47 protein-coding genes (2 of these 47 only partly in view) are annotated in these 57,671 nt (G+C 65.6%); 18 read left to right on the forward strand and 29 right to left on the reverse strand.

What is annotated here, in order from left to right; translation table 11 throughout:
• Window positions 1-215 carry the 3' portion of a dethiobiotin synthase gene (gene bioD / locus EGM71_RS02470; protein ID WP_188487595.1) on the forward strand. Its footprint begins 475 nt before the window's first position, so 215 of the gene's 690 nt are visible here — the last part of the coding sequence; its start codon lies off the left edge, out of view; the stop codon is at window positions 213-215.
• A gap of 66 nt (window positions 216-281) precedes the next feature.
• Here bioD and EGM71_RS02475 read toward each other — a convergent pair whose 3' ends face one another.
• The 4 genes from EGM71_RS02475 to msrB all read right to left on the reverse strand — a co-directional run bounded on the left by EGM71_RS02475 (window position 282) and on the right by msrB (window position 5,031).
• The gene (locus tag EGM71_RS02475) at window positions 282-1,730 is read right to left on the reverse strand and encodes a PLP-dependent aminotransferase family protein (protein WP_188487597.1); all 1,449 of its coding nucleotides are present in this window, start codon (window positions 1,728-1,730) and stop codon (window positions 282-284) included.
• A 201-nt stretch (window positions 1,731-1,931) separates the two neighbouring features.
• Complete coding sequence (gene msrA, locus EGM71_RS02480) at window positions 1,932-2,669, reverse strand: peptide-methionine (S)-S-oxide reductase MsrA (protein ID WP_188487599.1); 738 nt, start codon at window positions 2,667-2,669, stop codon at window positions 1,932-1,934.
• Window positions 2,670-2,683: 14 nt separating this feature from the next.
• Window positions 2,684-4,453: a cytochrome c biogenesis protein DipZ gene (locus EGM71_RS02485; protein ID WP_188487601.1), complete on the reverse strand. Its 1,770-nt coding sequence runs from the start codon at window positions 4,451-4,453 to the stop codon at window positions 2,684-2,686.
• Window positions 4,454-4,455: 2 nt separating this feature from the next.
• Window positions 4,456-5,031 (reverse strand): peptide-methionine (R)-S-oxide reductase MsrB, encoded by a 576-nt coding sequence (msrB, locus tag EGM71_RS02490; protein WP_188487602.1) that lies wholly within the window; start codon window positions 5,029-5,031, stop codon window positions 4,456-4,458.
• 144 nt (window positions 5,032-5,175) lie between these two features.
• Here msrB and EGM71_RS02495 point away from each other — a divergent pair, with 144 nt between their 5' ends.
• Together EGM71_RS02495 and EGM71_RS02500 are read left to right on the forward strand one after the other, a co-directional pair.
• On the forward strand, window positions 5,176-5,895 hold the full coding sequence (locus EGM71_RS02495; RefSeq protein ID WP_188487605.1) for a response regulator transcription factor: 720 nt from the start codon (window positions 5,176-5,178) through the stop codon (window positions 5,893-5,895).
• The gene (locus tag EGM71_RS02500) at window positions 5,892-7,361 is read left to right on the forward strand and encodes a sensor histidine kinase (protein ID WP_188487607.1); all 1,470 of its coding nucleotides are present in this window, start codon (window positions 5,892-5,894) and stop codon (window positions 7,359-7,361) included. Before EGM71_RS02495 ends, EGM71_RS02500 begins: the two co-directional genes overlap by 4 nt.
• Here EGM71_RS02500 and EGM71_RS02505 read toward each other — a convergent pair.
• Window positions 7,358-8,704 (reverse strand): ATP-binding protein, encoded by a 1,347-nt coding sequence (locus tag EGM71_RS02505; RefSeq protein WP_188487609.1) that lies wholly within the window; start codon window positions 8,702-8,704, stop codon window positions 7,358-7,360. The genes EGM71_RS02500 and EGM71_RS02505 overlap by 4 nt on opposite strands.
• A complete protein-coding gene (locus EGM71_RS02510; RefSeq protein ID WP_010484092.1) occupies window positions 8,701-9,390 on the reverse strand; it encodes a winged helix-turn-helix domain-containing protein in 690 nt (229 codons plus the stop codon). The genes EGM71_RS02505 and EGM71_RS02510 overlap by 4 nt, the downstream gene beginning before the upstream one ends.
• 346 nt (window positions 9,391-9,736) lie before the next feature.
• On the opposite strand from EGM71_RS02510, the gene asnB reads away from it, so the two are divergent.
• A complete protein-coding gene (gene asnB / locus EGM71_RS02515) occupies window positions 9,737-11,638 on the forward strand; it encodes an asparagine synthase (glutamine-hydrolyzing) (protein WP_188487611.1) in 1,902 nt (633 codons plus the stop codon).
• A 772-nt stretch (window positions 11,639-12,410) separates the two neighbouring features.
• Here the strand turns inward: asnB and EGM71_RS02520 are convergent.
• A complete protein-coding gene (locus tag EGM71_RS02520; protein WP_188487613.1) occupies window positions 12,411-12,758 on the reverse strand; it encodes a phasin family protein in 348 nt (115 codons plus the stop codon).
• 116 nt (window positions 12,759-12,874) lie between these two features.
• On the reverse strand, window positions 12,875-13,237 hold the full coding sequence (gene queD / locus EGM71_RS02525) for a 6-carboxytetrahydropterin synthase QueD (RefSeq protein ID WP_049444904.1): 363 nt from the start codon (window positions 13,235-13,237) through the stop codon (window positions 12,875-12,877).
• Between the two features lie 192 nt (window positions 13,238-13,429).
• Here queD and EGM71_RS02530 point away from each other — a divergent pair, with 192 nt between their 5' ends.
• Both EGM71_RS02530 and EGM71_RS02535 read left to right on the forward strand, forming a co-directional pair.
• On the forward strand, window positions 13,430-16,069 hold the full coding sequence (locus EGM71_RS02530) for a TonB-dependent receptor plug domain-containing protein (RefSeq protein ID WP_188487615.1): 2,640 nt from the start codon (window positions 13,430-13,432) through the stop codon (window positions 16,067-16,069).
• A gap of 74 nt (window positions 16,070-16,143) precedes the next feature.
• Window positions 16,144-18,738, forward strand: coding sequence for a M14 family zinc carboxypeptidase (locus EGM71_RS02535; RefSeq protein WP_188487617.1), 2,595 nt, complete (start codon window positions 16,144-16,146; stop codon window positions 18,736-18,738).
• A 137-nt stretch (window positions 18,739-18,875) separates the two neighbouring features.
• Here the strand turns inward: EGM71_RS02535 and EGM71_RS02540 are convergent, their stop codons facing one another.
• The 3 genes from EGM71_RS02540 to EGM71_RS02550 all read right to left on the reverse strand — a co-directional run bounded on the left by EGM71_RS02540 (window position 18,876) and on the right by EGM71_RS02550 (window position 21,869).
• Window positions 18,876-19,499: an outer membrane beta-barrel protein gene (locus tag EGM71_RS02540; protein ID WP_188487619.1), complete on the reverse strand. Its 624-nt coding sequence runs from the start codon at window positions 19,497-19,499 to the stop codon at window positions 18,876-18,878.
• A gap of 94 nt (window positions 19,500-19,593) precedes the next feature.
• Window positions 19,594-20,217 carry a hypothetical protein gene (locus EGM71_RS02545; protein WP_188487621.1) on the reverse strand — a complete coding sequence of 208 codons (624 nt, stop codon included), beginning with the start codon at window positions 20,215-20,217 and terminating at the stop codon, window positions 19,594-19,596.
• A gap of 230 nt (window positions 20,218-20,447) precedes the next feature.
• On the reverse strand, window positions 20,448-21,869 hold the full coding sequence (locus EGM71_RS02550) for a DEAD/DEAH box helicase (protein WP_094000509.1): 1,422 nt from the start codon (window positions 21,867-21,869) through the stop codon (window positions 20,448-20,450).
• A 658-nt stretch (window positions 21,870-22,527) separates the two neighbouring features.
• Between EGM71_RS02550 and EGM71_RS02555 the strand changes: the two genes are divergently transcribed.
• Together EGM71_RS02555 and maiA are read left to right on the forward strand one after the other, a co-directional pair.
• Window positions 22,528-23,517: a fumarylacetoacetate hydrolase family protein gene (locus EGM71_RS02555; RefSeq protein ID WP_065179110.1), complete on the forward strand. Its 990-nt coding sequence runs from the start codon at window positions 22,528-22,530 to the stop codon at window positions 23,515-23,517.
• A 14-nt stretch (window positions 23,518-23,531) separates the two neighbouring features.
• Window positions 23,532-24,200, forward strand: a complete 669-nt coding sequence (maiA, locus tag EGM71_RS02560) for a maleylacetoacetate isomerase (protein WP_188487623.1) — start codon at window positions 23,532-23,534, stop codon at window positions 24,198-24,200.
• A 46-nt stretch (window positions 24,201-24,246) separates the two neighbouring features.
• On the opposite strand, the gene EGM71_RS02565 is transcribed toward maiA, so the two are convergent.
• The 3 genes from EGM71_RS02565 to EGM71_RS02575 form a co-directional block, all read right to left on the reverse strand.
• Window positions 24,247-25,707, reverse strand: coding sequence for a UdgX family uracil-DNA binding protein (locus EGM71_RS02565; protein ID WP_188487624.1), 1,461 nt, complete (start codon window positions 25,705-25,707; stop codon window positions 24,247-24,249).
• Window positions 25,688-26,971: a putative DNA modification/repair radical SAM protein gene (locus EGM71_RS02570; protein WP_188487626.1), complete on the reverse strand. Its 1,284-nt coding sequence runs from the start codon at window positions 26,969-26,971 to the stop codon at window positions 25,688-25,690. Before EGM71_RS02570 ends, EGM71_RS02565 begins: the two co-directional genes overlap by 20 nt.
• Before the next feature lie 129 nt (window positions 26,972-27,100).
• Window positions 27,101-28,228, reverse strand: coding sequence for a PilT/PilU family type 4a pilus ATPase (locus tag EGM71_RS02575; RefSeq protein ID WP_014645840.1), 1,128 nt, complete (start codon window positions 28,226-28,228; stop codon window positions 27,101-27,103).
• Between the two features lie 121 nt (window positions 28,229-28,349).
• On the opposite strand from EGM71_RS02575, the gene EGM71_RS02580 reads away from it, so the two are divergent.
• The 10 genes from EGM71_RS02580 (at window position 28,350) to EGM71_RS02625 (ending at window position 38,536) form a co-directional block, all read left to right on the forward strand.
• On the forward strand, window positions 28,350-28,715 hold the full coding sequence (locus EGM71_RS02580) for a DUF4398 domain-containing protein (protein ID WP_005415160.1): 366 nt from the start codon (window positions 28,350-28,352) through the stop codon (window positions 28,713-28,715).
• Window positions 28,712-29,596: a hypothetical protein gene (locus tag EGM71_RS02585; RefSeq protein ID WP_188487628.1), complete on the forward strand. Its 885-nt coding sequence runs from the start codon at window positions 28,712-28,714 to the stop codon at window positions 29,594-29,596. The genes EGM71_RS02580 and EGM71_RS02585 overlap by 4 nt, the downstream gene beginning before the upstream one ends.
• Window positions 29,597-29,920: 324 nt before the next feature.
• Complete coding sequence (locus tag EGM71_RS02590; RefSeq protein ID WP_005407964.1) at window positions 29,921-30,157, forward strand: YdcH family protein; 237 nt, start codon at window positions 29,921-29,923, stop codon at window positions 30,155-30,157.
• A gap of 301 nt (window positions 30,158-30,458) precedes the next feature.
• On the forward strand, window positions 30,459-31,829 hold the full coding sequence (locus tag EGM71_RS02595; RefSeq protein ID WP_075675449.1) for a pyridoxal-phosphate dependent enzyme: 1,371 nt from the start codon (window positions 30,459-30,461) through the stop codon (window positions 31,827-31,829).
• A gap of 123 nt (window positions 31,830-31,952) precedes the next feature.
• The gene (locus tag EGM71_RS02600) at window positions 31,953-33,128 is read left to right on the forward strand and encodes a cystathionine gamma-synthase (RefSeq protein WP_188487630.1); all 1,176 of its coding nucleotides are present in this window, start codon (window positions 31,953-31,955) and stop codon (window positions 33,126-33,128) included.
• A 93-nt stretch (window positions 33,129-33,221) separates the two neighbouring features.
• Window positions 33,222-33,986 (forward strand): FkbM family methyltransferase, encoded by a 765-nt coding sequence (locus tag EGM71_RS02605; protein ID WP_223224525.1) that lies wholly within the window; start codon window positions 33,222-33,224, stop codon window positions 33,984-33,986.
• 43 nt (window positions 33,987-34,029) lie between these two features.
• Complete coding sequence (locus EGM71_RS02610) at window positions 34,030-35,112, forward strand: SDR family oxidoreductase (RefSeq protein ID WP_223224526.1); 1,083 nt, start codon at window positions 34,030-34,032, stop codon at window positions 35,110-35,112.
• Complete coding sequence (locus EGM71_RS02615) at window positions 35,109-37,064, forward strand: glycosyltransferase (RefSeq protein WP_223224527.1); 1,956 nt, start codon at window positions 35,109-35,111, stop codon at window positions 37,062-37,064. Before EGM71_RS02610 ends, EGM71_RS02615 begins: the two co-directional genes overlap by 4 nt.
• 15 nt (window positions 37,065-37,079) lie before the next feature.
• Window positions 37,080-37,382 (forward strand): hypothetical protein, encoded by a 303-nt coding sequence (locus EGM71_RS02620; RefSeq protein WP_101764904.1) that lies wholly within the window; start codon window positions 37,080-37,082, stop codon window positions 37,380-37,382.
• Window positions 37,382-38,536, forward strand: a complete 1,155-nt coding sequence (locus EGM71_RS02625; protein WP_135966947.1) for a glycosyltransferase family 2 protein — start codon at window positions 37,382-37,384, stop codon at window positions 38,534-38,536. The genes EGM71_RS02620 and EGM71_RS02625 overlap by 1 nt, the downstream gene beginning before the upstream one ends.
• Window positions 38,537-38,562: 26 nt before the next feature.
• Here EGM71_RS02625 and EGM71_RS02630 read toward each other — a convergent pair whose 3' ends face one another.
• From EGM71_RS02630 to EGM71_RS02700, 15 genes are all read right to left on the reverse strand, one after another.
• The gene (locus EGM71_RS02630; RefSeq protein ID WP_101764906.1) at window positions 38,563-39,855 is read right to left on the reverse strand and encodes an acyltransferase family protein; all 1,293 of its coding nucleotides are present in this window, start codon (window positions 39,853-39,855) and stop codon (window positions 38,563-38,565) included.
• 142 nt (window positions 39,856-39,997) lie between these two features.
• On the reverse strand, window positions 39,998-42,943 hold the full coding sequence (locus EGM71_RS02635; protein WP_188487634.1) for an FkbM family methyltransferase: 2,946 nt from the start codon (window positions 42,941-42,943) through the stop codon (window positions 39,998-40,000).
• Window positions 42,940-44,256, reverse strand: coding sequence for an ABC transporter ATP-binding protein (locus EGM71_RS02640; protein WP_101764908.1), 1,317 nt, complete (start codon window positions 44,254-44,256; stop codon window positions 42,940-42,942). The genes EGM71_RS02635 and EGM71_RS02640 overlap by 4 nt, the downstream gene beginning before the upstream one ends.
• Window positions 44,246-45,064: an ABC transporter permease gene (locus EGM71_RS02645; RefSeq protein WP_101764909.1), complete on the reverse strand. Its 819-nt coding sequence runs from the start codon at window positions 45,062-45,064 to the stop codon at window positions 44,246-44,248. Before EGM71_RS02645 ends, EGM71_RS02640 begins: the two co-directional genes overlap by 11 nt.
• Before the next feature lie 72 nt (window positions 45,065-45,136).
• Window positions 45,137-45,538 (reverse strand): GtrA family protein, encoded by a 402-nt coding sequence (locus EGM71_RS02650; RefSeq protein WP_101764910.1) that lies wholly within the window; start codon window positions 45,536-45,538, stop codon window positions 45,137-45,139.
• Window positions 45,535-47,400, reverse strand: coding sequence for a hypothetical protein (locus EGM71_RS02655; RefSeq protein WP_188487636.1), 1,866 nt, complete (start codon window positions 47,398-47,400; stop codon window positions 45,535-45,537). The genes EGM71_RS02650 and EGM71_RS02655 overlap by 4 nt, the downstream gene beginning before the upstream one ends.
• Window positions 47,401-47,417: 17 nt before the next feature.
• Window positions 47,418-48,719 (reverse strand): NAD(P)/FAD-dependent oxidoreductase, encoded by a 1,302-nt coding sequence (locus tag EGM71_RS02660; protein WP_188487638.1) that lies wholly within the window; start codon window positions 48,717-48,719, stop codon window positions 47,418-47,420.
• Between the two features lie 10 nt (window positions 48,720-48,729).
• A complete protein-coding gene (locus tag EGM71_RS02665; RefSeq protein ID WP_188487640.1) occupies window positions 48,730-50,886 on the reverse strand; it encodes a hypothetical protein in 2,157 nt (718 codons plus the stop codon).
• A 3-nt stretch (window positions 50,887-50,889) separates the two neighbouring features.
• Window positions 50,890-51,834 (reverse strand): NAD-dependent epimerase/dehydratase family protein, encoded by a 945-nt coding sequence (locus tag EGM71_RS02670; RefSeq protein ID WP_188487642.1) that lies wholly within the window; start codon window positions 51,832-51,834, stop codon window positions 50,890-50,892.
• Between the two features lies 1 nt (window position 51,835).
• Window positions 51,836-52,567 carry an SDR family oxidoreductase gene (locus EGM71_RS02675; RefSeq protein WP_188487644.1) on the reverse strand — a complete coding sequence of 244 codons (732 nt, stop codon included), beginning with the start codon at window positions 52,565-52,567 and terminating at the stop codon, window positions 51,836-51,838.
• A 2-nt stretch (window positions 52,568-52,569) separates the two neighbouring features.
• Entirely contained in the window at window positions 52,570-53,883 is a 1,314-nt protein-coding gene (locus EGM71_RS02680) for an FAD-binding oxidoreductase (protein WP_188487646.1), read from the reverse strand.
• A complete protein-coding gene (locus EGM71_RS02685) occupies window positions 53,880-55,295 on the reverse strand; it encodes a UbiA family prenyltransferase (RefSeq protein WP_188487648.1) in 1,416 nt (471 codons plus the stop codon). The genes EGM71_RS02680 and EGM71_RS02685 overlap by 4 nt, the downstream gene beginning before the upstream one ends.
• A gap of 112 nt (window positions 55,296-55,407) precedes the next feature.
• Window positions 55,408-56,388: a lysylphosphatidylglycerol synthase transmembrane domain-containing protein gene (locus EGM71_RS02690; RefSeq protein ID WP_188487650.1), complete on the reverse strand. Its 981-nt coding sequence runs from the start codon at window positions 56,386-56,388 to the stop codon at window positions 55,408-55,410.
• On the reverse strand, window positions 56,388-57,326 hold the full coding sequence (locus EGM71_RS02695; protein WP_188487652.1) for an electron transfer flavoprotein subunit alpha/FixB family protein: 939 nt from the start codon (window positions 57,324-57,326) through the stop codon (window positions 56,388-56,390). Before EGM71_RS02695 ends, EGM71_RS02690 begins: the two co-directional genes overlap by 1 nt.
• On the reverse strand, window positions 57,326-57,671 hold the final stretch of the coding sequence (locus EGM71_RS02700; RefSeq protein ID WP_188487654.1) for an electron transfer flavoprotein subunit beta/FixA family protein. The gene runs 401 nt beyond the window's last position; 346 of the gene's 747 nt are visible here — the last part of the coding sequence; its start codon lies off the right edge, out of view; it ends in the stop codon at window positions 57,326-57,328. Before EGM71_RS02700 ends, EGM71_RS02695 begins: the two co-directional genes overlap by 1 nt.

Here is a 57,671-nt window from a genome sequence, read left to right on the forward strand (position 1 = left end):
TCAACCATGCGCGGCTGACCGCGCAGTCGCTGCAGGCCAGTGGCGTGGAGTGCCTGGGCTGGATCGGCAACCACATCGACCCGGCGATGCAGCGCCAGGACGAGAACATCGCGACGTTGCAGCAGCGCCTGCCGATGCCGTGCTGGGGGCGGCTGCCACATCTGCCGGGTGCGGACGGTGCACAACTCGCAGTGCACCTTGGCGATGGCTGGTAGTGCCGGCCGCTGGCCGGCAACTGCTTCGATCCGGTGAATCCCGATGTTGCCGGCCAGCGGCAGGCACTACCGTGCTGCAGCCGCCAGCTCCCGCGCGATCGCACCCAGCCGCTCCACCGCGCCGATGAAGCGCGCATCCAGCGTCTGGCAGCACGACAGCCGCAGGCAGTGGCGGTAGCGCGCGCCACGCGAATACACCTGGCCGGGCATGAACACGATGTCCTCCTGCAATGCACGCTCGAACAGCTCGCGTGTATCCACGCCGGGCAGTTCCAGCCACAGCAGGAAGCCGCCCTGCGGTTCGGTGGCGCGGGTGCCTATCGGGAAGTGTTCGGCCACCAGCTGGCGCAGCCGTCCCACCTGTTCGCGGTACAGGCGGCGCATGCGATGCAGATGGTGCTCGTAGCTGCCCGCTTCCAGATACGCGGCCACCGCATCGCCGAGCAGCTGCGGCTCGCCGCCGGTGGACTGGAATTTCAGCAGCGCGATGCGTTCGGCGAAGCGGCCGCCATCCAGCCAGCCGATGCGGTAATCCGGCGCCAGCGTCTTGGAGAAACCGCCGACCACCATCACCCAGCCGTCGCGATCGAAGGCTTTCAGCAAGGGTGCCGGCGGTTCGCAGAACTGCAGTTCGGCGTACACCGCATCTTCGATCAGCGGCAGTTGCCGTGCGTTGACCAGCTCGGCCAGGCGCTGTTTGGCGGCAGTCGGCATGGTACAGCCGAGCGGGTTGTGCACGGTCGGCATCACCACCAGTGCGGCCAGCGGCGTGTGCTCCAGCAGCGCATCCAGCGCATCCACATCCAGTCCGAGCTGCGGATGGGTGGGCAGCTCGATGGCCTGCAGGCCGAGGTTGGCCAGCAACGGATACAGGTTGAAGTAGGACGGTGCCTCGATGCCCACCGCATCACCGGGCTGGGTGACCGCGCGCAGCGCCAGCTGCAGGGCCTCCATCGCGCCATGGGTCAGCAGCAGGCGTTCGCTGTGGGTGTGCAGCCCCATGCGCGGGCCACGCCGCACGATCTGCGCCAGCAGCCTTGGCGAGCCATTGGGGCGCGCGTAGGTCTCCACCGTCTGTTGGCCGTGGCGCAGTACCTGCGCGGTGTGACGGGCCAGCTGCGCGCCCGGATAGAACTGGCGCCCGCGCGGGCCGGCGAAGGCCAGGTCGATCACGCCCGGGCGGCGCTGTGCCTCCAGTACCCGGGCCATCAGCACCTGCTGCAGCGGTGCGGTCGGGGCTGAGGGCACATCGCGCAGCGAGCGTTCTGGTACCGACAACCGCGGCGCCACCTCGAAGCCGGCCTTGGGCCGCGGAATGACCAGGCCGGCATCTTCCAGCTGGCGGTAGGCAGCGATCACTGTGTTCAGGCTGAGCCTGCGCTGTGAGGCCATCTGCCGCAGCGAGGGCAGGCGGCTGCCGACCGGAAGGCGTCCGCCGTGGATGGCCTCGGCCAGTTCGTCGGACAGCCGTTGGTAGCGGGGTGGGATCATCGCGCTCTGGTCATCTGTATCCATCGAATTTCCCGCCATCTGGTGCTGTACCCATGATGATGGCGAGCCTAGCATGTCGTTGTCGGCCGGGCCTGATCGGGGCACGGCCGATACTTCCCAAGCGCACGGCTGGATGGCCGTGCGTCTTTTTTAGGTAGTGCCGGCCGCTGGCCGGCAACCCCTGGATCCGCAGCTGCTGGCCAACGGCCGGCACCACCCGGGGCGTCAGCGCATCGGCACCAGCGCCGCGTCGCGCCGGTACAGCGCCGGGAACTGCTTGCCCAGTGCGGCCAGCTTCGGTGCGTCGTAGTAGCGGATGTAGGCCGCCTGCGGGTAGTTCGTCATGTAGTTCTGGTGGTAGCTCTCGGCCGGGTAGAAGCGCTGGCCGCTGACCAGCTGGGTGACGATCGGCGCGCGGTAGCTGCCGGCCTGGCCGAGCTGGGTGATGTAGGCGCGGCTGGCAGCCTGCTGGCGTGCGTCGTCACTGAAGATCGCCGAGCGGTACTGGCTGCCGTGGTCCGGTCCCTGTCGATCGAGCTGGGTCGGGTCGTGCACCACCGAGAAGAACACCTGCATCAGCTGGCCATAGCTGACCTGGCGCGGGTCGTAGTCGATCTTCACGGCTTCGGCATGACCGGTCTGACCACCGCTGACGCGCTCATAGCGCGCGTTGGCCGCGCTGCCACCGATGTAGCCGGACACCGCATTGCTCACGCCTTTCACGTGCTGGAACACGCCCTGCACGCCCCAGAAGCAACCACCGGCGAACACCACGCTGGCATGGGTGGCGTCATCGCGGAACGCGGCGTCGCCGCTGGGCGCAGGTAGCGCCTTGACCTGCGCGCTGGCCTCGACCGGTGCCGCGACCGCGCTGTGGTCGACCAGCAGCACGCCGGTGATCAATGCGGCAGCCACCAATCCGGCGACACCGGCGGCGATGCCCTGTTCAAAGGAGAGTTTCATGGTGTCCTCCCGGTTCAACCGAAGGTGAAGGCGTAGGCCTGCACGCCGGCATCGAGGAATTCGATCTCGAAGCGATGCGGGCCGACCGCGCCGCGCTGGCGGACCAGCTGGTACAGGCGGTGCTCGTCGACCACGCCACTGCCATCGGTGCCGACATCACTGCCGGCATCGGCGGCGGGCAGCGGCTTGCCGTCCAGCCAGACGCGGAAGCGCACTGGCTTGCCGTCCTCGCTCGGTGCCAGCACCAGGTGCAGGTCGCGCGCATGGAACTGGAAGGCAATGCGGCCACCGGCCTGTTGCAGCTGTGCGTCTTCATCGGTGACGGTCCAGCGCCCGGACAGCCCCCACTGGTTCAACGCGAGGGTGGCTGGCAACGTGTAGTCGAACGCAGCGTCGCTGCGCTGCCCGCCGGGCGAGGCGAACTGCTCGGCACGGGCGTGGCCCAGGTAGGTTTCCGGCGAACGCAGGTTGCCCATGTCGGCCTGCGCGGCCACGCCCTTCAGGTCGGCGGCAGCGGGATCGGCCGGTGGCGGCAGATTGGTCTGGCCAGCTTCGGTCAGCAGGCGACGGATCATCTGTTCCGAGCGCGCGTAGTTGCCTTCGCCGAACTGGTGGCCGCGGATGTTGCCCTGCGCGTCGACGAAGTACTGCGCCGGCCAGTAGCGGTTGTTGAACGCGCGCCAGATCGTGTACTGGTTGTCGAGCGCCACCGGGTACTCGACCTTCAGCTGCTGCACCGCCTTCATCACATTGCGTGGGTCACGTTCGAAGGCGAACTCCGGCGTGTGCACGCCGACCACCACCAGGCCGTGGTCGCGGTAGCGGCGTTCCCATTCGTGCACGAACGGCATCGCGCGCAGGCAGTTGATGCAGGAGTACGTCCAGAAATCGACCAGTACCACCTTGCCGCGCAGCTGCTGTGCACTCAGCGGCGGGCTGTTGAGCCAGCCGGTGGCACCGTCCAGCGCGGGCAGGGTGCCTTCCACCGGCAGCGGTGCATCGGCCGCGGCGTTGGCATCGGCCATCATCATCATCGGCGGTGCCGCCGGCTGCGCGCCGGGTACCGCATCCAGCAGGCCTTGCTCGATGCGCGCGGTGCTGACCGTTGAAAGGCGGGTGAGCAGGCCGGTATCCCAGCCCATGCCGATCGCTACCACCGCCAGCAGGGCAGCCACACCCAACACCTTGCGCAGTGCATCGCCGAGGCCAAGCCGCGCCTGCAGTGCACGGAACACACGACCGCCCACCCACACCGCCAGTGCCAGCGCGGTGATCGCGCCCAGCGCATACGCCAGCAGCAGGGTACTGGTACCCACGCTGGCGCCATGCAGGGCGGCGCCGGTCAACACCAGGCCGAGGATCGGCCCGGCGCACGGTGCCCACAGCAGGCCGGTGGCGATGCCGATCAGCAGCGAGGTCCACGCGCCACCGTGCCCCGCGGCATCCGCTGCATCGGCACGCGCGCTCAGGCGGGCACCCACGCGCTGGAATGGCGCCAGCAGATGATCGGCAAGTCGAGGCCACAGCAGGGCGACCGCGAACAGCGCCATCAGCAGCAGGGCGATCCAGCGTCCAACCTGATTGGCCTGTGCCACCCATTGGCTGCCCACCGCGGCCAGGCTGGCGACCACGGTGAAGGTCAGTGCCATGCCCAGCAGCAGCGGTAGCGTGCTGCGCAGGAACGGACGGTCGGCACGCGCGAACACGAACGGCAGCACCGGCAGGATGCAGGGGCTGAGCAGGGTCAGCGCGCCCCCCAGGTAGGCAAGCAGCAACAGCAGCATCGTCAGGCTCCGGAAACAGGGGAAGAACCGACCGGCACCCGCCAGCCGTCGGCAGTGCCGCCATCCGTGGCACCGGGAACGAACACCATCGCCGCACCGTTCATGCAGTAGCGGAGCCCGGTTGGGCGTGGGCCATCGTTGAACACATGGCCAAGGTGGCCGCCGCAGCGACGGCAGTGCACCTCCACCCGCAGCATCCCGAAGGTGACGTCGCGGTCTTCGCCGATGGCGTTGTGCAGCGGCGCCCAGAAGCTGGGCCAGCCGGTGCCGCTTTCGAACTTGGTGGAGGAGGAGAACAGCGGCAGTGCGCAGCCGGCGCAGGCGAAGGTGCCCTGCCGGTGTTCCTTGTTGAGCGGGCTGCTGTAGGGGCGTTCGGTGGCCTGCTGGCGCAGCACCGCGTACTGCGCCGGGGTCAGCTGCTGGCGCCACTGCGCATCGCTGTGCATGACCTCGAACTGTCGCGACGGACGCGCTTCGGCGGCGGCCGGGGCGGCGCGGCTGCAGGCCCCCAGGCCAAGCAGGCCGGCGGCGGTGGCAACACCGCCCAGGCCCAGCAGGTGGCGACGGGACAGGGACATGGCGGACTCCGGGAAGGGGCGACGGGGCCATGCTGCGCCCGCCCGGGTCAACGAATCCTCACGCAGGATTCAATTTTTCGTGAGGTATCGACGGCCGTCCCGCGCCACAATGCGGGCAGCCTCCCCACTGGCCCCGAGCTGCCGATGTCCGCCAAACGTGTCCTGATCGTCGAAGACGATGCCCACATCGCCGACCTGCTGCGCATGCATCTGGGCGATGAGGGCTACGACGTTGCCCACGCTGCCAGTGGCGATGCCGGCCTGCGCCTGCTCGAGCAGGACGGCCCGTGGGATGCGCTGGTGCTGGACGTGATGCTGCCCGGCGTGGATGGCCTGCAGGTGTGCCAGCGTGCACGCGCGATGGCGCGCTATGTGCCGATCATCATCATCAGCGCGCGTGGCAGCGAAACCCAGCGCATCGTCGGCCTGGAACTCGGCGCGGATGATTACCTGGCCAAGCCCTTCTCGATGCCGGAACTGGTGGCACGGGTGCGCGCACTGCTGCGCCGCGCCGAGGCGATGGCGCAGAGCGCGCGCATCGATGCCGGCGCGATCGAACTGGGTGGGCTGCAGCTGGACCCGGTTGCACGCACGGCCTCGGTGGACGGCAGCGCGCTGGAGCTGACCCCGCGCGAGTTCGACCTGCTGCTGTTCTTCGCCCGCCATCCAGACCAGGTGTTCGCACGCATGGAGCTGCTCAACCAGGTCTGGGGCTACCAGCACGATGGCTACGAACACACGGTCAACACCCATATCAACCGCCTGCGCAGCAAGATCGAGCCTGATCCGGCCAATCCGCGGCGGCTGCTGACGGTGTGGGGCCGCGGCTACAAGCTGGTCGACCCGGCCGGGGCGGCGGCATGATCAGGCCGAACCTGTGGCAGAAGCTGGCAGCAGTGATCGCCGCGCTGATGCTGACGTGCTGCATGGCGCTGCTGGCGCTGCAGATGCGTGCCAACACCCGCCACGAGCAGGAGGTGGTGCAGCGGCTGTCGCTGGGCCTGGCCGAGCACATCGCCCAGCGCAGCGAACTGATGGATACCAGCGGCATGCGCGATGCCGCGGTGCGCGCACTGTTCGGCCAGTTGATGGCGGTCAATCCCAGTGTCGAGGTCTACCTGCTGGACGACCAGGGCCGCATCCTCGGCCACGATGCGCCCAGTGGGCACCTGGTGCGCAACCAGGTGGACGTGGCGCCGCTGCGTCGCCTGCTGGCCGGTGCACCGTTGCCGATCCTGGGCGACGACCCGCGCAGCGCCGATGGCCGCAAGGTGTTCAGTGCCGCGCCGTTGATCGTGCAGGGCCGGCCGGCGGGTTACGTGTACGTGGTGCTGGTGGGCGAGCACCGGCAGATGCTGGCCGATGACCTTGCCGCTGGCAGCCAGTGGAACACCACGCTGTGGTCGGTGGTGCTGGTCGGCGGCCTCGGCCTGCTGGCCGGGCTGGTGGCGTTCTACTGGGTGACCCGTCCGCTGCGGCGGCTGACCCGGCGCATCCAGGCCTTCGACATCGACGCACCCACGCCGTTGCCGCCGCCGGAGCCGCTGCGCCCCGGTGAGCGCGACGAGCTGGTGATCCTCGAACACGCGCACGCGCAGATGGCACAACGGCTGGGTGAGCAGTGGCAGCAGCTGCGCCAGCAGGACCTGCAGCGCCGCGAGCTGGTCGCCAACATCTCGCACGACCTGCGCACGCCGTTGTCGTCGCTGCATGGCTACCTGGAAACGCTGGCGTTGAAAGACGCCACGCTGTCACCGGACGAGCGCCGCCGCTATCTCGGCATCGCGCTGGCACAGAGCGCCAAGGTCGGCCGGCTGGCGCGCGCGCTGTTCGAGCTGGCCCGGCTGGAACATGGCGAAGTGCGGTTGGAGTGGGAGGTGTTCGCACTGCCGGAACTGCTGCAGGACGTGCTGCAGAAGTTCGAACTGGCGGCGCAGGCGCGCGGCCAGCAGCTGCACGCGGCATTTCCACCCGGCCTGCCGCTGGTGCGCGCCGACCTCGGCCTGGTCGAGCGCGTGCTGACCAACCTGCTCGACAACGCGCTGCGGCATGCGCCCGACGGCGGCCAGATCGAGGTGCGCCTGCGTGCGACCCCGGACAGCGTGGAGGTCAGCGTGGCCGATGACGGCCCCGGGGTGGCGCCAGCGCTGCGTACCCAGCTGTTCCAGGCACCGGCCGCGCTGGGGGCTCGGCGCGGGGAGAACGGTGGCTTGGGCCTGTTGATCGTGCAGCGCATCGTGCAGCTGCACGGCCGCCACATCGAACTGCGCGACAGCGAGCGTGGCGCGCTGTTCGTGTTTGCCTTGCCGCGTGCGGAACCGGCGGCCTAGCAGGCCGCTTCGCACTCGACGATGCCGCCGGATTCCAGCGGCAGGTGCAGGCGGATACAGGCACCGCCCAACTCCGAATCGGTCACCTCGACGTGGCCACCATGCTTGTCGGCGACCACCTGCACCAGCGCCAGGCCAAGGCCGAAACCGGGGCTGCCCGGGTCCAGCCGGACATAGGGCTGCAGTACCTGGCCGCGCAGTTCGGGCGCGATGCCGGGGCCGTCGTCCTCCACCTGCACGCACAGCCAGCCGTCATTGACCGTGCTGGCAATACGGATCTGCCGGCGTGCGTAACGCAGTGCATTGCCGAGCAGGTTGCGCAGCGCCAGCTCCAGCATGTGCCGGTTGACGTTGACCAGGCCCACCGGCGACAGCGCCTGTTGCACCGGCATTGGCAACGGTGCGAACTGGGCCACCACGCCGCGCACCAGCGCCGCCAGCTGCAGGCGCTGGCGCGTCAGTTGATGGCAGCGACCCAGCGCGGCGTACTCGACGCCGGCATCGGTCAGGTGCTGCAGCCGATCCACATCGGTGCGCAGCCCGCCCAGTGCATCGCGCTGCACATCATCAAGCGCGGTGTCCTCCAGGTCGGCCAGGCCGAAACGCATCCGCGCCAACGGCGTGCGGACTTCGTGCGCCACCGCCTGTGCCAGCACGCGCTGGCTTTCCAGCAGCTGCTGCAGCTGCTCGGCCATATGGTTGAAGGCATTGGCCAGCGGCCGCACCAGCGCGGTACCGGCACGCGGCGCGCGGGTATCCAGCTGGCCGTCGCGCATCTGCCGTGCCGCCTGGGCCAGCTGCGAGACGTCGCGCCACAGCCGATAGACCATCACGTACATCGGCAGTGCCACCGCCACCATCAGGATCAGCAGCAGGATCGCCACACCGGATACTTCGCTGTCCTGCCAACCCTCGTCCGGCAACGCTTCGTCCAGCGGCCCCAGCATCACCGCATAGTCGCTGTCGCCGATCCGCTGCAGGCTGCGCATGTGCTCCAGGTCGATCTGCACGCGGCCATTGTTGAACGGCGGGCGTTGGCTGGCCGGCAACTCCTTCACTGCCTCGGCCAGCGGCACCATGCGCAGCGCGTAGGCGAAATCGGCGTCCAGTTCGCGTGCCAGCACCGGCCACTGGTCGCGCGGGGTTTCGGCGAAGCGATGCTGCAGCAGCGCATGCGTGCCGCGCATCTCGGCCTGCAGTCCGGCTTCGGTGCGGTCTTCCAGCAGGGCATCCCAGGCCCACAGGCCCAGCACGATCAACAACAGGTGGGCGACCAGGAAGCCGATGCCGTAGCGCAGGAAGTGGAAGGCGTGGCCGCGCATCGCCGATGGCGTGCGCTTCATCCCCATGCCGAGCGGCTGAACAGGTAGCCGCGGCCACGGACGGTCTTGATCCGTTCCGGCTGCTCGGGGTTGTCGCCCAGCTTGCGGCGCAGGCGCGAGATGCGGGCATCGATCGAACGGTCCAGGCCGTCGAAGGCGATGCCACGCAGGCCGCGCAGCAGCGCGTCGCGGTCCAGGATCTGGCCGGCGTTGCTGGCCAGCAGGAACAGCAGGTCGAACTCGGCCGTGGTCAGCTCCAGCAGGCCGCCCTGCAGGTGCACGTTGCGGGTGGACGGGTCGATGTTCAGCTCGCCGAAGCGCAGGCTGCCGTCACGCGGCTCGACCCGGCGGTGGCGGCGCAGGTGGGCCCGCAGCCGCGCCAGCAGCACCCGCGGTTCGATCGGTTTGCCGATGTAATCGTCGGCCCCCAGCTCCAGTCCCAGCACCTGGTCGATGTTGTCGGTGCGGGCGGTCAGCACGCAGATGATGCCGTCATAGTGGGGCCGGATCTGCCGACACACTTCGAAACCATCCTGATCGGGCAGGCCGACATCGAGCAGCACCAGGGCTGGCTTCTCGGCCAGGATGCGGGCCACTGCGCGCTCGCCGCTGCGTTCGTGGGCCACCTGGTAGCCATGCCGCTGCAGGTAGTCGCTGACCATCGTTCCCAGGCGGGCATCGTCTTCGACCAGTACGATATCCAGCATTTCCAAGGCCTCCGTGGGCGCAAACGTACCTCCACGGCACGAGCGCGGCGATGCTATCCCAGCCTGCGGGCCGCCCGGGTCCCGGGGGCGGGCGCCATTCAGCCGGGGTTGCTGGCGCACGGGCCGGGTCTCAGTCCCGGCAACAACTTGGCGTCCAGCATAGCCTGTTGCTGTTACAAAACGTTACCTTCGTGATACGGCTGGTGACGATCGCTGACAGCAAAGCGACTGACGCCGCGCGGCCGGGCGCCGAGCATGGAGTCTCCTCCGTTCCGCGTGCCGTCCCCATGTCGCCCGCCGCCCCCTGCCTGCTGAACCCATCCCGCCGCCAGAGCGGAGGCTCCCGATGAGCGGCGTGGTCGGGGCCTGGCTGCCGCCCGCCGAGGACGAGCAGCTGCTGCAGCAGCTGGCACCGATGCTGCGGGCCCTGCAGCAGCGTGGGCGTGGCCGCATCGGCTACTGGACCGACGCCGAAGCCGGCCTCGCGCTGGGCCACTGCCGGGCGCCGACCGATACGCCGTTGCAGCCGCTGAGCTCGGACTGCGGTCGCTACGTGCTGTGCCTGGACGGCCGCCTGTACAACCGCGCTGACCTGCAGGCGCAGTTGCGCGACCTGCCACGCAGTTGCAGCGATGCGCGGCTGCTGCTGCAGGCGATCGTCGAATGGGGCGTGCAGCGGGCGCTGTCGCGTATCGAGGGTGCCTTCGGTTTCAGCGTATGGGACCGGGAGTCGCGCGTGCTGTGGCTGGCCCGTGATCCGGTTGGCGAGCGACCGCTGTATTACGGCTGGTACCAGGGCCAGTTCCTGTTCGCCTCGGAGTTGAAGGCGCTGCAGGCCTTCGCCGGTTTCGCGCCGAGCATCGACCAGGATGCGCTGAGCCTGCTGCTGCGCCACGACTATGTGCCGGCCCCGCACACCATCTACCGCGGTATCCACAAGCTGGTGGCGGGCGCGATGCTGCGCATCGATCTCAGCGACCATGCCGCGGGTTACTCCAGCCAGGCCGCGCAGGGGGGCGCGCGTTACTGGTGCGCACGCGACGCGATGCAGAGTGCACTGCAGGAGCCGCTGCAACCGGCGCCGAGCCTGGAACAGGCCACCGACCAGCTCGAAGCGGTACTGCAGAAGGCCATCGCTTCACGCATGCACTCGCCACTGGCCTGTGGTGCATTCCTGTCCGGCGGCACCGATTCCTCGCTGGTGACGGCGATGATGCAGGCCCAATCCACCCTGCCGATCGAAGCGTGGACGGTCGGCTTCGACGATCCTGGGCATGATGAGAGCGACTGGGCGTCGCAGGTCGCGCGCCATCTGGGTGTGCAACACCACCTGCACCGCATGGACGCGCGTCAGGGCCTGGACCTGCTGCAGCGCCTGCCGCAGGTCTGGTGCGAGCCGTTCGCCGATGCCTCGCAGCTGCCGACGCTGCTGGCCAGTGAACTGCTGGGGGCGCGCAAGCCGGTCGCGCTGACCGGTGACGGTGGCGATGAACTGTTCTTCGGCCACCCCAGCTATGGCCGCGCGCTGCGCAATGCGCGCCTGTGCGGTGGCCTGCCGGACTGGGTACGCGACCTGGCGCGGCGCAGCGGCAACCGCATGAATGTCGAACGCGGCCGCCTCGGTGGCTGGCGCGCACTGGTGGCCGAGGTGGCTGCCAACGATGTGGAAGGTCATTACCTGCAGCGCGTGACCCGCTGGCGGCAACCGGCGCAGGTGGTGCTGGGTGCGCGTGAGCCGGTGACGATCTTCCAGCAGCAGGACACGGCGCTGCCGGCCGAGGCGCGTATCCAGCTGTTGGATTTCCGCATGGACCTGGCCGAAGGCATCCTTGCCAAGGTTGACCGCGCGGGCATGGCGGCGGGCGTTGAAACCCGTGCGCCGCTGCTGGACATGGAGGTGGTGCGCCTGGCCTGGCGCCTGCCGCAGCACTTGAAGTACCACGACGGTGAGCACAAGCGGATTCTCAAGCACCTGCTGGCACGCTATCTCCCCGAGCCGCTGGTGTACCGCCCCAAGCGCGGCTTCGGCCCGCCGATGGCACGCTGGCTGGCGGGCCCTCTGCGCGACTGGGCCGAGGCGCTGCTGGACCCGCAGCTGCTGCGCAACCAGGGCTGCTTCGATGCAGCACGCGTGCGCGGCATCTGGGAAGCGTTCCTGCGTGGCGAACGCAAGTGGCACACGCACCTGTGGAACGTGCTGATGTTCCAGGCGTGGCACCAGCACTGGCACGGTGGTCGCGGGCGCTGAGCCGTTCCTGCATCGCGTGCGGTCGGTTCATTCTGCGCGGCGCAGAGCGGATGCCCTTGCGTACGAATGTCCTCCGGCGCCGGCCGTTGGCCGTCACCTCCCCCTTTACTTCGTACGCAAGGGCATCCGCCCTGCGTTCGAAATCTATCGGCGCTTTATTGAAGGCAGATTGATCGCCGCCTTACCCACCGCAAGCCGAGCCTCGTCGGGGCGGGCAGGGGTCTGGGCAAAGCAAAGGAGGAGGTGACGGCCAACAGCCGGTGCCGGGGGACATTTGCCCAGGCCCCTACCTGTCCCGGCTGGGCCCTTCAGTTTGCGGCGAATCAGGACGAAAACACGCGTGCGGCGGGTTCATTCTGCGCGGCGCAGAGCGGATGCCCTTGCGTACGAATGTCCTCCGGCGCCGGCCGTTGGCCGTCACCTCCCCCTTTACTTCGTACGCAAGGGCATCCGCCCTGCGTTCGGAGTTCGTCGGCGCCTCATTGAAAGGCGCCCGCGCGCGCTGCGCTCTCCTCACCGCATGCCGAGCCTCGTCGGGGCGGGCAGGGGTCTGGGCAAAGTAAAGGAGGAGGTGACGGCCAACGGCCGGTGCCGGGGGACATTTGCCCAGGCCCCTGCCTGTCCCGGCGGGGCCCATCAGTTCGCAGAGAGTCCAGACGAAGAAGCGCTCTTCAATCCGAACGCCAGGCAAAAAAAGACCCGGCAGAGGGAGGGATCTGCCGGGTCCGGATTGCGTGGGGGGAGGGACCCACGCAATGAGCGTTGCGTCGCGTCAGTGGTTGTTCGCGTCCGCCGTTGATTCGTTGTAGCCCTGCACCAGTTCGGACCAGGCCTTGCTGGCCTGCAGGCCGAGACCGACCACGTCCTGCTGGGCCTGGCCCAGCCGTTGCAGGTTGTCCTGCCACAGCTGTGCGCCCTTGTTGAGCGTCCCGGCCGCATCTTCGCCGCGGGCCAGTTCACCCAGCCAACCGCCGGTCGCGGTCAGGTTGCGCTCCATCACCTTCAGCTGCACGCCGAACATGCTTTCCGCGTTCTCCAACGCCAACCGGTTCGCACGCGTTGCCGCGGCGGCGAGCTGGCGGGTGGCATCACTGAAGCGATCGCTGAAGGCGGCGGCCATGGGGCATCAGGGAGTGGCTTGATGCAATGCAGCATACGCCCTTGATGCGGCAATGCAACAAAAATAACAAAGGCGCCCAGAGCGCCTTTGAAATGCCTTTCAGATCAATGGGTTGATCAGGCTGCCGGGCCGCGGTAACGGCAACCGGAGGTGCAGGTTTCGTGCACGGTGATCTCGCTCAGCGCCGGCAGGCTGGGCTTGAGTTCGTTCCAGATCCACACCGCCAGGTTCTCGCTGGTCGGGTTCTCCAGGCCCGGGATGTCATTGAGGTAGTGATGGTCCAAGCGATCGTAGATCGGCTGGAAGGCCGCCTTCACGTCGCCGAAATCCATGATCCAGCCGGTCTGCGCACCCGGCTCGCCCTCGACCTTCAGTTCCACCCGGAACGAGTGGCCGTGCAGGCGCGCGCACTTGTGCCCCGGCGGCACGTTGGGGAGGCGGTGCGCCGCCTCGAGCATGAAGACTTTGAAGATTTCCATGGCGCAATTGTACGCCGCGGGCAGCCGGGCAGCCTGAGTGGATGTTGGTCTTTCGTGAAGAAAGTCTTTTCATCCGGATGAAGAGATGATAGCTTCTCTTATATCCGTATGAAGAGATGTTATTGGCCGAACCCCGGCCGGGCATGGACTACTGCGGAACTTCGTCGCCCTTACCACCTCCCCCACATCGTCATGCCCAAGCACACCCTGCTCGTGGCGGCCCTGGCCGTCGCTCTGGCCGCGCCTTTGTCCGCCGCCGCCGAAACCTCCACCGACGCCAGTGGCGAAGCCAGCACCCTGGCTGCCGTGCGCGTCACCGGTTCCAACATCAAGCGCACCGATACCGAGGCCTCCAACCCGGTGCAGGTGATCGGCCGCCAGCAACTGGAACAGACCGGCAAGGCCACCGTGGCCGATGTGCTGCGCTCGATCTCGGCCAACACCGGCAATGCCAGCAACGAAACCACCAACAACGGCTGGGCCTCCGGCTCGGCCGGCATCGGCCTGCGTGGCCTGTCGCAGAAAAACACGCTGGTGCTGCTCAACGGCCGCCGCCTGGCCAACTACGGCTTCCCGGCCGGTGGCCTGTCCGATACCTTCGTCGACCTCAACGCGCTGCCGCTGGTCGCGGTCGAGCGCATTGAAGTGCTCAAGGACGGCGCCTCCGCGGTGTACGGCTCCGATGCCGTGGCTGGCGTGGTCAACATCATCACCCGGCAGAACTTCGAAGGCGCCGAGATCGGCGGCAGCTTCGGCGGTGCCGACCAGGGCGGCCTGCACGAGCAGAACCTGAAGTTCGTCGGCGGTCTCGGCGATCTCGACACCGATGGCTACAACATCCTCTTCAGCCTGCAGGGCTACAACCGCGAGCGCCTGGACCAGGACGAGCGCAACCTGACCAAGAGCGGCATCTACACCGATGCACCGGGTGGCCGCTGGAACGGCTGGTCGGCCAAGGGCGCGCGCTATCTGGTCAACGGCGTGTCGGTGCCGATGCTCGATGCCAATGGCAACTGCCCGACCGGTACCACCCGCGTTGCCAGCGCACCGATCGACGGCCTGGCCGGTGACACCTGCGGTTTCAACCAGGCACCGTTCACCACGCTGATTCCTTCGACCAAGCGCTACCAGGCCTACGCCAACGGTACTTTCCGCCTGAACGACAACGTCGAAGCCTTCGGCGAAGTGCTGTACAGCCAGATCAAGAGCGCCGCGTGGTTCGGCAGCAGCCCGTTCTTCACCCTGGAGAGCGGCCGCTTCGCACTGAACGCGAACAGCGGCCTCGCCGAGCCGGTGTCGTCGCTGCTGCCGGCCAACAATCCGTACAACCCGTATGGCCGTGCGATTCCGATCGAATACACCTTCTTCGACCTCGGCGGCACGATCAAGACCAACCGCTCAACCGCCTATCGCGGTGTGTTCGGCGTGCGTGGCACCACCGCCAACTGGGACTGGGAGGTGGCTGCATTCGGTGCGCGCAGCAGCGAGCGCGAGAGCGTGTCCGGCGGCTTCGCCAACCGCTGGGCGCTGGCCGATGCGCTGGCCACCGGCAGCTACAATCTGCTGGACCCGTCGGCCACGCCGCAGTCGGTGCGCGATTCGATCAACATCGCCACGCTGCGCCCGGCCGAGTCCAAGCTGCAGGGGATCGACGCCAGGATCTCCGGCAGCCTGGGCCACACCTGGGCCGGCGAAATTGGTTTCGCCGCTGGTGCCGAGTGGCGCCGCGAGAAGCTCGACTCCAACAACCCGTGGCAGATCGATGCCGGCCTGCAGGTGCGCCCGGCCATTGCCGAAGTGCATGGCCAGCGCCAGGTCAGTGCGGCCTACGCCGAAGTGAACGTGCCGCTGGCCTCGACCCTGGAGCTGTCCGCCGCCGCGCGTGCCGATCACTACGATGATTTCGGCGATGCGTTCTCGCCGAAGATCGGCCTGCGCTGGCAGCCGCTGGATTTCCTGCTGGTGCGTGCCTCCGCCTCGAAGGGCTTCCGCGCACCGTCGCTGTCGGAGAACTCCAACAGCACCAGCATCGCCTACGGCAGCGTGGTTGATCCGCGTGATCCGGACGTGCCGGGCTCGCGCCAGAACCCGACCTTCTTCACCGTCGGCAACAACGAACTGAAGCCCGAGCGAACCAAGAGCGTGAACTTCGGCGTAGTGCTGTCGCCGTGGGCCAACACCAACCTGAGCGTGGACTACTACCGCATCCAGCTGGACAACCTGGTCGGCACCAACAACACCCAGACCCTGGTCAATGACAACGTGGCCGGTGCCGTGCAGCGCGATGAGCGCGGCAAGCTGCAGGCGGTCTACAACCGCTACCAGAACCTGAGCGAGCTGAAGACCTCGGGCATCGATGTCGAGCTGCGCCAACGCATCCCGACCGCTGCGCTGGGTGACTTCACCGTGTCCTCGGCCTACACCCACGTGCGCGACTACCGTCGCCCGACCGTGGTCGGCGGCCCGCTGGTCGACTACGCCGGCAGCAACCTGGGCGCGACCCTGCCTAAGGACAAGGCGACCACCACGCTGGACTGGAAGTACGGCGACTTCAACGCAGCGGTGACGTGGTACTACACCAGCGGCTACCGCCAGGAAGCCAGCACTGCAGCGAAGGCCGTGCAGCAGCGTGTCGGCAGCTACAGCCAGTACGACCTGTACCTGGCCTACACCGGTATCGACAAGCTGACCGTGTACGCCAAGGTGCAGAACCTGGCCGACAAGACGCCTCCGTACGACGCCTCGTTCCCGGGCATCCGCGCGCCGTACGACTTCAGCCAGTACGACCTGCGCGGCCGCTACTTCACGCTGGGCTTCGATTACCGCTTCTGATCCATCCGCCGCGGCCGGTCACCTGTAGGGACCGGCCGCGCGACCGTCTGCCGTTGTGTTCCAGGGGAGTCACCGTGTCCTTGCATCGCCGTGCCGTTCTTCCGTTGCTTCTTGCCGTCGCCGCCGTACTGTCCTCGCCGCAGCCGGCGCAGGCGCAGAGCGCGTACTTCTTCCCGCAGGCCACCGACGCAGCGGTGTTCGATGCGGCCGTGCCCACGCCGGAGCAGTTCCTCGGCTATCCGATCGGCAGCTGTTACACCCGGCACGACCAGCTGGTGGCGTACTTCCAGGAACTGGCCAGACACTCGGACAAGATCAGCGTGCGCGAGATCGGCCGCAGCTATGAGGGCCGCCCGCTGCTGATCGCCACGGTCACTGCCGCAGGCAACCACGCGCGGTTGGAGCAGATCCGCCAGCAGCACGCGACCCTGGCCGATCCGGCGCAGCCACGCAGTGCGGCGGGCGACAGCCCGGTGGTCGTGTGGCTGGGCTACAGCGTACATGGCAACGAGACCTCCAGTGCCGAAGCGGCGATGCTGACCGCCTACTACCTGGTGGCCAATCGCAGCGCCGAAACCCAGCAGTGGCTGCAGCAGGCGGTGGTGCTGTTCGACCCGGCGCAGAATCCGGACGGCCGCGATCGCGCCGCCAACTGGCATAACGCGTGGGCCTCCGATCCGGCCTCGGCCGACCCGGCCGACAAGGAACACGTCGAACCGTTCCCGCCGGGCCGTACCAACCACTACTTCACCGATCTCAACCGCGACTGGCTGGCCCTGACCCAGCAGGACTCGCGGCCGAAGGTGGAGGTGTTCCACCAGTGGTATCCCAACGTGCAGATCGACTTCCACGAGATGGGCAAGGACAGCACCTACTACTTCGAGCCCTCGCCGAAGAGCATGCACAGCCCGCTGATTCCGCCGGCGTCGTACGAGTTCAACAAGACCCTGGCCAAGTACCACGCGCAGGCGCTGGATGCGCTGGGGTCGCTGTACTACACCGGCGAGAATTTCGACAACTTCTCGCCGGTGTACGGCTCTACCTATCCGGACTTCCATGGTGCTGTCGGCGTTACCGTCGAGCAGGCCAGCTCGCGCGGCCGCGTGCAGGAATCGGTGAATGGCCTGCTGACGTTCCCGTTCACCATCCGCAACCAGGTCGCCACCGGTCTGGGTACCGTGCGCGGTGCAGTGACCGAGCGCAGCGGCCTGTTCGACCTGCAGAAGCAGTTCTTCCAGAGTGCACTGAAGCAGGCCGCACAGCAGCCGGTGAAGAGTTTCGTGTTCGGTGATGCGCATGACCCGGCACTGACCCGTCGCCTGCTTGAACTGTTGCTGCTGCATCGCATCGAGGTGCGCGCGCTGGATCGTGCCGTCACTGTCGATGGCCAGCGCTTCGATGCCGGCAGCACCTACGTGGTGCCGGTGCAGCAGGCGCAGTTCCGCCTGGTGCATTCGATCTTTGCCGAGACGCCACCGATCAAGGGCGATGTGTTCTACGGCAGCACCAGCTACGCGATCGCACCGGCCTACGGCGTGGCCTTCGCCGGTAGCCGCAGCCGTGTCGACGGCGGTGCACGCGTGACCGTGCTGCCGGCGGAGCAGGGGGCCGTGCTGGGCGGCCAGGCCGGATTCGCCTATGCGATCGACTGGCGCGACTACAACGCCGGGCGCGCGCTGGCCGCGCTGCAGGAAAAGGGCGTGAATGTACGCGCGGCATTCCAGCCGTTCACCACCGCGACCACGCAGGGCGAGGTCAGCTTCGCCGCCGGCAGCCTGGTGATTCCGGTGGCCGGGCAATCACTGCAGGGCACGGCGTTGCTTGAAGCAGTGACGTCTGCCGCGCGCGCTGCCGGCGTGCAGGTGCACGCGCTGTCCAGCGGCCGCAGCCGCGAGGGCATCGACCTCGGCAGTGACGGTGTCAAAGCGCTGCGCAAGCCTGCGGTGGCACTGGTGATGGGCGAGGGCGTGGCCGCCACCGAAATCGGATCGGCGTGGTTCCTGCTCGACCAGCAGCTGCACCTGCCGGCCAGCAAACTGGACCCGCAGCAGCTGGGCAAGGTGCCGCTGGACCGCTACACCACCATCGTGCTGTCCGGTGGTACCTACACCGGCGTCGATGCCACGGCTGTGGCTGCACTGAAGCGCTGGGTGCAGGCCGGTGGTTCACTGGTGACCTACGGCAGTGCCTCGAAGTGGGCGATCGAACAGAAGCTCGCCGACGGCGAGGTGCTCGGCAAGGAAGAAGATGCAGCTGACGAGAGCCGTCGCGCGTTCGGCGATCAGCGCGACATCGCTGCGATCGAGCGGGTCAGTGGCAACATCCTCAGTGCCGACGTGGATACCAGCCATCCGCTGGCATTCGGCGTGCCGCGCCGGCAATTGGCGATCAACAAGGAGAACACGGTGACGCTGCAGCCGAGCACGAACCCGTTCTCGACGGTGGTACGCATCGACGCCCCGCCGCGGGTGAATGGCTATCTGTCCGAGCGCAATCGTACGCGGGTGGCAGGCAGCGCGTGGCTGCTGGTGTCGGCGCAGGGGCAGGGCAACGTGGTGCTGTTTGCCGATGATCCGGCGCATCGCAAGTACTGGCACGGCACGGATCGGCTGCTGATCAACGCGATCTTCTTCGGGAATCTGGTGAATCCGAGTAAAGCGCGGGGTTGAGGCGTTTGGCGCAGGCTCCACGCTCCTGCGCCTGCGCCGCGTCAACCGTTCACTCCAAGACCATGCGGACAACTGGCAAAAGAGGGGCGAGGCGTAGACAACGTTCCTAGGCCACGCCCCCGCACAGCGGGCAGCAACTAGAAGCTGGCGCGTACGCCCGCCCTGTACTCGGATGTGTCCTTGTCGAACTGGCCTTCCAGTACCACCCCCCACCTATCGGTGATGTTCAGCTGTCCGCCCACCACGCCGTACCAGCGGGCATCCTGCCCGTCACCGCCATTGGCGTAGCCGCCCTTCAGCCAGCCTTCGATCTGCTCGGTGAACCTGCCGCGCACACCCACCATGCCCACTACCTCGTTGAATCGAGAGGTCTGGCGGGAACGTGCATCGCCGAGGCGGTAGTCCGACGTCGCCGAACGGTGATTCCAGGCAAACTCGCTGGTGAAGTCCAGACGGTCGCTGATCGGTGCGTGATATCCCAAGCCCAGGTACGGAACGTCGAGCGTGGTTTTTACCCGCGCAGCGCCCCGGCGGTCACTTCCGCTGACGCGTGACGCGCCGGCGATTACATGGAACTGTGGTGTGACCGCGAACGAACCGCGGGCATAGCCGCCATCTGTGGTGAAGTCAGCGGCGTTACCGGCATCGAGCTTCAGTCGGTTCCAGCCACCCTCCACATAGGTGTAGCTGAGCTCATCGCTGGCCGACGCCAGCAGCGGTGCTGCCAGCAGCAGGCAGGTTGGCAGGAGCATCTTGCGCATCGTTCAAGTCCTTGTGTGAAGCGGGAGCGCGGTGAATTGCCGGCCCATGCCGCAGCGCCAGTCCGTGCAGTCACCGGATGAACAAAGGCTTCGATCAGAAGCTTGCGCGAACGCCCAGGCGGTACTCGGCGAAGTCGTCGTAGAACTGGCCTTCGGCAACCACGCCCCAGGTGCGGTTGAAGCTGACCTGGCCACCGATGGTGCCCGTCCAGGTGCCGTCGAAGTTGTTGTTTCCGTCGATGTAGCCTGCTTTGATCCACGCTTCGGTCTTTGCCGAAGGCTTGCCGCGAAGACCGACATTGCCGACGGCGGTATTGACGGATGCCTTGTTGGTGTAGGTCACGCCATCGAAGCTGACTTCGTCCTTGCCGCTGCGGCGGTTCCATGCCAGGTCGGCGGTGAAGTCCAGCCGGTCGCTGATCGGCATGTGGTAGCCAATGCCCAGGTGGGGTTGGTCGAATGTGGTCTTGACGCTGGAGTAGGCGTAGCGGGTGGTATCGGTCACGCGCGACCAGCCACCGAACACGTTGACCTGTTCGGCGATGGCGAAGGAGCCACGTACATAGCCACCATCGGCCTTTGGATCGTTGAGGGCATTGGAGCTGATCTGGAGCTGGTTCCAGCCGCCTTCCACGTACGTGTAGCTCATGCCGTCGCTGGCCATGGCAGTCAGTGGAGCGCTGAGCAGCAGCGTGGATACCAGGAAAATCTTGCGCATCATGCTTGTCCTTAATCAGATAGCCATCCAGACCGGGACGTGCAGGGACGTGGCCCGGCTGCGACGTCATGTCGCCGGCCGAGTCTAGCGAAATTTCACGCGACGTATACGTCGCCCATGACGGCGTTGACAGCGGGTATCGCTACATTCAGGAAGTGCCTGATTCCTGACGCGCAGAAAAAAAGGCGCAGCTTGCGCTGCGCCCCTTTGTGCGTTGCAGGTGCGGAGGATCAGCCGGCGCGACCGCCGCCGTTGCCACCCTGGCCGCGGCCACGGCCGCCACCATTGCCGCCACCGCCACGACGCTGGCCCTGACCGGCGCCTGCGCCTGCACGCTGCTGGCCATTGCCACCACCCTCGCGACGGCCGCCACCGGCCTTCTTCGGGCCGGCATGCGCATGGCGCGGCGCATCGCCGTGCGGACGGCGCGCGTGGCTCTTGCGCGGTGCGCGCTCGCCGGTATCGTGCTCGGCCTTGCCCGGCGCACTGTTGCCCCAGCGGATCGGCGTCTGCAGCTCGAAGCCCGGCACATCGCGGATGTCCATGTCGCGGCCCAGCAGGCGGGTGATCGCGCGCAGCAGCTTCACTTCGTCCTGCGCCACCAGCGAAATCGCCTGGCCGGTGGCACCGTTACGGCCGGTACGGCCGATGCGGTGCACGTAGTCCTCGGCCACCATCGGCAGGTCGAAGTTGATGACCTTCGGCAGCTCATTGATGTCGATGCCACGCGCGGCGATGTCGGTGGCCACCAGCACGGTCACGCGGCCGGCCTTGAAGTCACCCAGTGCACGCAGGCGCTGGCCCTGGCTCTTGTTGCCGTGGATCGCCGCGGTCTTGATGCCGGACTTTTCCAGGAACGTGGCCAGCTTGTCGCTGCCGTGCTTGGTACGGGCGAAGACCAGGGTCTGCTCGCGGCTGTCCTGCGCCAGCAGGTGCAGCAGCAGGTCGCGCTTGCGGCTGCCATCGACCGGGTGCACGCGGTGGGTGATGGTCTCGGCCACGGTGTTCTTCGGCGTCACCTGGATCTGTTCCGGGTTGCGCATGAACTCCAGCGCCAGCTGGCGGATGTTGTCCTCGAAGGTGGCCGAGAACAGCAGGGTCTGGCGGTTCTGCTTCGGCAGCTTGGCCAGGATGCGCTTGATCGACGGCAGGAAGCCCATGTCGAGCATGCGGTCGGCTTCGTCCAGGATCAGCACTTCGATGCCGGACAGGTCGACGCTGCGGCGCTCAAGGTGGTCGATCAGTCGGCCCGGGCAGGCCACCAGCAGGTCCACGCCACGGCGCAGGATGTCCAGCTGGTTGCCCATGCCGACGCCGCCGTAGATGCAGGCGCTGGGGATGCGCAGGTACTTGCTGTAACCACGCAGGCTGTCATGCACCTGGGTCGCCAGCTCGCGGGTCGGGGCCAGGATCAGCGCGCGCGGCTTGCGCGGGCCGGCGCGCACTTCCTGCGAGGCGGTGCCCAGGTGCTGCAGCAGCGGCAGGCCGAACGCAGCGGTCTTGCCGGTACCGGTCTGTGCGCCGGCCAGCAGGTCGCGACCGGCCAGCGCCAGCGGGATCGCCTGCTGCTGGATCGGGGTCGGGTTTTCGTAGCCCTGCTCGGCGAGCGCGCGCAGCAGGAAGGGCGCCAGGCCCAGCGATTCAAAAGACATTGAGTTTGCTCCAAGTACAAGAAACGCCTGTCCGAACGGACAGACGGGGGCAGATCAAACTGATCGGCTGACTCGGAGCGTTCCCGTGAACCGCGCTGCGAGAATTGGGTGCAGCCGGCACGAAGCGCAGGCTGGAATGCGTGACGAACGGCGTCGGAGTGGGGGCGGGCGAAGAGGGCGGACCCTGGTCGCCGGCGATCCCGGAGGGAAACGGACGGCCGCTGCAGACCCTGCAAGTCTAAACGATGTTCGAGACTTCGCGCAAAAAGGCCTGTTCAGGTAGGGGGGTCTCTGCAGGGCTTGCAGCCCTGCACCCGCGGAGGCCAGAGCCACGTCAACGTCAACGTCAAAAGCTGGCTTCCTGAGGGTTGGCGGGGTGGGTCCGGTTGAGGGGGTGTGAGCGGCATGGATGCCGCGACCAAGCCCCCATGGATGGGTTTACGGCGTCCCCGCAAACCCACAGGACCCCGCCATCCCACGGAATGTCCGCTGTTGCTGTTGCGTCGGCTGTTGCCTTGGCTTGAAGCAGGTGCAGGGCTGCAAGCCCTGCCGAACCCCCTCCTGCGGTAGGGTGGGACGATGCCGCGCTGCAGCTTGGCGTCGCCGCAGATTTGATTACACTTGAAACTTGTTTGCCCACGACTCCGGACACCCACCCATGAAGCTTGGTTCTTTGAAGGAAGGCGGCCGCGACGGCACCCTGATCGTCGTCTCGCGTGACCTGCGCCACGGCGTGCGCGCCACCGGCATTGCCGCCACACTGCAGCAGGCCCTGGAGGACTGGAGCCACATCGCGCCGCGCCTGAACGCCCTGTACGAATCGCTCAACGCTGGCGATGCCGATGGCGTGTTCGACCTCGACCCGCAGGCACTGGCCGCGCCGATGCCGCGCGCCTATGAGTTCGTCGATGGCAGTGCCTACCTGCCGCATGTCGAGCGCGTGCGCCGTGCCCGTGGCGCCGAGGTGCCGGAGAGCTTCTACACCGATCCGCTGATGTACCAGGCCACCAGCGCAGGCTTCTACGGCCCGCGCGACGCGGTCAAGGTGGTCAGCGAGGACTACGGCATCGACCTGGAAGCGGAGATCGTGGTGATCACCGACGATGTGCCGATGGCGGCCACCCCGGAACAGGCGGCGGGCCACATTCAACTGGTCGGCCTGGTCAACGATGTCTCGCTGCGCAACCTGATCCCGGGCGAGCTGGCCAAGGGCTTCGGCTTCCTGCAGTCCAAGCCGCGCTCGGCGCTGTCGCCGGTGTTCGTCACTCCCGACGAACTGGGCGCTGCATGGCAGGACAGCAAGGTGCACCTGCCGCTGCTGACCCACATCAACGGCCAGTGGTTCGGTGCGCCGGAGGCGGGCGTGGACATGCAGTTCAACTTCGCCCAGCTGGTCGCGCATGCGGCCAAGACCCGTCCGCTGGGCGCCGGCACCATCGTCGGCTCGGGCACCATCGCCAACGAGGACACCAGCAAGGGCGCATCGTGCTTCGCCGAGCAGCGCGTGGTCGAAACCCTGCGTGACGGCAAGCCGAGCACGCCGTTCATGTCTTTCGGCGATGTGGTCCGCATCGAGATGCTCGATGCCGCGGGCAACAGCATCTTCGGTGCGATCGAGCAGCGCATCGAACAGGCGGCCAAGCCCTGAGCATGGAGGCGGCGATGGACATCCCGGTCGACGACGGCATCGTGCTGTACACCTACTGGCGATCCAGCGCCGCGTACCGCGTACGCATCGGCCTGGAGCTGAAGGGTCTGGCCTGGGAGGCGCGGCCGGTGCATCTGGTGCGCGAAGGCGGCGAGCAGCACCTGGACGCCTATCGCGCGCTCAATCCGCAGCAGCTGGTGCCGACCCTGTTGCACGAGGGGCACGCGCTGACCCAGTCGCTGGCGATCGTGGAATACCTGGACGAGCGCTTCCCACAGGTACCGCTGCTGCCGGCCGACGCCGCCGGCCGCGCGCGGGTGCGTGCACTGGCCCAGCTGGTGGCCTGCGATATCCACCCGATCAACAACCTGCGGGTGATGCAGTACCTGGAGCGCAGCCTGAAGCTGCCGGCCGATGCCCGCGCGCAGTGGACCCTGCACTGGATCGCCGAGGGCTTCCAGGCAATGGAAGCTCTGCTGGCCAACAGCAGTGACACCGGCACGTTCTGCCACGGCGACCGCCCCGGACTGGCCGACATCTGCCTGCTGCCGCAGCTGTACAACGCACACCGCTTCGGCCTGGACCTGACGCCGTACCCGACCCTGCGCCGCATCGAAGCGGCGTGCCAGGTACTGGACGCCTTCGACCGCGCCCGGCCGGAAAACCAGCGCGACGCCGCCTGAAAGAAAAAGGGGACGGAGGGGATTAAGTCGTATATGCACTTACGACTTAATCCCCTCCGTCCCCTTTCTGCTGCAATCGGGCCAGGTCATCGCGGAACAGCCGGTAGGCATCCTCGCGCCGCGCATCGTTGGTCTGCCGCAACACCCATGCCGGGTGCACCGTGGCGTAGCCGCGCGTGCCGTCCTCGAGGGTGTGCCAGCGCCCGCGGTCGCGTGAGAGGTTGAAATCACGACCGAATACCGAGGCTGCTGCTGTCGCGCCGAGGCACACAATCACCTGCGGCCGCACGCGTGCGATCTCACCCATCAGCCAAGGGCGGCAGGCCTGGACGTGGCGGCTCTCCGGCCGCTTGTGCAGCCGCACCTTGCCGCGCCGTTCATGGTGGAAGTGCTTCACCGCGTTGGTGAGGTATAGCTGGGCGCGATCGATTCCCAGTTCCGCCAGTGCGCGGTCCAGCACCTGGCCGGCAGGTCCTGCGAACGGCTGTCCGCGCAGGTCCTCGGTATCGCCAGGTTGTTCTCCGACCAGCATCACCTCGGCGCCTGCCGGCCCCTGCCCGAACACGGTCTGCGTGGCCTGCTCCCAGAGCGGGCACTGGCGGCAGGCGCCGGCCTGTCCGCGCAGATTCTCCAGGCTGCTTGCATCGGTCGCCGATGTCGCAGCGTTCGCTCGCAGAGGAATCCGGCGCTGCGGTGCCTGCGCGGGACGGTCATGCATTTCCTGCACGCGGTCGGACGCGTCCCTCACCAGGCGTGGCAGCAATTGTGCTTCAGGCAGGTGGCGCCAGTACTTTGCCGGCATCTCCTGCATCATCATCCGTGTGTTGAGCCGTGCCGGATTGAAGATGCTCGCGTAGTAGGTCTGCCACAGCGACTCGCGTGCGTCCTCGGCCGGGGCATCCTCGCGCCGTGCGCCGGGGCCGAAGGCAAGCGCCTGTCCATCCCAGGCGACGCTGCGCGAAGGCGTGAGAATGGCCCAGCGCATGCCGGTGAAGCGGCGCGCGAAGAACGGCGCGACCCGATCGACAATGTGGTGCTGTGGCTCGAACCAGGCGATGAACGCATCAGGCTGGCCAGGCACCTCGCGGAAGCGCACGAATGCCTTCATCTTGTGCGTGTCACGGCGGACCGTCTGGGCCATGGCCATCGCCCGCAGTACGTCGGCATCGGCGGGGTTTGACAGCACCGAGCGTTCGCCATGGGTGATGCGCCACAGCAACCGGTACAGGAGGGCCATGCGCTGCCCGTCGCGATGACACAGGCAGGTGGCCGCCAGCTCCAGGAAGTCGCGCGGTACGTTCGGTGCGCCAGCATCGGCCTGCACAGGCGCCGAGGTGACCGCGGGCGCATCCAGCAGTGATGCGTCGCTGCCCTCCAGCCAGTCCAGCTGCTCCGGCGCGACGTCGCGCAGCAGGGCTTCACGCGCACCGTTGCGCCAGGCCTCCAGCGACCATGGCGGATCCACCCGCAGCGACCAGCGCTGCGCGTCAGGCCGCGGACGGTGCATCGAACAGCGAACCCTGTCGCGGGGGCGGGGCCAGCTGCGCGCGTAGCGCCGCCGGATCGTCCAGCGCCTTGCGCGGATGATGGTCAGCCAGCAGCACGAACGGGAGCAGCTTGCTCATCGGTGCCTTCAGGCGCGCGATGTCGGCCACGCGCAGCCGCGCGTGGCGGCGCGCCATCAGCAGCCGTTTTACGTTGCGCACGCCCAGCCCGGGTACGCGAAGCAGCATTTCCTTCGGTGCGCGGTTGAGGTCCACGGGAAAGCGCTCGGGATGGCGGATCGCCCAGGCCATCTTCGGGTCGATGTCCAGATCGAGCATGCCGTCCTGGGTGGTATCGGTAATCTCATCCACACCGTACCCGTAGAAGCGCAGCAGCCAGTCAGCCTGGTAAAGGCGGTGTTCGCGCTGCAACGGCGGTGGCTGCAGTGGCAGCTGCCGGCTGGCGTCCGGAATCGGGCTGAACGCGGAGTAATACACCCGGCGCATGCGGTAGTTGCCGTACAGACTCTCGGCGCTTGCCAGGATCTGCTGGTCGTTTGCCCCGTCCGCGCCGACGATCATCTGCGTGCTCTGTCCGGCCGGTGCGAAACGGGGAGGGCGCGGGCGTGCGCTGCGGCTTGCCGTCGGCGCCACCGCGGCGGGGGCCTTGCGTGCCTCCTTGGCTTCCTCGATGCGCCAGCGCAGTTCGCCCATCGCGCCGCGGATCGAATGCACCGTCTTCTCGGGCGCCAAGGCGCTCAGGCCGGCTTCGGTCGGCAGTTCCACGTTGATGGACAAGCGGTCGGAATAGCGCCCGGCACTGGCCAGCAGTTCCGGCGAGGCCTCGGGAATGGTCTTGAGGTGGATGTAGCCGGCGTAACGGTGTTCTTCGCGCAGCTGCCGGGCAACCTCCACCATCTGTTCCATGGTGTAGTCCGCATTGCGGATGATCCCGCTGGACAGGAACAGGCCCTCAATGTAGTTGCGCTTGTAGAAGTCCAGGGTGAGCGCGACCACCTCGTCCACGCTGAAACGTGCTCGGGGCACGTTGCTGGAAACCCGGTTCACGCAATAAGCGCAGTCGTAGATGCAGAAGTTGGTCAGCAGGATCTTCAGCAACGAAACGCAGCGGCCATCGGGTGTGTAGCTGTGGCAGATGCCCATGCCTTCGGTGCTGCCGATACCGCCACTGGCGCGAGAATCGCGCTTGCCCGAACCGCTGGAGGCGCAGGAGGCGTCGTATTTGGCGGCGTCGGCCAGAATGGCCAGCTTGCGGATGGTTTCCATTGAGGAAACCTACGGATGAGAGGTCTCATTGGATGAGACCGCCCCTGAACGCTTCAGAAGAGGGGGCGGAGGGAGCGACGTCGCAAGTGCATATACGACTTAATCCCCTCCGTCCCCTTTTTCGTGCGGTCAGAAGCCGTGGGTGATGCTGGGCGCGCCTGCCGAGAAATCGGCGTACGGGTCGTGCTCGCCGCTGCTGCCCTCGGACAGGCGGAACTTCAGGGCCAGGCCATCGCGCGAGTCGGCCGCGCGCAGCGCTTCCTCCTGCTCGATGATGCCGGCCTTGGCCAGCCGGAACAGGCACTGGTCGAAGCTCTCCATGCCTTCCTCCAGCGAGCCTTCCATCGCCGCCTTGATCTCGTGCACCTGGCCGCGACGCAGCAGGTCACGGATCATCGGCGTGTTGATCAGCACCTCGGTGGCTGGCAGCCGGCGGCCCTCCTTGTTCTTCACCAGGCGCTGGCTGATCACCGCGCGCAGGTTCAGCGCCAGGTTCATCAGCACGTTCTTGTGCGCGCTTTCCGGGAAGAAGTTGAGGATGCGCTCGATGGTCTGGTCGGCGTTGTTGGAGTGCAGTGTGGCCAGGCACAGGTGGCCGGTTTCGGCGAAGGCGATCGCCGCCTCCATCGTTTCCGCATCCAGGATTTCGCCGATCAGGATCACGTCCGGCGCTTCACGCATGGCGTTCTTCAGCGCGTTGTGGAAGGCATGGGTATCCAGCCCGACCTCGCGCTGGTTGACGATCGACATCTTGTGCTTGTGCAGGTACTCGATCGGGTCCTCGATGGTGAGGATGTGACCGGTGGTGGTGCTGTTGCGGTGGTCGATCATCGACGCCAGCGAGGTGGACTTGCCGGAACCGGTGGACCCCACCACCAGCACCAGCCCGCGTGGGGTCATGATGACGTCCTTCAGCACCTGCGGAAGGTTCAGCTCCTCGATGCTCGGGATGCGGCTGCGGATGGCGCGGATGACCATGCCGACTTCACCCCGCTGCTTGAACACGTTGACGCGGAAGCGCCCGGCATCGGGCAGGGCGATGGCCATGTTGAGCTCCAGCTCGCGCTCGAACTGCGGCACCTGGCCTTCGTCCATCAGCGAGTAGGCGATCTTCTTGACCATGCCCGGCGGCAGGCCGGTGTTGCCCAGCGGATAAAGCTTCCCCTCGATCTTGATGTAGACCGGTGCCCCGGTGGTCAGAAACATGTCCGAAGCGTTCTTTTCGGTCATCAGCTTCAGGAAGTAGCCGATATCCATTGCGAATTTTCCCCAACGAAACGGCCGACGCCCGTTGCCAGCACGGTGTCGGCTTGACGACAATGGCCGTGAACCGACAACCGGTACGGCCTCCCCAATGAAACGACTTAGCTTCGCACGAATGCGCCATGGCCTGTATGTGATGGCGTTTGCATTCGCACTGTCTGCCCCCGCCTGGGCGCAGGACGCTGCCCTGGAACTGGCCCAGGCCCGGCAGGCGGTCGACAAGGCCACCCAGGCCGATGCCGACCAGTACGCCCCGGACCTGATCGGGCTGGCCCGGCAGGGGCTGGAACAGGCCCAGCGCGCCGCCGGCGACCGCCGCGAGCGCAAGAACGCCCCGGCGATGGCCCTGCGCGCTGCCGCCGATGCCGACCTGGCCCGCGTCCGCAGTGAGGAAGCCACCGTCACCGCGCAGCTGCAGCTGCGCCGCAACGAGGTCAACCAGCTGCAACGCCAGCTGTCGACCGGGGAGGATCGCCGGTGAAGCCGATGACCGCTGCAACCCTGGCCGCGCTGTTGGCGCTGCCGACCCTGGCCATGGCCGCCGAGAACCCGATGGTGGCGCAGCTGAGCCAGCGCTTGATGGCCATCCAGGCCAACCCAGACACCGCTGAGCTGGGCGCCTTCGAGCGCATGCAGGCGCAGCAGGCGATCGCAACCCTGGACAAGGCCAAGCGCCGCGACCAGGAGCTGGCCACCTACCTGGCCGAGCGCCGGGTGGAGATTGCCGAGACCGCCGTGCGCACCGCGATGGCCGCGCGCGAGGTCGACCGCCTGGAGCGTACCCGCAGCGACCTGCTGATCGAAGCCAGCCGCCGCGACGCCGCCCGTGCCCGCCAGGAAGCCGAGCAGCTGCGCATGCAGGCGCAGATGCAGGCGGAGGAGGCCGAACGCCTGCGCCAGGCGGCCGAAGCCGAGACCCTGGCCCGCCAGGACGCCGAGAACGCCCTGACCAGCGTGGCCGGCAAGCAGCAGCAGCGCCTCAGTGCCGCCCAGCAGAACGCCGCCAAGCTGGCCCGCGAGGAAGCCGAACTGGTGTCCGGGCAGAAGCTGCCGGGTTCGAAGTTCGATGGACGTGGCGAAGTCTTCACCTTCAATGGTGACGCGTTCGCCGCAGGTGCCTCCAGCCTGTCCGGCGGCGCCCGCAACCAGGCCAAGGCACTGGCCGAGTACCTGAACATCGGCAAGAAGGGCCGCCTGCGCATCGAGGCCTACGACAACGCCAATGGCGTGGGCCAGAAGCGTGCCGAAGCGCTGCGCGATGCCCTGGTCGCCGCCGGTGTCGCCAGCAACCGGATCCAGGTCAGTGGCAAGAAGGCCGCCTCCACCCGGGCGCGCTCGGCCGAGGTCATCATCGCCCCGTAATGCATTGATATTGTTTGTTTTTCGTTGCGATGAGCATTCAGCCTGAACCCCGCCCCGGCGGGGTTCGGTCTTTTTGACGCAGGGGCCTTGTACCCCGCCTTGAGCAGGCGTAGGGTCAATCGTCCGGGACGCAATGCCGCGGACCGGACGATGGGAGGGCCGGGCCGATGCAAGCAGGGCGCGAACCGCAGCAGATCGACGTGCGCAGGCCAGTGCCGCAGGTCGTTGCAGGCGTCCAGGTGGCCATCGACCGGCGCTCCTCCATGAACAACGCCCCGTGCCTTGCGGCCGGGGCGTTCGTGTATCTGTCGAAGGAGGTCCATCATGTTTGAAGATCAGCCCCAGAGCGAGATCGACGCCCGTCGCGCGCGTGATCCGGAGTTCAGGGCACTCCATGACCAGCACCGCAAGTTGAACAAGAAGTGCATGGACGCGGAGTTGGGTGTACTCCCGATCGATGATGTCACCCTGGGTCGCATGAAGCGTGAGAAGCTGCTGGCCAAGCAACGACTTCTGCGAATGTACGAAACACCGCTCCCAACGACGTCCCCCACGCTTTGACGCACCCCGTCGCGCCCGGAACGGCGTGACCCGGCCATCGATGGCCCCGCCGGGCGTTCCTGCCCCGGCATCGCGGCACCGCCGATGAGGCGGCCGCGCCAAGGCACCACAGGCGGTGGTGCCTTGGCCTGCAGGCACAACTCACCGATGCGGGCGGTACCGGTCTCCTCGTCGATCCGGGGCCGCCCGCATCCCTTTATGGGGCAGGCGGGCGGCATGCCTGCACCGACCTGACAATCAGCGCCATCCGTCGGATAATCATCGGTCCGGCCCTGCGTGGCGCGAATCGAAAGTCCTCCGAATGCCCATCCATTCTTCCGTCCTCGAACTCATCGGCCAGACCCCGATCGTCAAGGCCCAGCGCCTGGACACCGGCGTCTGCGAGCTCTACCTGAAGCTCGAGAGCGCCAACCCGGGCGGATCGATCAAGGATCGCATCGGCCTGTCGATGATCGAGGCGGCGGAGCAGCGGGGTGACCTGAAGCCGGGCGCGACCCTGGTCGAGGGCACGGCCGGCAACACCGGCCTCGGCCTGGCCCTGGTGGCCCAACAGAAGGGCTACAAGCTGATCCTGGTCGTTCCCGACAAGATGAGCCGGGAAAAGATCTTCAACCTGAAGGCGATGGGCGCCGAAGTGCGCCTGACCCGTTCGGACGTCGCCAAGGGCCACCCCGAGTACTACCAGGACCTGGCCAAGACCATTGCCGAGCAGACCCCGGGCGCCTACTTCATCAACCAGTTCGGCAACCCGGACAACCCGGCCGCGCATGAGTTCGGCACCGGCCCGGAAATCCTCGAGCAGATGGGCGGTGATCTCGACGCCATCGTGTTCGGCTGCGGCAGCTCCGGCACCATGACCGGCCTGTCGCGCGCGTTCGCCAAGCTGTCGCCGAAGACCGAGCTGGTGCTGGCCGATCCGGTCGGCTCGATCCTGGCCGAGTACATCAACGACGGTGTGCTCAACGACAAGTCGGGCAGCTGGCTGGTGGAAGGCATCGGCGAGGACTTCCTGCCGTCGATCTCCGACTTCAGCCGTGTCACCAAGGCCTATGCCATCAGCGATGCCGAGAGCTTCCACACCGCGCGCGAGCTGCTGGGCAAGGAGGGCATCCTGGGTGGTTCGTCCACCGGCACCCTGCTGGCCGCCGGCCTGAAGTACTGCCGCGAGCAGACCACGCCGAAGAAGGTGCTGGTGCTGGTGCCGGACACCGGCAACAAGTACCTGTCGAAGATGTACAACGACTACTGGATGCTGGACAACGGTTTCCTGCAGCGCCCGCAGCACGGCGACCTGCGCGACCTGATCCTGCGCCCGTATGGCCAGCGCGACACCGTGGTGATCGGCCCGAACGACCTGCTGACCACCGCCTACCAGCGCATGAAGCTGTACGACGTCTCGCAGCTGCCGGTGATGGACGGTGAGCAGCTGGTCGGCATCGTCGACGAAAGCGACGTGCTGCTGCATGTCTATGGCGATGAAGCGCGCTTCCGCGACACCGTCGCCACCGCGATGGTCAGCAAGCTGGACCGGCTGGACGTGAAGTCGCCGATCGAGGCCCTGCTGCCGGTGTTCGACCGTGGCCAGGTGGCGATCGTGATGGACGGTGACGCCTTCCTCGGCCTGATCACCCGCATCGACCTGCTGAACTATCTGCGCCGTCGCGTGCAGTAAGCCGCTGATCACTGCAGATCGCCACTGAATTCCGGTTTATTTGCGTCAAAGCTTGTTAAGGCTGCGCTGATAGACTCCCGATCCTTTGACGGCGCCGCACGTCGGCGCCATTCAGGAAACGACATGTCCAACTCCTCTTCGCCCGACCGCGCGCTGGCCCTGGCCACGCTGGCCATCCACGGCGGCCAGTCGCCCGATCCCAGCACTGGCGCGGTGATGCCGCCGATCTACGCCACCTCGACCTATGCCCAGTCCAGCCCGGGCGAGCATCAGGGCTTCGAGTACTCGCGTACGCACAACCCGACCCGCTTCGCCTATGAGCGCTGCGTGGCCTCGCTGGAAGGCGGCACCCGTGGTTTCGCCTTCGCCTCGGGCATGGCGGCCAGCTCGACCGTGATCGAGCTGCTGGACGCCGGCAGCCACGTGGTGGCGATGGATGACATCTACGGCGGCAGCTTCCGCCTGTTCGAGCGCGTGCGTCGCCGCACCGCCGGGCTGGATTTCAGCTTCGTCGACCTGACCGATCTGGCTGCATTTGAAGCCTCCATCACGTCGAAGACGAAGATGGTGTGGATCGAGACCCCGACCAACCCGATGCTGAAGATCGTCGACATCGCCGCGGTCGCCGCCATCGCCAAGCGCCATGGCCTGATCGTGGTGGTCGACAACACTTTCGCTTCGCCGATGCTGCAGCGTCCGCTGGAACTGGGCGCGGACCTGGTCCTGCATTCGGCCACCAAGTACCTCAATGGCCACTCGGACATGGTCGGCGGCATGGTCGTGGTCGGCGACAACGCCGAACTGGCCGAGCAGATGGCCTTCCTGCAGAACTCGGTGGGTGGCGTGCAGGGCCCGTTCGACAGCTTCCTGGCCCTGCGTGGCCTGAAGACCCTGCCGCTGCGCATGAAGGCGCACTGCGCCAACGCGCTGGCGCTGGCCCAGTGGCTGGAAAAGCACCCGGCGGTGGAGAAGGTGATCTACCCGGGCCTGCCGTCTCACCCGCAGCATGAGCTGGCCGGCAAGCAGATGGCCGGCTACGGCGGCATCGTCTCGATCGTGCTCAAGGGCGGGTTCGAGGCGGCCAAGCGCTTCTGCGAGAAGACCGAGCTGTTCACCCTGGCCGAGTCGCTGGGCGGCGTGGAAAGCCTGGTCAACCACCCGGCGGTGATGACGCATGCGTCGATCCCGGTGGCGCGGCGGGAGCAGCTGGGGATCAGCGATGCGCTGGTAAGGCTGAGCGTGGGTGTTGAAGAATTGGGGGACCTGCAGGTGGATCTGGAGAGGGCGCTGGCGGTATAGGCCCCCACCTGTGGGCGTGACATGGTGCAACTGCAACCTGGAGCAGCAATGAGCGCATTTGACCGTGGAGACGGGGACAGCATAGTGTCGCGCGTGCCGAAAGGTATCCAGGGTTGGCGCGTGGAGCGCGTTGCCACCGATGCTGGCGACCTTTGGTTTCCAGTGGAAGATCAGGTGATGCGCGAGCATGCCCGCAACAGCGGGCACTGGGACGCCGAGGTTGGCAAGGTGCTGCTTGACGCAGCAAGGAACCGCGCCGAGGGCGTGTTCATCGATGTCGGCGCAAATGTGGGCTATTTCTCCTGCCTGCTGTCGAAGCGGTATCCCGCCTTGCGCACCCTGGCGTTCGAGCCGCAGCCGAGGATGAGTGATCTGCTTCGGCTCAACGTCTGGCCGCACGGTGATCGCGTCCGCGTGCATGCCTGTGCGCTGGGTGAGGCACGCGGTGTCATCGGGCTGCGCAGCTCGCCCAACAACCTGGGCGATACCCGTGGCGTGGATGACGATGCCGTGGACATGCTGGTGCCCTGCATCAGCCTGGATGCCCTGTATCCGGAGTTGCAGGCCGACGTCGTCAAGATCGACGTGCAGGGGTACGAGCTGCAGGTGCTGCGTGGCATGACCGGCGTGATCGCGCGATCGCCGGGCATACGCATCGTCGTGGAATTCAGCCCGGCGCTGCTGCGTGCCGAGCACATCGACCCCCTGCAGGCGCTGGATGCCTATCGCGCGTTCGGCCTGCGCCTGCTGGTGATAGGGGATGGCTCGCTGCAGGAATTGAACAACGGCGAGATTCTTCGCCACTGCGCAACTGCCGGCCCGTCGGGCCAGGTAGATCTGTTGCTATCCCGCGACTGAAAGATGTTGCGTGGCAACGGCCACTAGAACGAACAAGGAATTGATGACAATGCAGAAAGCAGTAATCGTCACAGGCGGCGCAGGTTTCATCGGGTGCGCACTCTCCGCGCACCTCAAGCAGTTTGGATTGCCGATCGTTGCGGTGGACAACCTGCATCCGCAGATTCACGCAGAATCCCGTCGCCCGGATGCTCTTGACCCCAGCGCCGAACTTTACATTGGCGATGTGACAGAAATGCAGACGTGGGAGCAGGTGTTGGACCGTTGGCATCCGTCCATCGTGGTTCACCTTGCGGCAGAAACCGGCACTGGGCAGTCATTGACCGAGGCGTCGCGTCACGCGCACGTCAATGTCGTGGGAACCACGGCAATGATCGATGCGTTCTCGGCCCGCAATCTGGTGCCTGACCATGTGCTGCTGGCCTCCAGTCGCGCGGTGTATGGCGAAGGCGCATGGCTGGATGCCGATGGCACGACGTTCTATCCGCCGCCGCGTTCGCATGCCGTGTTGGCACGGGCACAGTGGGACGCGGTCTCCCCTTCGGCCACCGGTCCGGCGCAGCCCCTGCCGCATCGCGCAGACGCTGTGTTCCCGGCCCCGACCAGCGTGTATGGCGGCACGAAGCTGGCGCAGGAGCACATCCTTGCAGCCTGGTGTGGTGCGATGCAGGTGCCGCTGTCGGTCTTCCGCCTGCAGAACGTGTATGGGCCGGGCCAGTCACCCTTCAATGCCTATACCGGCATCATCACGCTGTTCCACCGTCTGGCGCGCAAGGGGCAGGCGCTGGATATCTATGAAGATGGATTGATCGGGCGTGATTTCGTCTACATCGACGACGTGGTGGCTGCCTTGATCGCAGGCCTGCGCAGTCCGCCGTCGAGTGTACGTACTCTTGACGTTGGCAGCGGCGTGGTCACCACCATTGCCGATGCCGCCCGGGCGATCGCAGCCATGCACGACGCTCCGGCCCCGGTGGTCTGCGGAAAGTTCCGCGATGGCGACGTGCGCTGGGCGGTTGCCGATGCGGCGCCGCTGGCAGCCTCTCTGGATGTGCATGCCCAGGTGTCCTTCGACGAAGGCGCGCGCCGCGTTGGCCAGTGGCTGATCGAGCGGGGGTACGCATGAGCCAGTCTGCGTCCATGGACGAGCCCTGCGCTGTCGTCACCCTGGCGGCGATCACGGGCTCACCGAGGGACTGGCTGGATTCGGTACGTTCGCTGGAGAACTTGCATGACAGCAACGGCTGCTTCATTGCTGCCTGGGACAACGTAAACGCAGAGCGCTGCTTCAAGGGTGCCAAGGCACAGCTCATGCCGACGTGGACGTTGTCGGCGGGCATGGCCGTTGTGCTCGAACAGCATCCTGGCCTCGAAGCGGTGCTCGTGGCCGGCTCTCCGGTGGCGGTGCCGCCCGCATTGCTGCAGCGGGCGCTTGCCTGGATGCGCGACGATCCGCGTATCGCATCGGTATCGTTCCTGTCCAATGCTGCTGGAACGCTGAGCTTCCCCTACCGTAACTCGCCCACGCCCTATGGAATCGGTGGTATGGATGAAGCGGCAGTGTGCGAGCGCCTCCGGCAGACCTTGCCGGACAGTGGGCCGGTGTCGCTGCAGGTTCCGGTGGGGCCGGTCGTGCTGGTCAACGCGTCTGTTCTGCGTGCGTTGGGGGGATTGGACGACCAGCGCGACAATCTGGTTTCGCTGTCACTGGCTGAGTTCGGTCTGCGCAGTGCGCGCCGCGGCTTCCGCCATGTGCTTGACGCTGGCAGCTATGTGACCGCGCAGTGGACGGGTACGGGTGCTCCCGTGGAAGCGACCGAAGATCCGGCGTCGCGCGCGTCGTTGCATGCTGCGGATGCCAGTTTCCCAGCCTTGCATGACGAGCTTCGTGCATCGGCGAAATCGCCGTTGGCAATCGCCCTGGACGTTGCCAGGTCGAAGGTGCAGGGGCTGCGCATTCTGATCGATGGCTCCTGTCTGGGGCCGATGGAGATGGGAACCCAGGTGCAAACGTTGGCGCTGGTGCGCGCTTTGCTGCGCCGCGAAGATGTCAGTCGGGTGATCCTGGCCGTGCCGCACGGTCATCTCCCAGTATATGCCGCCGACCTGATGCTGCAGCCGAAGGTCAACCTCTGCAATGCGGCGAACCTTCGCTTCGAGGGTGCTGACGAAGTGGACATACTGCATCGCCCCTTCCAGCCCGACAGCCTGATCCCGTGGGATCGTTGGCGCCAACTCGCCAAGCGCACGGTGGTGACCCTGCAGGACCTGATTGCCTATCGCATCGGCAGTTACCACGACAGCGGCGAGCGTTGGCTGCAGTACCGAGGCAACATCGAGACTGCTTCGCGCAACGCTGATGCGATCATCGCCATTTCTGCCGACACCCGCGATTCCCTCGTTGAAGAGCGGCTGCCGATCGACCTCCAGCGTATCCACATTGCGAAGAATGGCGGCGATCACCTGGCGGATACCGATGTGGAACAGATTCCGGCGGAGCTGGTGGCTCGTGGCATGGCCGCGATGCCCTTCCTGCTCGTGCTTGGCGCCAGCTACTCGCACAAGAATCGTGACCTGGCCATCCGTACCTGGAACACCCTGCGCAAGCGTGGGCATGCCATCGGGCTGGTATTGGCAGGTGCCGTCGTTGCCAAGGGATCGTCCCGACAGGAAGAGGCTCTGGCAAGGCGGACGTCGGACGAAGATGCGCTGCTGGTACTGCCGGACGTCAGCAGTGCCACGCGTAACTGGCTGCTGCGCCATGCGGCCATCGTGCTGTATCCAACATCCGCCGAGGGATTCGGCCTGGTGCCCTTTGAGGCCGCAGCCATGGGCACGCCCACGGCCCATGTGAACTTCGGGCCGTTGCGTGAGCTGATTGACTCACCGGAACTGCCGCGCGACTGGGACCCGGAGCACATGGCCGACTACTGCCAGCAGTTGCTGGAAGATCCGCAGCAGGGCGCACGCAACATCCGTCACATCCTTGCAAGTGGTGCCCCGCTGACCTGGGACGCAACCGCCACTGACCTGGTCCACGCCTACCGCCAGATCCTGGCTGGCGCACCGCGCCATTAATGGAAGATTGAACGCATGAATACCACTGACCTAGATGGAATTTCCCTGGAGCAGGCGCTGATCGACTTCGAAGTCGCCAACGCCCGTGTAATGGACCTGACCTCGCGCTTGACGTCGATGAGCCGTGAACTGATCAGCGCACGTTCCGAACTGGAGCGCATCAAGGTGGAGCAGGCCACACATCGGGTTGCACCGGTGGTTCCGCCAGCTCTCGTTGCCGAGCATGCTGAACTGCAGGAGCGGTTCGAGCGCGTGCGGTCGTCGCGCGCGGTGCAGATTGCGGCGATCTTCAGTGGCAAGCTGCGGCGGTTCCTCTGATGGCGCGGCCACGCATTCTCCATTGCATCACCGTCTACAACGGACGGGCCTTTGTGCCCGCAGCCATCGAAAGTGCGATTCGCATGGACCAGACGCACGCACAGATCGACGTACTGGTGCTGGACGATGCCAGCCCTGAGCCGGGCTGGAGCGAGGAACTGGCTGAGTTCTGTCGTGAGCGCGACGTTATGTACTACCGGACGCCGCGCAACCTGGGCATTCCGCGCAACGTGAGCCTTGGCATGCTGACTGCGGTCAAGCGTGGCTATGACTACGTGGTGATCAGCAATTCGGACGTGCTGTATCCGCGCGACTTGATGGGGCAGATGCTGGAGGTTTCCCGGCAGCCAGGCGTCGGTTCGGTCACTGCCTGGTCCAACAACGTTTCGATCTATTCGTTGCCGAATGAAGATCCCAACCGCTTCCTGCATGACCAGGGTGTGGTGGATTGGGTGCATGCGGGTCTGGCGGGTCATTTCGGCAACGCAGCGATGGATATTCCGGCAGGTATTTCCTTCTGCATCCTGATCTCAACCGATGTCGTGCGCGAGGTCGGGATCATGGATCCTTGTTTTGGTCGTGGTTACTGCGAAGAAACGGACTGGAGCCTGCGAAGCCTGGCGGCTGGGTACCGCATTGCACTGGCGCCGGGGACCTACGTGTTCCACCACGGACGTGGTTCCAATCTGGACGCGGGCATCGTGTCGCTCAATGCGACCACGGTACCCGGGAATGAGGCGATCATCGATCTGCGCTATCCGTTGTTCCGCCAGCAGGTGGACGCGTTCGTACAGTCCGGTGTCCTTTCCAGGGCGCACGAGGATGCGATTCGCAAGTTGGTGATCAGCGCGGGCCGGCAGTTCGGCTACGGCATTGATGTAGGCTGGGTGGCGCGCGATCGCAGTGACGAGAGCCAGGTCATTGTTCAGTTCTCACCCGACGCAGTGCAGGGCGAGGTAGTGGCATCGTTCCGCGGCTTCCGTCTGCCCATGAAGCTGACATCCGGAGGCTTGGGGGCGCAGATCCGCTCCGTGTTTGGCGCGGAGCCCTCTGTATTGAACCTGTTCGACCGCGGGAGCGTGGCGGAGTCCCTGTCGGCCGAATTCGCTTCGGTGGCTCGCCCCGGCTTTGGAAACTATCCGGCGACGATTTGACATCGCCGGATCGCGGTCTTTGCGGCTCAATGCCCTGTGGCACTGGGCCGTGGGGGCGTCCGCACGCGTTGGCTGGCGCGTGCGGACCATATCATCGAAGGCTTTTCGACGGTCAGGAACAGGATCAGCGAAAGCAGCAGGATCACGCCGGTTCCCGCGGTCAGGAACTTCGCCAAATGCCACCAGGGATGCGTTTCCGCAGCGATCCAGTAGTGGTTGTTCATGGTGTACAGCAGCGGCATGTGAATCAGGTAGATCGAGTACCCCAGCACGCCGAACAATGCCAGTCCTGGAATACTGGCGAAGCTGCGCTTGAGCATGCTGCTGCCAAGCGAAAGGCCCAGGATGATGAGGCCGTACGCGACGGCAAATGGCATTGATTCAAAGTAGTAGAACAGCCGTGCAGCCCGATCGTCTGCTCGGAAGTAGGCCGTGGGATCCTGGAATCCGTAGGCCAGAGACAGGCCACCAAGCTTGAACATGAGCGCAAGCAGCAGCGCAGCCCCAAGCAGTGCATAAAGCAGGCCGGCGGTTTCGGTCAGCAAGGGATGCGTGCGTGGCTTCAGCAGCAGCGCACTGATGCCGATGCCGATCGCGAAGTGAGGTAGATAGCCCAGGATCTGGTGGCTGAGGAAGAAGCGGACGCCCTCGCTCGACCAACCGAGGCCAAAGGTATGCCGCTGGAGGAAATCAACCAAGCCATCGAGGTGGTAGCGGCACAGGTATAGCCACACGCTGCTGAGCAGGAAGGCAGCAAGAATGCCCTGCCACCATCGGCCGCGGTAGAAGGCACGGACCACCAGTGGCAGCACGAGATAGAAGAGCATCTCAATGGTCAGCGTCCAGAAGGGCGTCCCTACGCTGTAAGCGCCGAAGGAGAACAGGAACAGCGATTGGCCGAATGCCAGGTGGCTGATGAATATGGCTGCGCCGGCCGTGCTCCAGACCTTCTCCTGTGGAATGAACACCGGGGTGTAGAACAGGACCACGAGGAACAGCACCAGCCAGTAGGGCGGGCCGATCCGAAGGATGCGTGCTTTGATGTAGGGTAGGTATTCGGGCGCCGGCTTGCCATTTGCATCAGCGCGAAGGAAGCGGGTGGAGAGCAGGACGCCGCTGAGGACGAAGAACAGGTCCACACCCGAGGACATCATTACGATGATGCGTGACAGCTCGACGCCTGCGATGCTTGCCGATGGCGACCATGAAAGGCCCCATGCATGACGCACCAGAACGAAGAGCACGGCGATTCCGCGCACCGCGTCGAGGAAGGGAATGTTCTTGTCCGGATTAGGTAGCAGCTTTTCAGCAAGGGCCATGGATCAGGTCTATCCGGGACATGGAAGGGGTGGTAGCTGTGGGACAGGCTAGCGAAAGCTACCACATCCGCCTCCGCCTGTCGGCGGCGATGCTTTCATCTGCCAGTAATCGTGCCAGCATGGGTGCTGGCACGATCCATCATCAGCCACGTGTGCCGCGATACACCCGAGCAAGTCCGCGCGCCAGCTTGGACATTCCCGGAACACGCAACAGCCTGTCAATCATGCGACCCAAGCGGACGCCGGTACGCTGGCCGGTGGTACGTAGCGACGGAGGAGGCAATGTCGCGGCCAGTCCATCCAGTCGGCGCAGGGCTGTGGCGACCTGCTTCGCATCGACGCGACGCATTGCCTCGTTGAGAGTGGCGTAGACCTCGAGAGCTGAACGCCGCCATCCATCCGCTTCGCCTGGCCGTCGTTGGTTGCTCCAGGCCGGGATGCCGGCGCTGAGGCGTGTGACCAGTTCGCGGGTGGTTTCATAGCGGTGGATGTTGGCTGACGTGGCTATCTGCCCGGCCAGCTCCCGGTTCAGCCCGGTATCGCGCACGAACACCGGGCGGTGGTGCGCCAGTGCGTGCAGGACCGGGAAACCGAAGCCCTCATAGTGGCTCGGGAACACCACCAGCTCGGCATCGCGATAGAACGCACGGAACGTCTGGTCATCGATATGGCCGGCTTGGAATGCTTCGATGTCCTTTGATCGCTCCACATCCTGCGGGTAACCGATGGCGATGATCCTGCGGCCCGGTAGGGCATCGGCCAATGCGTCTGCCGTTTCCTTCACGAACTTGTGTGCGTAGTGGTTACCGATCACCAGGATATGGTTGCCAGCTGCCGCACCCGGCTCGTGCTCGGCATAATCAGCCGGATCCAGTGAATGGCGCGACACGCTCTGCATCACGTGGGGGGCGATCGAGTAGCGCTGGCGGATGCGATCCAGCGTGAACGCAGAGTTGGTGAACAGCACGCTCATGTTCTCCAGCGCGAAGCGCCAGATGTCTTCATCCATGTCCAGCGCAAGATATCCGCAGTCGCTGGAGATGGTGTCGAGCATGAAAATGCCCACTACTGGAGCCGTGCTGAACAGCCGGGTGAGTACGTCCACCTGGTAGGGCTGGCCGATGCGCACGACGGCTGCCGCCTGCCCATTGCTCTGTCCGGGCTCAAGCCGGGTCAGGCCAGTTAGACGCGGCATGCCGTGGAAGTCCCATGCCTCCAGAGTCATGATCACGCCGATGCGCACTTCGTCGGGCCAGGAGCGTAGTGCCGCAGCGACGAGCTTCACCCCCGACTCGAACGTGCCGTTGTGGAAGGCGCCGAACGAGGAAAAATCGAACGCGATCGTTCGCGGCGAATCCGTTGGTTCGAGCGCCTCAAGCAGCGTCTCGGCACGGTACTCGGGTGAATGATAGTAGCGTTCGACCAGCTTCGGGTATTCCGGATAACGCGCGCGCAGCAACGCTCCGTTGTGTGCGTCACGCTCGCTTCGCTGCTGCTGGGTGGTGGCGAAGGACTGCTCGCCTTGGTGCCATACGAAGGCATGGTTGGCCAGCACCGCCCGATAGCCTGCGCGATTGGCGCGCATGATCAGGTCGTTCTCTTCGTTGTAGCCCTTGCCATACGCTGTGTCGAATACGCCGAACTCGGAGAGCAACGTGCCACGGATCCAGAGCGCGAAGCCGATGGCAGTCGGTGCCAGGGTGCAGCGTGGCAGCCTTCGTGCCAGCGGCGCAAAGCGGGCGAAGGCTTCGTCGGCGGTGACATCCTTGTGCTCGAACGAGTGGGGCAGGCTGGCCAGGGTGGCATTGTTGCTGCGAGGGCAGACGAAACCGAACATGGGATCTAACCCGGCGACGGCCAGCATTTCGGCGATTGCACCGGGCATCACTTCGGTATCGGAATTGAGCAGAAGTACGTCGGCCCCCTCTTCGATCGCGCGGGCAAACGCGCGGTTGCAGGTACCGATGAAGCCAAGGTTGTCCTCGTTGGCGATGCCCTCGAGCGGTACGCCCTCCAGGCCGGCCTGCAGTGCTTCATCCAGGGCAAGCGCCAGGCCCTCGTGGCCAGGGCTGTCGTTGTAGAACCAGACTGATGCGCGTGCGGCGATCAGCTCTCCGGAGACGCTGCGCAGTCCACGCATCAGCGGTGCGACGAGCTGTTCGTTGCGATAGAAGGGGACCACCACGTGCAGTGGCGGGTGAACCTGCGCCTCTGCGTCGACGGCGTGCGGTGCCTGCCGGTGCACGGCTTCCACCTCCGGGGCATCCGGGAGCATCTCTGGCAGGTACTGCGGCTTTTCGAGCAGCAGAGCCACCACGTCCTCCAGAGTGTTGATCACGCGCATGTCCTGCAGGGGCAGGTCATCCACGCGCTCCTTTGGCACCAGGAACAGCGCGCATTCGGCGTTGCTACCAAAGAAGTTATCCGGGCAGCCGTTGATATTGTCAGGGTTGTACGCGGGATAGATCGATCCGAATGCGCGATAGCCCAAGTTTTCCGATGCAGCCAGCGTTGACGCAGCGCCGCTGACCGAGTTGCATTCGGCGAACACCACTGGCCGGCAGCGCTCGAGTGTTTGTCGCGCGCCGCGGATGACATTTGCCTCCATGCCTTCGACGTCGATCTTGATCAGGTCCAGTCGCGGCAGTTCAAGCATGTCGAGGGTTATCAGTTCAACCTCGTAGCCGCCACCCTGATCTACCAGAGCCAAGCTGCCCAGGTTCTGACTGCCTTCCTCCGGATCAAGGAGGTGAATCGTGCCCGGCTGGTCGGATACCCCCACATTCCGGGCCTTGATGACAGCATCCAGGACATTGCGATGGATGTTGCGGCCAAGCACCGCGAACGTATTGCGGCGGGGTTCGAACGCCAGCACCTGCCCCAACGTGCCAGTTGCGCGCGCCAGTGCGACGGCGTGGGTGCCGATAAAGGAGCCCACATCGGCCACCACGCCGCCCGTCGGGACAAAACGACGCAGAAGGTCCAGCTCTGTTTCAGCCCATTCGCCATACCAGCGGAGCGAATCAGCGACGACAGAGTCGCCCGGAAGGGTTTCGAAGACGCCATGGCGCCCGTTGATCGTGGTCATGTGCTGTGCGACGTTCGGAACGAGACATCCAGCGGCTGCGCACCGGAAATGCCGTGAACAAGCTGGGAATTGAGGGCCGTCAGCACGATTACGTCGTGCAGCCAATGATGCTGGACGTGATCATCGCCGGGGCCTTCGGCTAAGGCTACATCCAGGCTGTACTCGCCACGGACGAGCCGCGGCAGGCGCATCTGGAAGGCGACCGTGAATGTGCTGCCGGCCTCGACTGAGATGGCCTCCTCCCGCAGGTAGCTGTCCGAGCTCTCCGCAACGACGAACTGCCCTTTGCGATCCTTCAGCATGAAGCCGATTGCCGGATAGGCAAGCGTCTTGCCTGCGCGTGCAGTGATGGAGAGGTGAACGTCATCGTTGGAGGTGAACTCGGTCAGCGCATTTCCATCCACATCGGTGAACACAGCGTGCTCGATCACCGCGCCGCCTGCTCCGAATCCATCGGCCTCGGTGCGGAAGCTGCCAGCATGGAAGCGGGTGGCCTGCACGTTGGCTGCTTGATAGTTGCCCGGTCGCGCTGATTGCGGGCCCACGGCTTCAGGAGCCTCCATGCGGTCAGCGTAAAGGTCCCGGAGGTAGATAGCGGAGATTTCACGGGCGCTGCCTACATCGCAGAGATAGTGCCCTGCCTGACGGCGAAGCAGCACGGCGGACGCGCACAGCGCGTTGACCGCACCCATGTCATGGCTGACGAACAGCAGGGTGCCGCCCTGGCGCTGGAAGCCGGCCAGGAAACGCATGCACTTCTGCTGGAAGTAGGCATCACCCACGCTCAACGCCTCATCGATGATGAGGATGTCGGCGTCCACGTGCGCGATTACCGCGAACGCCAGCCGGACGTACATGCCGCTGGAGTAGGTTTTTACTGGCTGTTCGATGAAGGCGCCAATATCGGCAAACGCCGCGATGGCGTCGAAGCGCTTGGACACCGTCTCGCGATCGACGCCATACAGCGAAGCGGCCAGGTAGACGTTCTCGCGGCCGGAAAACTCCGGATTGAAGCCGGCCCCGAGTTCCAGCAGCGCCGCGACCCGGCCATTGACGGTGATCTCGCCCTCGGTCGGGGTGAGGGTGCCGCAGATCATCTGTAGCAACGTGGACTTGCCGGCGCCGTTGCGGCCAATGATGCCGACCGTCTCGCCGCGACGGATCGTGAAGCCCACTTCGCGGAGTGCCCAGAACTCGCGGTAGTACTGCCGATGGCCACGCCAGAGCATCTGCATCAAGCGGTGAGCGGGTTTTTCGTAGATGTTGAAGCACTTTCCCAGGTCACGCACCTGGATCGCGATGTCAGAGCACATCGGCAAACCCCCTGCGCGTGCGTTGGAAGAAGGCGAAGCCGGCGATGAAAACCAATGCTGAAACCAGTAGGCAGACGGGGTACAGCACCGGGTCCAGGCCCTTGCCCCAGATCAGGACATCTCGCATCTGAGCGACGATCGGCGCCAGTGGATTGATGTTGAGGAACGGCCGCAGCGAGGCCGGGATCGCGTCGATCGGATAGAAGATGGGGGTCAGGAACATCACCGCGGTGGTGATGATCGCCGTGATCTGTGCGGTGTCGCGCAGGAACACGCCCAGTGCCGACAGCAGCCAGGCGACGCCGGTCATGAACAGGACCATCGGCAGCATGACCACCGGGGCGAGCAGGGCGGTCACCGGCGGCAGGCCCGTCGAGACCAGATAGAACAGCAGCCACACCACCAGGTTCACGGCCAGGCTGAACATGGCCGTGAGCACGCTCACCCATGGCAGCACTTCGAGCGGGAAGACGACCTTTTTCACGTAGTTCGCGTTGCCCACGATGAGGGTGGGAGCGCGGTTGAATACTTCCGAGAACAGGTTGAACACCAGCAGGCCACTGAACAGGACCAGGGCGAACTCGGTGCGCGAGCCGCTGCCACCGGGCCAACGCGCCTTGAAGACCTCGCTGAACACGAAGGTGTAGATGGCCAGCATGAAAATTGGCTGCACCAGCGCCCAAGCCAGTCCCAGCAGGGACCCCCGGTAGCGGGCTGCAATTTCTCGGGCGGCCAAGGCTACGACCAAGCCGCGATTATGGCGCAGGCTGCGCAGTAGATGCAGCGGGGAACTGGGGTAGGCTTCCATTCATCGGTGACAAAGGGGACGACCCCCTAGTTTACTTCGCGCCGGAGGGGGGTGCAGCGTTATCGTTCAGGTTCAATCGACCCCGCGGCGTGCGAATGTGAAGTGTTTGTGACCGAGATAAGCCGTTACGATCGGGACGGCTACGCCGACCAGATGGGCGCTCAGTGGGATATCCAATGGCCACGACAGTGCAGGCAGGGCCCAGCGCTTGAGAACGATGCTGATGCCCAAGGTCTGCAGCAGGCTGATTGCGTTGATGCCGACGAACCAGGCGACCTGCTGTGCGATAGGCCGGTTCGAACCCTTGAACACCAGGACTCGATTGAGGATGAAAGCCGTCAGCATGCCCAGCCCATAGGCAAGGCAGACCGCCACCTCGAAAGGGAAAGCAAGGCTGAACAGGACGCGGCTACCGACATTGACCGCCGCCGCAGTGCCACCACAAATAACAAACAGGAGGAACTGGCGACTCATGCCTGCGTCTCTCGGTGGCGATTGGCTGCGCCGGATACGGCGGCGATCAGCATCATGAGGGTCAGCACCAGGGCGATGTACAGGCCGGGGCCGCAACGTTCTTCTGCTACGACGCGAAACTGGGTAAGACGGCCCGCTTCGATCGGCGGTGTTACCGCGACCCAGCCGTGGGGATCGTTGTCCACGATATGCAATTGGTACTCATCCGCAGGCAGATCCAGCAGACGCGGCCTCCAACGATCGCCGGCTACGCCTTGGGTCACCAATTCTATGGTGTGTTGCTTGCCGACCAGGGTGGCGGCCACCCCTGGTGGCCCGTAGCCACCCTGGAAGTACAGCATCCTGCCGCCCTTCACCAGCACCGGCGCACTGCTGCAGTCGATGATGTTGGCGTCGCCGCCATCGACAAGATAAGTACCGATGGCCTGTGGACGGTTGGGCAACCCCGCGAAGGCGCCGGGGTGCTCCAGTCCGCTGCAGTGGTCCGTCGGGAACGCCAATGGCCGGCGAATCTCGATGGGCATGATGGAAGCTGCGTCTGAGCGGCTCAGGACGTGATCGATGCGTTCGGCGTCTGGATAGGGGAAGCGACCGGGGGTGTCGCGCAGCGCGTCGAGATCACCATCGCGCAGGTAGGTCGCCAGTATCTTTTCCTGCATGGCGCCAGCAATCGAGCGCTCCTGCATGCTGCCCTTGGCGGCGACGAAGGTCGGGAACGAGGAAAGCGCGATCCAGCCGATGAATACCGCAGGTACTGTGGTGCGACCCCATGAAGGGAGCCGCGATCCATTGCCGAAGCAAGCGTGCAGTACCAGCCACAGGTTGTTGATCACACCGATGGCCAGCAGGTCGGTGTAGCGCGAGGTCACCACGTTGTGCACCTCTGTGCCCCGCGAGTAGGCCATGGCTACGGCCTGCACCAGCACCCAACCTGCGACTGCGAAAGCGAAACGCTCTCCCCGCGAAATGCTCTGTCGGGTCAGCGTGCGGCGCAGCATTGCGAGGGTAAGAGCGACCGTCGGCAGCCAAAGCACCGCTACGCTGATCCAGCGCGGTCGCAACGGCCAGGCAAGGGTATTGCGCAGGGCCTCCAGGAACTGGCCGATGGAACGAGCATGGAAGGTGTCGCCATGTGGTGGTGCGGGAAGGGTCACAAGACCCACGACGGTGACCGCCAGCATCAGAAACAGGGCAAGACCGCCCCTACGGCGGTCAACATCAGCGGCGAGCAGGCGATAAACGAGCAGACCCGCCGCTGCCGCAGCGGCAAAGATACCGCTGGCCATGGTGAACAGGGCGAGTACCGAGCAGATCAGAATGGCCAGCAGGCGCCTGCGATCCAGTACCTCAGCCGATGCCAGCCAGATGGTGATCAATGACAGAAGTGCCAGGATGAAGAACTGGTTCTGGAACCCAGCGATCAGATTTTCCCAGCCGAAAGGCGCAGAGGCCAACGCAAAAATGCCCAGGATGAGGAACGGACGGGCAGCGGGCACCAGCGTACGCATGCCGACCCAAGCCATAGTGCCCAACGCGGCCGCGTACGGGACGATGTTGAACAGCATTTCCACCTTGGCATCGAACTGGTTCCCATTGGCTGCAAACAAGCCGAGTGAAACAAGCCGTGTGAAAAGAATGCGGTGTTCATTGTGTGCCGCGAACAACTGGCTGAAGTGGAGCTCGCCCCGCAGATAAGGCAACAACAGGTTGTCGAGCTCGGCATCCCATTGGTCCCAGAACGGACTGCTGCTGCCGAAACGGAGCACCAGATAGGCGCGCACGGCCATCATCGGGACCAGCAGGATGGCCAGTAGGAACACCGGGTGCTGCGGATGGAACCACTGCAACAATCGGGTACGCACGGCACCTGATCTGGGGGTCATGCGCGCAGCGCCTCGTTCACCAGGGCCTCGGCCGTGTTGATGCTCTCGTTGATCGAGCGATCTTCAGGGTAGTAATACGCAGTGTCGGCCATGAAGAAGCCCTGCACCGGCGTGCGCATCGACGGCAGCATCTCCTGGAAGCCCGGCGGACAGATCGTCTGCGCGAACTCATAGCGATGGCAGTGCGAGGCCAGCACCCAGTCACGCTCGAAGGCTGGGTTGATCCGCGCCAGGTAGCCCAGCACTTCCTCGATCAGCTCGGCGTTGGACTGCTGCCACTTCGGGTGGGTCTTGGGCATGTAGTACGGCGCGTACAGGATCTTCTGGTCCGGGTCGTGGCCCGGGTTGAGGTTGCTGTACTCGATCACGCCCGGGATCTCGATGCCCGGATCGCTGATGTTCATCCAGAAGTTTTCGCTCACCGCGTGCTTGAGCTTGAGGATCACGCAGGCGACGGGAATGTTCTGCACCGCCGCGACCTTGGCGCGGAAGTCCTCCGGCAGCCCCGGCACCAGCGCCGGCACGTACTGGATGGGTGCGGTGGAGATCACGCCGTCGTAAGCGGTGAATTCGCCGCCCACCGATACACCGCTGACCTTGCCGTTCTCGGACACTACTTCATCGATGCCCTGCGACAGCTCGATACGGCCGCCGCGCGCCTGGATGTCCTGCACCATGCGTTCCAGCAGCGTCATCGAGCCCCCTTCCAGGTAGCCCATGCTCTCGTTCATCAGGTTGCGGCGGGACAGTGCCACGCGCTTGATGCGCGTGCCGATCCAGCTGGCCGACAGGTTGTCCTTGAACTCGAAGAACTTCAGGCGGAAGGCATCCTTCCACATCACGTCATAGGCCTTCTGGCCGACCCAGCGCCGGATCCATGCGCCGGCCTCTTCCTTGTCCAGCGCCGTCCAGTCCTTGATGCCCTTGGTGTACATCACGTGCAGCGCATAGCGGAACTTGCTGATCGGCCCAAGGTGGGGGAAGGCCAGCAGTGCAAACGGGTTGCCCCACTTGTAGAGCTTTCCCTTGTAGAAATAGCCCATCTTGGTGTCGGTCCAGCGCAGCGCCTTGGACAGGCCGTAGCGCTCCAGCAGCGCGAAGAGCGGATAGTCGGTCTTGCAGATGAAGTGGTAATAGCGCTCGATCGACAGACCGTCGAAATCGAAGTTGGCCGACATGCCGCCAATGCGATCGTCACGCTCGTAGATCGTGACCGAACGGCCCTGGTCGAGGAGTTTCACGGCGGCCATCAGGCCCATGGGGCCTGCGCCGATGATGGCAAATCGCTTCTGGGTCATGGCAATCGTATCAATGGAAGGAAGTGGGGAGCGCCGTGAGACGGCACTCCGGGCGCGTGGCGAACAATTCGTACGCGGGGCTGTGGTAGATGTGCAGGGTACCGGTCGGGACGTCGTTGAAATCCGAGGCGATTCTGCCAATGCGGATAAATGACTGATCCATCTGGGAATAATAGCGCCTTGACCAGTCGTCGTTGAACGAGGTGCCGATGAACAGCACACAGTCCGTCGATGGTGGCGGGAGGTCCATGCCCAATACCTGGGGGTAAGTGATGACCTCGGTGCGTACGGCGCCCACTTCCGCGGCGATGCCCTGCAGTCGGTCGGTGCGTTCATCCAGTATCTGCTGCAGGTGGATGCGGTCGAAATAGGGGGCCAGTCGGGCGCTGACCGACATGCCCCAAGCGCCTGCCAGTACCAGCAGCCCCATGCAGGCCAGGTGCAGCAGCCTGCGGGCCAAGGGGCGCTGCAGCGCGAGGCGGGCCGCGGCGAACCGCTCGATGTTGGCAGCGCCAGCCACGGCAACCATCATGAAGGCTGGTATCAATGCGGTCAGATTGCGTTCGAAGAACACCGACTGGACCAGGAAGGCGCCAAACGTAATGGCGAAGACCGCCAGGAAGCCGGCCTTGGCTGGTGCCAGCGAGGTGCGGAAGTAGCCCATCACATGCAGCACCACCAAGGGCAAGCCGAGGGTGGCCAGGTAGTAACCGGTGATCCAATGCCATTGCGGAACCAGCCCGTGCGTCATCGGCCCAAACGGGGGATGGCCCCCGCCGTACTGGTGGTCCAGCGCCTGGATGCCCGCCAGGAATCCGGGAAGGTCAGCCACGATGGCCGGTGAACCGACGCAGATGCCGAAGACAACACCTGCCAGCGATGCGCCGCCGAACATGCCAAGATGCTGGAGCTTCCGCGTCAATCCCGGTAACTGGCGTACAGGCTGCCATGCGGCAGCGACGCAGTACAGGCTGAAAACGGCATAGGTGAACTTTATGGTCGTCAGCACGCCAGCCAACATGCCCAGAAGGGCCAGGAGGCCGAACTGGGCCCAGCGTTGCTGAGGCTTCAGGCATGCGAGCGCGAACGCCAGCGTTGAGAGCAGCGTGCTCCATGCCTCTGGCCGGGCGTAATGCGCGTCCTGCAGGAATTGGGGGGTGGTCGCGACCAGAAGCACCCCGACCAGCGCATAACCAACACCCAACGTACGTACGAGCAGCAGGAGGCAGACTGCCAAGGTGAGGGCGGCGGACCAGCGCGAGAATTCGAGCAGGTAGTGCAGCAGGTCGAATTCGCTTTTGAATGCCGCTGGTGCAATCGCCTTGATGGTCAGGTAGACCGCTTGAATGTACCCGGAGAAGTTGTAGCGGAATGCATGGAACTCAGGAAGGTCAGCGCGAGCCCAATCGGTATTCAGATCGCCATGTTCATGCATGGCGACCATGACTTTCACCGGAATGGATTGGTCAGGATGATGCCAGACACCAGCGACGTCGCCCTGGTAGAGCTTCGCGGCCAGCAGTGCTACCGATGCAGCCAGAAGAACCAGTGAAACGGTGCGGCGGACAGGTGTTTTCCTGGGAGGTGTAGGCACGCCTTCGCTCCGTGGGGGCGGCAGAGCGAGCGCACTCAGCAGGATGCTGGCCAACAGCAGTGACATGATCGGAATGCCCAGACGCCCAGGCTCGGGCAGCATGCCAATGCCCGCCCACTGCTGGAATCCAGTCCCTTGGTCATCCAGGACCACGCGCAGGGGCCGTCCCGCCCAACTCTGCGGCACCCGGATGTTCAACGGCTGCCATTGCTCGCCCGCACGCTGGATCACATACAGTGATTCCTCATCATCCTCCAAGGCGATGCGCAGGCGTACTGCGTGTCCATCGATGTAGCCGGCCACCGCCAGTCGTGGGCGCATGGCGTGGTTGGCAGGCAGTCGCAGTTCGATCGTGCCACGCGCTTCGTCGCCGTTTGCGCAGTAGGTGATGGCGGCATGGTGGATGTCCGGATCGGCACGCAGGAACGACGATGCCGACGACGGGCAGCCACCCTTGGGGGCTGTAGCGCCCATTGGGAGCTCCGATACCGGCGGTCGGATCCACAGCAGCAACGCCACAAGCAGGCATGCCGCAGCCAGTCCCTGGCCCAGATACCAGCGTCCTTCCCGCACGCGTCAACGCTCCAGTACGATCTTCGCGTAGCGCGGATCGGTGTAGCTCTCGCGAATTGCTTCTTCAAACGGCGTCTGCTTCACGCCGAACACGGCATCAGTGTCGATGCCCTTGAAGTCATCGCCGGCACTGAGTGCCTTCAGCTGGTCGGCGGTGAAGGGCGGTTTGCTGCTGAACAGGCTGTAGACCTTCAACAGGAAGCCGAAGAAGCCGATCGGGATGTGCACGATCACCGTATGCAGCTTCTTGACCCGCTTGATGGTGCGGATGATGTCCACGTAATCCACACGGGTATCGCCGACGATGTCGAAGACCTCGCCGTCCGGTTCGGTTTCGATGCACTTGGCGATGCAGCGGCAGAAGTCGCGTTCATACAGGGGCTGGCGCATGAACTTGCCATCGCCCGGGATCGGGAATACGGGCGTGCGTGCCATGAAACGCGACAACCAACCCAGGTGCTTGGGGTCGAACCAGCCGAACATCAGTGTCGGGCGCAGCACGCAGTGGCGCTGGCCGCTGGCGACCACCATCTCCTCCTGTTCGCGCTTGGTATTGGTGTAATCGTCCTTGGCGACCGAATTCACCACCGACGAGCTGATGTGCACCATGTAGGGCACAGCGGCATCCTGGGTCGCCTTCAACACATGGCCGGTGGCCGTGATGTTGTTGCGGACGAACAGGTCGGTGGTCTTGCCGGTGATCTGCGCGTGCAGCTGCACCACGCAGGCGGCACCGTTGAATTCACCGGCCCACGCGCCAGGTTCAGCCAGGTCGGCTTTCACCACGCGGACATCCGGATGCAGGCCGTGCAGGATATCCAGGTTGTGGGCATGCTTGTCGATGGCGACCAGCTGGGTGTAACCCTGCTGCTTGAGCTCGACGATCAGGTTCTGCCCCACCAGGCCGGCAGCACCGGTGATGACGATCTTGGCGTGCTTGTCGGTCATGTCAGAGCTTGATCCTGCGGAAGACGAATTCGGGGATGTTCTTGATGATCATCATGATGGCCCACCAGAAGCCGGGCAGGTAGGCAACGGCCTTGCGCTTGCCGATCGCCTTGAGGATGCCGGCGGCGACCTTGTCCGGTGTCGCCCACAGGGCGCCCTTCTTGAACGCGGCGGTCATCGGCGTATCGACGAAGCCGGGCTTGATGATCAGTACGTTGATGCCAGCCGGACGCAGGCGCTGGCCCAGGCCGCTCAGGTAGGCGGTGACCGCTGCCTTGGCGCTGCCGTACAGGTAATTGCTGGCGCGGCCGCGATCACCGGCCACCGAGGAAATGACGGCCAGGCTGGCACCGGACTGCAGGCGCTGTGCCAGGGCCGCTGCAAGGGCGATGGTCGAGGTGCCATTGGTGGCAAACTCGCGCAGCGATAGATCCACCGAGGCATCGCAGTCAGCCTGGTCAGGCAGGGTGCCGTGGGCGATCAGGACGGTATCGATGCCGCCCAGCGCGGCCCATGCGTTGTCCAGGAGGGCGCCGTGGGCGGCCACATCGTTCACGTCCAGCACGCCGCTGTGCACGTGCGGGGCACCGCGCACGCGCAGGTCGGCGGCAATGGCGTCCAGCTTGCCGGCACTGCGACCCACCAGGTAGAGCGCGGCGCCACGTGCGGCGTATAGGCGCGCAACCGATTCGGCGATGGCCGAGGTCGCGCCGATGATCAGGATCTTCTGCATGGTTACTCCATCACCCGGCGCCAGAAGCCGGATGAGAATCGAGGGTCGATGAAGCGGGAGAAGGCTTCCCAGGCCGGGTAGGCCTGGCGGAACAACGCGCCGGACATGCGCGCGTCCTTGGCCGCGTACACAGCACCGCCGGCTTCGCTGACGATGCGGTCCAGGCGGTCGAGCATCTTCAACAGCTCGGGACCGTCATTGGGGAAATCCAGCGCCAGGGTGGTACCCGGGCGCGGGAAGGAGAGCAGCCCCGGCGAGGGCCGGTCGCCGAATTCCTTCAGTACCGCCAGGAACGAACCGCGCCCGCTGCGGGCAATTTCGCCCAGCAGCGCAGCGGTGGCGTCGCGCGCGGTGGCCGGCGGCAGCACGCACTGGTGCTGCAGGAAGCCGCGCGGGCCGTACATGCGGTTCCAGTGGTTGATGCCGTCCAGCGGATAGAAATAGCTCTGGTAGTGCGATACGTGGCGGGCCCGGCGAGCCGGCTGGCGCCAGTAGTACAGCGTGTTGAACGGACGCAGGGTCAGTGGATTGACCAGTGATACCGGCGGCACGATGGGCATGCTGCGGCGAGGGGCCGAACTGGGCGTGGCCGCGTGGGCGTCGCCTGGTGCATGATCGCCGCGCAGGAAATGCCCGCGACCAAGCGCTCGGCCCTTGGCCAGGCAGTCGATCCAGGCAACGGTGTACTCGAAATCAGTGGCCGACTCGCGCGACAGCGCGAAGAACTCGTCCAGGTTGTCGAAACGGATCGACTCGGTTTCGATCCAGGGGCCTGGTACCCGACGAAGCTGCAGCTCGGCCCAGGTGATGAAGCCGGTCAGGCCCAGCCCACCTGCGGTGGCGGCGAACAGGCCGCTGCTGTCGTCCGGCGTGAGCTGCTGGCGCGAACCATCGCTGCGCAGCAGTTCAAGGCGCAGCACGTGGTGGCAGAACGTACCTGCGCGATGGTGGTTCTTGCCGTGCACGTCGTTGCCGATTGCGCCGCCCACGGTCGCGTAACGGGTGCCCGGGGTGACCGGCAGGAACCAGCCGCGCGGCAGCGCGATGTCCAGGATGTCGGCCAGGGTCACCCCTGCCTCGCAGCGCACGATGCCCGCGGCCGGATCGAAATCGATGAAACGGTCAAGGGCGCGGCTGGTCAGCAGGGTCGCGCCTGGGTTCAGGCAGCTGTCGCCGTAACTGCGCCCGTTGCCGTGGGGCAGCACAGTGCCGCCCTCTGCGGGCAGCGGCAGGGCAGCAGCGCGGTCGAGCACCGGAAGGATCCGCTGCTCTACCCGCGGGTAGCGCCCCCAGGACTGGCCAACCGCTGCACTCATATGGCAATCAGGACGATCAGCACGCACAGTGCGATGACGATCTGGCTGCCGCGGTCCATCGCCGCGAACACGATCGGGTCGTCATGCATGTCGCCCCGGTGCGAGACGATCCACATCCGGCTGATCCAGTACAGCAGGATCGGGCACAGCAGCCACAGCAGCTTGGGACTGGTATACAGCTCCAGGCTTTCCGGGCTGTTGATGTACAGCGCGAAGACCGCGACGCCGATGTAGCCGGCGGCCGCGCCCAGCGACTGCACCAGCGGCAGGTCGGCCACCGAGTAGCCTCGGCCGATCGCCATTTCCTTGCCGCTGGCCAGTGCCGAGGCCAGTTCGGTATAGCGCTTGAGCATGGCCAGGCTGAGGAACACGAACATCGAGAACGCCAGCAGCCAGAACGACAGTTCAGAGTTGATCGCCACCGCGCCGCCGATGATGCGCACCGTGTACAGCGCCGCCAGCATCACCACGTCGATCATTACAATGCGCTTGAGCTTGAGCGAGTAGCTCAGGGTCATCACGTAGTAGCACAGCAGCACGCCCGCGAAGGCCGGGCTGCAGGCCAGCGCCAGGGCGAAGCCGGCCAGGGTGATCAACGGCGCCACCAGCAGGCCATGCAGCAGCGGCAGCGTGCCCGCGGCAAATGGGCGCTTGCGCTTGCGCGGATGCATCCGGTCTGGGGTCAGGTCCAGCAGATCGTTGAGCAGATAGACGCCTGACGCGCACAGACCGAAGGCCAGGAAGGCCGTGCCTGCATCGATGATCGAGGTGAGATCGAAGAAGCGGTGGGCAGTCAGTAGCGGTACCAGCACCAGCAGGTTCTTCAGCCACTGGTAGACGCGCAACGCCTTGATCCAGGTGATCAGACCGCCGTTCTGAGAGGGCAGGTGGGCAAGCACTTCGGTCTGCTTCGCCGCAGCACTGGCCAGCCCGGCCCCGTTGTTGACCACGATCGCGCCGCCAGCATGGGCCCAGACCTTCAGGTCGACCGTGCCGTTGCCCATGTAGTCGAAGCCTCGTTCGCCAAAGCGCGCTGCCAGTGCCTGCCCCTTGTTGCTGCCGGACAGGTTGGTCTGGCCATCGCTGGCCATCACTTCCTCGAACAGTCCCAGATGGTCGGCGATGGGCTGGACCAGCAGGCGGTCGGAGGCGGTGCACAGCACGCGGGGGCGTTGGGTGGTGGTGCGCAGTATGTCCAGCACCCGCTCGTCGTAGGGCAGTGTTTCGGCGGGCAGCTTCACGCGGGAGGCCAGCTGCCGCTTTACGTAGGCTTTGCCCCGCAGCAGCCAGAACGGCACCAGGAACAGGTACAGCGGGTTGTGGGCCAGCAGGGCCAGCAACGATTCGTACAGGATGTCCGAGCGGAGCAGGGTGCCATCCAGATCGACGCATAGGGCACGAGAAGAGGTCACAGCCGAGGTGCCTCGTCGCAGAAGGCGGCATGGTTCTGCATGTAGGTACTTTTTCGCACGGATGAAATCATCCTGAATGATAAGGGAACCATGTTGAGCGCGCAGCCATGGATCAGGGCGCGGGACGTGGCCTGGCGGCCAGCTCCAGGCGTGCCATGGCCAGCATGCCGACAACGACCGCCAGCCACAGGCTGACCAGCCGGATGCCGATGGCCACGGTCAATGCAGCGTCCACCTCGACCCCGGAAGCGCCGAGCATCAGCACGATGGCCGCCTCGGTGGTCCCTACGCCACCAGGGACGAGGGACAGTGCGCCGATCAGCATGGCCAGCGGATAGATGCTCAGCATCAGCAGCCAGGGCAGACTGATGCCCATGGCCTGACATAGCAAGGTAAAGGCCAGGGCAGTCAGCAGCCACGCCGCTCCGCCCTGCAGGGCGGAGCGAAGCAGCAGGCGCCAGCACAGCAGTGGGTCGAGCGCGCGGGTGCCAGCGATCAGGAAATGGCCAAGTCGGCGTACCGGCGAGCCCGGAAGGTACTCGATGAGACGATGCGCGCCGCGAGCAAGAGGTGGCCAGCAGGCCAGCAAACCGAGGATCAGAAGGACTCCCAGAATGATGGTGGCCAGCACGCCGAACGCAGGGATCATGTGGGCCGCACCGATAGCCAGTACGGTGATCACCAGCAGATCCAGTGCGCGCTCGAAGATGAATGTCGCCAAGGTGGCACCAGCCGGTACGCCTTGCCAGCCGAAGTAACGGATACGGAGCAGTTCACCTGCCTTGCCAGGCGAAGCGGTGAAGGCGAAGCCGGCGAGGTAGGCCAAGGCGCCAAGGCGCCAGCCTTGCAGTCGCAGCCCCTGCGCGGAGAGCGCCGATCGCCAGCGCTGGTAGCGGAAGGCATAGCTGACCAGTACCAGCCCGGCGCAAAGGGCCAGAGTGCCGTTGAGGTTGCTCAGCTGCGCGAGGATGTTGCGCTCGCGGTCGATGTACCACAGTGCAGCGAGATATGCAGCCGCAATGGCGACGACCCATGAGCCTGCGCGCCCCCGGCGCACCGGCTTTACCGGCGCCGGGGACGAGCAGTCCGTCATTACAGCGCCTGTTCCAGCTCGGGCAGGATCGCGAACAGATCCCCCACCAGGCCGATATCGGCAATCTCGAAGATGGGCGCGTCGCCATCCTTGTTGATCGCGACGATCGTGCCAGCATCCTTGATGCCGGTCAGGTGCTGGATCGCACCGCTGATGCCTACGGCCACGTACAGTTCCGGCGCGATGATCTTGCCAGTCTGGCCGACCTGCAGGTCGCTGGGCACGTAGCCGGCATCGACCGCGGCGCGCGAAGCACCGACGGCGGCACCGAGCTTGTCGGCCAGCTGGAAGATGACCTTGAAGTTCTCTTCCGAACCGACACCACGGCCACCGGAGACCACGCGCTTGGCGCTCTGCAGGTCCGGGCGGTCGCTGGCGCCAGCGGCGAGGCCGACGAAGCGGGTGTGGGTCGGCAGGGCAGCATCGACGCTGGCCGCTTCGATGGCGGCGCTGCCGCCCTGGGCGGCTTCCGGCCACGACGCGGCACGCACGGTGGCGACCACGATCTGGTCGGCCGGGGCTTCCACGGTGATGATCGCGTTGCCGGCGTAGATCGGGCGCTTGAAGGTGTGGCTGCCTTCAACGCTCATCAGGTCGGAGACCTGGTTGACGCCGAGCAGGGCGGCCACGCACGGCATCAGGTCCTTGCCGAAGGTGGTCGACGGGCCGAACACGTGGGTGTAGCCCTTGGCCAGCTGCGCGATCTGCGGCGCCAGCACCTGGGCGATGGCCTGCGCATTGGCAGCGTTGGCCACGGTAAGGACCTTGGCGACGCCGGTGATCTTCGCGGCCTCGGCGGCAACGGCGGCCGGGTCGGCGGCCAGCACCAGCACGTCGATGCTGGCACCGCTGATGGCGGCAGCAGCGCTGACGGTCTTGGCGGTAGCGGCGTTGAGCTTGCCGTCGTGGTGCTCGGCGATGACGAGAATCCTGCTCATTACAGCAACCCCTTCTGCTTGAGTGCGGCAACCAGTTCGGCCGCGTCCTTGACCATCACACCCTTGCTGCGCTTGGACGGCGCGGCGTACTGGGTGGTCTTGAAGGTGTCGGCGGCTTCAACGCCGAGGTCGGCCAGCTGCAGGGCCTCCAGCGGCTTGGCCTTGGCCTTCATGATGTCCGGCAGCTTGATGAAGCGCGGCTCGTTCAGGCGCAGGTCGGTGGTGACCACCGCCGGCAGATCGACTTCCAGCGTTTCCAGGCCGGCGTCGACTTCGCGGGTCACCGTGGCTTTGCCGTCGGCAATGTCCAGCTTGCTGGCGAAGGTCGCCTGCGGGCGGCCCCAC

The organism is Stenotrophomonas maltophilia, assembly GCF_006970445.1.
Classification (GTDB): domain Bacteria; phylum Pseudomonadota; class Gammaproteobacteria; order Xanthomonadales; family Xanthomonadaceae; genus Stenotrophomonas; species Stenotrophomonas maltophilia_AU.

Excerpts from the sequence above, each read along its gene's own strand:
- EGM71_RS02475 (WP_188487597.1), bottom strand. The coding sequence starts at position 1,730 with ATGGATACAGATGACCAGAGCGCGATGATCCCACCCCGCTACCAACGG.
- msrA (WP_188487599.1), bottom strand. The coding sequence starts at position 2,669 with ATGAAACTCTCCTTTGAACAGGGCATCGCCGCCGGTGTCGCCGGATTG.
- EGM71_RS02485 (WP_188487601.1), bottom strand. The coding sequence starts at position 4,453 with ATGCTGCTGTTGCTGCTTGCCTACCTGGGGGGCGCGCTGACCCTGCTC.
- msrB (WP_188487602.1), bottom strand. The coding sequence starts at position 5,031 with ATGTCCCTGTCCCGTCGCCACCTGCTGGGCCTGGGCGGTGTTGCCACC.
- EGM71_RS02495 (WP_188487605.1), top strand. The coding sequence starts at position 5,176 with ATGTCCGCCAAACGTGTCCTGATCGTCGAAGACGATGCCCACATCGCC.
- EGM71_RS02500 (WP_188487607.1), top strand. The coding sequence starts at position 5,892 with ATGATCAGGCCGAACCTGTGGCAGAAGCTGGCAGCAGTGATCGCCGCG.
- EGM71_RS02505 (WP_188487609.1), bottom strand. The coding sequence starts at position 8,704 with ATGAAGCGCACGCCATCGGCGATGCGCGGCCACGCCTTCCACTTCCTG.
- EGM71_RS02510 (WP_010484092.1), bottom strand. The coding sequence starts at position 9,390 with ATGCTGGATATCGTACTGGTCGAAGACGATGCCCGCCTGGGAACGATG.
- asnB (WP_188487611.1), top strand. The coding sequence starts at position 9,737 with ATGAGCGGCGTGGTCGGGGCCTGGCTGCCGCCCGCCGAGGACGAGCAG.
- EGM71_RS02520 (WP_188487613.1), bottom strand. The coding sequence starts at position 12,758 with ATGGCCGCCGCCTTCAGCGATCGCTTCAGTGATGCCACCCGCCAGCTC.
- queD (WP_049444904.1), bottom strand. The coding sequence starts at position 13,237 with ATGGAAATCTTCAAAGTCTTCATGCTCGAGGCGGCGCACCGCCTCCCC.
- EGM71_RS02530 (WP_188487615.1), top strand. The coding sequence starts at position 13,430 with ATGCCCAAGCACACCCTGCTCGTGGCGGCCCTGGCCGTCGCTCTGGCC.
- EGM71_RS02540 (WP_188487619.1), bottom strand. The coding sequence starts at position 19,499 with ATGCGCAAGATGCTCCTGCCAACCTGCCTGCTGCTGGCAGCACCGCTG.
- EGM71_RS02545 (WP_188487621.1), bottom strand. The coding sequence starts at position 20,217 with ATGCGCAAGATTTTCCTGGTATCCACGCTGCTGCTCAGCGCTCCACTG.
- EGM71_RS02550 (WP_094000509.1), bottom strand. The coding sequence starts at position 21,869 with ATGTCTTTTGAATCGCTGGGCCTGGCGCCCTTCCTGCTGCGCGCGCTC.
- EGM71_RS02555 (WP_065179110.1), top strand. The coding sequence starts at position 22,528 with ATGAAGCTTGGTTCTTTGAAGGAAGGCGGCCGCGACGGCACCCTGATC.
- maiA (WP_188487623.1), top strand. The coding sequence starts at position 23,532 with ATGGACATCCCGGTCGACGACGGCATCGTGCTGTACACCTACTGGCGA.
- EGM71_RS02565 (WP_188487624.1), bottom strand. The coding sequence starts at position 25,707 with ATGCACCGTCCGCGGCCTGACGCGCAGCGCTGGTCGCTGCGGGTGGAT.
- EGM71_RS02570 (WP_188487626.1), bottom strand. The coding sequence starts at position 26,971 with ATGGAAACCATCCGCAAGCTGGCCATTCTGGCCGACGCCGCCAAATAC.
- EGM71_RS02575 (WP_014645840.1), bottom strand. The coding sequence starts at position 28,228 with ATGGATATCGGCTACTTCCTGAAGCTGATGACCGAAAAGAACGCTTCG.
- EGM71_RS02580 (WP_005415160.1), top strand. The coding sequence starts at position 28,350 with ATGCGCCATGGCCTGTATGTGATGGCGTTTGCATTCGCACTGTCTGCC.
- EGM71_RS02590 (WP_005407964.1), top strand. The coding sequence starts at position 29,921 with ATGTTTGAAGATCAGCCCCAGAGCGAGATCGACGCCCGTCGCGCGCGT.
- EGM71_RS02595 (WP_075675449.1), top strand. The coding sequence starts at position 30,459 with ATGCCCATCCATTCTTCCGTCCTCGAACTCATCGGCCAGACCCCGATC.
- EGM71_RS02600 (WP_188487630.1), top strand. The coding sequence starts at position 31,953 with ATGTCCAACTCCTCTTCGCCCGACCGCGCGCTGGCCCTGGCCACGCTG.
- EGM71_RS02610 (WP_223224526.1), top strand. The coding sequence starts at position 34,030 with ATGACAATGCAGAAAGCAGTAATCGTCACAGGCGGCGCAGGTTTCATC.
- EGM71_RS02615 (WP_223224527.1), top strand. The coding sequence starts at position 35,109 with ATGAGCCAGTCTGCGTCCATGGACGAGCCCTGCGCTGTCGTCACCCTG.
- EGM71_RS02620 (WP_101764904.1), top strand. The coding sequence starts at position 37,080 with ATGAATACCACTGACCTAGATGGAATTTCCCTGGAGCAGGCGCTGATC.
- EGM71_RS02625 (WP_135966947.1), top strand. The coding sequence starts at position 37,382 with ATGGCGCGGCCACGCATTCTCCATTGCATCACCGTCTACAACGGACGG.
- EGM71_RS02630 (WP_101764906.1), bottom strand. The coding sequence starts at position 39,855 with ATGGCCCTTGCTGAAAAGCTGCTACCTAATCCGGACAAGAACATTCCC.
- EGM71_RS02635 (WP_188487634.1), bottom strand. The coding sequence starts at position 42,943 with ATGACCACGATCAACGGGCGCCATGGCGTCTTCGAAACCCTTCCGGGC.
- EGM71_RS02640 (WP_101764908.1), bottom strand. The coding sequence starts at position 44,256 with ATGTGCTCTGACATCGCGATCCAGGTGCGTGACCTGGGAAAGTGCTTC.
- EGM71_RS02645 (WP_101764909.1), bottom strand. The coding sequence starts at position 45,064 with ATGGAAGCCTACCCCAGTTCCCCGCTGCATCTACTGCGCAGCCTGCGC.
- EGM71_RS02650 (WP_101764910.1), bottom strand. The coding sequence starts at position 45,538 with ATGAGTCGCCAGTTCCTCCTGTTTGTTATTTGTGGTGGCACTGCGGCG.
- EGM71_RS02660 (WP_188487638.1), bottom strand. The coding sequence starts at position 48,719 with ATGACCCAGAAGCGATTTGCCATCATCGGCGCAGGCCCCATGGGCCTG.
- EGM71_RS02670 (WP_188487642.1), bottom strand. The coding sequence starts at position 51,834 with ATGACCGACAAGCACGCCAAGATCGTCATCACCGGTGCTGCCGGCCTG.
- EGM71_RS02675 (WP_188487644.1), bottom strand. The coding sequence starts at position 52,567 with ATGCAGAAGATCCTGATCATCGGCGCGACCTCGGCCATCGCCGAATCG.
- EGM71_RS02680 (WP_188487646.1), bottom strand. The coding sequence starts at position 53,883 with ATGAGTGCAGCGGTTGGCCAGTCCTGGGGGCGCTACCCGCGGGTAGAG.
- EGM71_RS02690 (WP_188487650.1), bottom strand. The coding sequence starts at position 56,388 with ATGACGGACTGCTCGTCCCCGGCGCCGGTAAAGCCGGTGCGCCGGGGG.
- EGM71_RS02695 (WP_188487652.1), bottom strand. The coding sequence starts at position 57,326 with ATGAGCAGGATTCTCGTCATCGCCGAGCACCACGACGGCAAGCTCAAC.